At 47.0% G+C, this 57671-nt stretch carries 54 protein-coding genes, 1 other RNA gene, 1 riboswitch and 1 other annotated feature (2 of these 57 running past the window's edge); of the genes, 45 read left to right on the forward strand and 10 right to left on the reverse strand.

Annotation, left to right across the window (positions count from 1 at the left end):
* From tig to AOA56_RS10380, 16 genes are all read left to right on the forward strand, one after another.
* Positions 1-362, forward strand: the 3' portion of a protein-coding gene (gene tig, locus AOA56_RS10300; protein WP_024732100.1) for a trigger factor. 925 nt of this gene lie to the left of the window's left edge; only the last 362 of its 1287 coding nucleotides appear in the window; its start codon lies off the left edge, out of view; it ends in the stop codon at positions 360-362.
* A gap of 26 nt (positions 363-388) precedes the next feature.
* The gene (clpP, locus tag AOA56_RS10305) at positions 389-970 is read left to right on the forward strand and encodes an ATP-dependent Clp endopeptidase proteolytic subunit ClpP (protein WP_024732101.1); all 582 of its coding nucleotides are present in this window, start codon (positions 389-391) and stop codon (positions 968-970) included.
* Positions 971-1157: 187 nt separating this feature from the next.
* Complete coding sequence (gene clpX, locus AOA56_RS10310; RefSeq protein WP_024732102.1) at positions 1158-2408, forward strand: ATP-dependent Clp protease ATP-binding subunit ClpX; 1251 nt, start codon at positions 1158-1160, stop codon at positions 2406-2408.
* 83 nt (positions 2409-2491) lie between these two features.
* Positions 2492-4846, forward strand: a complete 2355-nt coding sequence (gene lon, locus AOA56_RS10315) for an endopeptidase La (protein WP_024732103.1) — start codon at positions 2492-2494, stop codon at positions 4844-4846.
* Complete coding sequence (gene yihA, locus AOA56_RS10320; RefSeq protein ID WP_053769623.1) at positions 4836-5441, forward strand: ribosome biogenesis GTP-binding protein YihA/YsxC; 606 nt, start codon at positions 4836-4838, stop codon at positions 5439-5441. Before lon ends, yihA begins: the two co-directional genes overlap by 11 nt.
* A 1-nt stretch (position 5442) precedes the next feature.
* A complete protein-coding gene (gene ytvI, locus AOA56_RS10325; RefSeq protein WP_034594413.1) occupies positions 5443-6588 on the forward strand; it encodes a sporulation integral membrane protein YtvI in 1146 nt (381 codons plus the stop codon).
* A gap of 176 nt (positions 6589-6764) precedes the next feature.
* Positions 6765-8372 carry a xylulokinase gene (locus tag AOA56_RS10330; RefSeq protein ID WP_053769624.1) on the forward strand — a complete coding sequence of 536 codons (1608 nt, stop codon included), beginning with the start codon at positions 6765-6767 and terminating at the stop codon, positions 8370-8372.
* 38 nt (positions 8373-8410) lie between these two features.
* Complete coding sequence (locus AOA56_RS10335; RefSeq protein WP_024732105.1) at positions 8411-8905, forward strand: NUDIX hydrolase; 495 nt, start codon at positions 8411-8413, stop codon at positions 8903-8905.
* Positions 8906-8943: 38 nt separating this feature from the next.
* Positions 8944-9115: riboswitch (Lysine riboswitch) on the forward strand.
* Positions 9116-9300: 185 nt separating this feature from the next.
* On the forward strand, positions 9301-10926 hold the full coding sequence (locus AOA56_RS10345) for a Na+/H+ antiporter NhaC family protein (RefSeq protein WP_053769636.1): 1626 nt from the start codon (positions 9301-9303) through the stop codon (positions 10924-10926).
* Between the two features lie 198 nt (positions 10927-11124).
* Entirely contained in the window at positions 11125-12201 is a 1077-nt protein-coding gene (locus AOA56_RS10350; protein ID WP_024732107.1) for a GntR family transcriptional regulator, read from the forward strand.
* 78 nt (positions 12202-12279) lie between these two features.
* Positions 12280-13779 carry an L-arabinose isomerase gene (gene araA / locus AOA56_RS10355; RefSeq protein ID WP_024732108.1) on the forward strand — a complete coding sequence of 500 codons (1500 nt, stop codon included), beginning with the start codon at positions 12280-12282 and terminating at the stop codon, positions 13777-13779.
* Between the two features lie 161 nt (positions 13780-13940).
* Positions 13941-14981 carry an aldose epimerase family protein gene (locus AOA56_RS10360; RefSeq protein WP_053769625.1) on the forward strand — a complete coding sequence of 347 codons (1041 nt, stop codon included), beginning with the start codon at positions 13941-13943 and terminating at the stop codon, positions 14979-14981.
* A gap of 111 nt (positions 14982-15092) precedes the next feature.
* Complete coding sequence (locus AOA56_RS10365; protein ID WP_024732109.1) at positions 15093-15536, forward strand: DUF6465 family protein; 444 nt, start codon at positions 15093-15095, stop codon at positions 15534-15536.
* Positions 15537-15968: 432 nt separating this feature from the next.
* The gene (locus AOA56_RS10370; protein WP_024732110.1) at positions 15969-16700 is read left to right on the forward strand and encodes an ABC-2 transporter permease; all 732 of its coding nucleotides are present in this window, start codon (positions 15969-15971) and stop codon (positions 16698-16700) included.
* Positions 16701-16806: 106 nt separating this feature from the next.
* Positions 16807-17658 (forward strand): PHP domain-containing protein, encoded by an 852-nt coding sequence (locus tag AOA56_RS10375; protein ID WP_024732111.1) that lies wholly within the window; start codon positions 16807-16809, stop codon positions 17656-17658.
* Positions 17659-17674: 16 nt separating this feature from the next.
* Positions 17675-19039 carry an aldehyde dehydrogenase gene (locus tag AOA56_RS10380; protein ID WP_024732112.1) on the forward strand — a complete coding sequence of 455 codons (1365 nt, stop codon included), beginning with the start codon at positions 17675-17677 and terminating at the stop codon, positions 19037-19039.
* A gap of 123 nt (positions 19040-19162) precedes the next feature.
* Here the strand turns inward: AOA56_RS10380 and feoB are convergent, their stop codons facing one another.
* Together feoB and AOA56_RS10390 are read right to left on the reverse strand one after the other, a co-directional pair.
* On the reverse strand, positions 19163-21211 hold the full coding sequence (gene feoB / locus AOA56_RS10385; RefSeq protein WP_024732113.1) for a ferrous iron transport protein B: 2049 nt from the start codon (positions 21209-21211) through the stop codon (positions 19163-19165).
* Positions 21211-21435 carry a FeoA family protein gene (locus tag AOA56_RS10390; RefSeq protein ID WP_024732114.1) on the reverse strand — a complete coding sequence of 75 codons (225 nt, stop codon included), beginning with the start codon at positions 21433-21435 and terminating at the stop codon, positions 21211-21213. The genes feoB and AOA56_RS10390 overlap by 1 nt, the downstream gene beginning before the upstream one ends.
* Positions 21436-21638: 203 nt before the next feature.
* Between AOA56_RS10390 and leuC the strand changes: the two genes are divergently transcribed.
* The 13 genes from leuC (at position 21639) to queA (ending at position 38801) form a co-directional block, all read left to right on the forward strand.
* A complete protein-coding gene (gene leuC / locus AOA56_RS10395; protein ID WP_024732115.1) occupies positions 21639-22910 on the forward strand; it encodes a 3-isopropylmalate dehydratase large subunit in 1272 nt (423 codons plus the stop codon).
* Positions 22911-22913: 3 nt separating this feature from the next.
* Positions 22914-23408 carry a 3-isopropylmalate dehydratase small subunit gene (gene leuD / locus AOA56_RS10400; RefSeq protein WP_024732116.1) on the forward strand — a complete coding sequence of 165 codons (495 nt, stop codon included), beginning with the start codon at positions 22914-22916 and terminating at the stop codon, positions 23406-23408.
* Positions 23409-23554: 146 nt separating this feature from the next.
* The gene (thrC, locus tag AOA56_RS10405) at positions 23555-25048 is read left to right on the forward strand and encodes a threonine synthase (protein ID WP_024732117.1); all 1494 of its coding nucleotides are present in this window, start codon (positions 23555-23557) and stop codon (positions 25046-25048) included.
* 102 nt (positions 25049-25150) lie between these two features.
* Positions 25151-26113 carry an AAA family ATPase gene (locus tag AOA56_RS10410; RefSeq protein WP_024732118.1) on the forward strand — a complete coding sequence of 321 codons (963 nt, stop codon included), beginning with the start codon at positions 25151-25153 and terminating at the stop codon, positions 26111-26113.
* Positions 26110-27177, forward strand: coding sequence for a DUF58 domain-containing protein (locus AOA56_RS10415; RefSeq protein ID WP_024732119.1), 1068 nt, complete (start codon positions 26110-26112; stop codon positions 27175-27177). The genes AOA56_RS10410 and AOA56_RS10415 overlap by 4 nt, the downstream gene beginning before the upstream one ends.
* Before the next feature lie 29 nt (positions 27178-27206).
* Positions 27207-29420: a transglutaminase-like domain-containing protein gene (locus AOA56_RS10420; protein WP_162224701.1), complete on the forward strand. Its 2214-nt coding sequence runs from the start codon at positions 27207-27209 to the stop codon at positions 29418-29420.
* Between the two features lie 39 nt (positions 29421-29459).
* Positions 29460-29642: non-coding RNA, 6S RNA (ssrS, locus tag AOA56_RS15605), on the forward strand.
* Positions 29643-29773: 131 nt separating this feature from the next.
* The gene (locus AOA56_RS10425; protein WP_024732121.1) at positions 29774-31141 is read left to right on the forward strand and encodes a SpoIID/LytB domain-containing protein; all 1368 of its coding nucleotides are present in this window, start codon (positions 29774-29776) and stop codon (positions 31139-31141) included.
* 39 nt (positions 31142-31180) lie between these two features.
* Positions 31181-32056, forward strand: coding sequence for a YihY/virulence factor BrkB family protein (locus tag AOA56_RS10430; RefSeq protein ID WP_051411847.1), 876 nt, complete (start codon positions 31181-31183; stop codon positions 32054-32056).
* A 304-nt stretch (positions 32057-32360) separates the two neighbouring features.
* Positions 32361-33863, forward strand: a complete 1503-nt coding sequence (abc-f, locus tag AOA56_RS10435; protein ID WP_024732123.1) for a ribosomal protection-like ABC-F family protein — start codon at positions 32361-32363, stop codon at positions 33861-33863.
* A 119-nt stretch (positions 33864-33982) separates the two neighbouring features.
* Positions 33983-34210 (forward strand) — a binding site (T-box leader).
* A gap of 88 nt (positions 34211-34298) precedes the next feature.
* A complete protein-coding gene (gene pheS / locus AOA56_RS10440; RefSeq protein ID WP_024732124.1) occupies positions 34299-35318 on the forward strand; it encodes a phenylalanine--tRNA ligase subunit alpha in 1020 nt (339 codons plus the stop codon).
* 21 nt (positions 35319-35339) lie between these two features.
* Positions 35340-37757: a phenylalanine--tRNA ligase subunit beta gene (gene pheT / locus AOA56_RS10445; protein ID WP_024732125.1), complete on the forward strand. Its 2418-nt coding sequence runs from the start codon at positions 35340-35342 to the stop codon at positions 37755-37757.
* 18 nt (positions 37758-37775) lie between these two features.
* Positions 37776-38801: a tRNA preQ1(34) S-adenosylmethionine ribosyltransferase-isomerase QueA gene (gene queA / locus AOA56_RS10450; protein ID WP_024732126.1), complete on the forward strand. Its 1026-nt coding sequence runs from the start codon at positions 37776-37778 to the stop codon at positions 38799-38801.
* Between the two features lie 129 nt (positions 38802-38930).
* On the opposite strand, the gene AOA56_RS10455 is transcribed toward queA, so the two are convergent.
* Complete coding sequence (locus tag AOA56_RS10455; RefSeq protein ID WP_024732127.1) at positions 38931-39314, reverse strand: helix-turn-helix domain-containing protein; 384 nt, start codon at positions 39312-39314, stop codon at positions 38931-38933.
* 267 nt (positions 39315-39581) lie between these two features.
* Between AOA56_RS10455 and AOA56_RS10460 the strand changes: the two genes are divergently transcribed.
* From AOA56_RS10460 to AOA56_RS10470, 3 genes are all read left to right on the forward strand, one after another.
* Positions 39582-39968 carry a DNA glycosylase family protein gene (locus AOA56_RS10460; RefSeq protein ID WP_024732128.1) on the forward strand — a complete coding sequence of 129 codons (387 nt, stop codon included), beginning with the start codon at positions 39582-39584 and terminating at the stop codon, positions 39966-39968.
* A 121-nt stretch (positions 39969-40089) separates the two neighbouring features.
* Positions 40090-40629, forward strand: coding sequence for a methylated-DNA--[protein]-cysteine S-methyltransferase (locus AOA56_RS10465; RefSeq protein WP_024732129.1), 540 nt, complete (start codon positions 40090-40092; stop codon positions 40627-40629).
* Positions 40629-41078 (forward strand): methyltransferase domain-containing protein, encoded by a 450-nt coding sequence (locus AOA56_RS10470; protein WP_238117722.1) that lies wholly within the window; start codon positions 40629-40631, stop codon positions 41076-41078. Before AOA56_RS10465 ends, AOA56_RS10470 begins: the two co-directional genes overlap by 1 nt.
* 77 nt (positions 41079-41155) lie before the next feature.
* On the opposite strand, the gene AOA56_RS10475 is transcribed toward AOA56_RS10470, so the two are convergent.
* Positions 41156-41608, reverse strand: coding sequence for a GNAT family N-acetyltransferase (locus AOA56_RS10475; RefSeq protein WP_024732131.1), 453 nt, complete (start codon positions 41606-41608; stop codon positions 41156-41158).
* A gap of 123 nt (positions 41609-41731) precedes the next feature.
* On the opposite strand from AOA56_RS10475, the gene AOA56_RS10480 reads away from it, so the two are divergent.
* From AOA56_RS10480 to AOA56_RS10515, 8 genes are all read left to right on the forward strand, one after another.
* Positions 41732-41920, forward strand: a complete 189-nt coding sequence (locus AOA56_RS10480; protein WP_024732132.1) for a DUF6472 family protein — start codon at positions 41732-41734, stop codon at positions 41918-41920.
* Positions 41921-41951: 31 nt separating this feature from the next.
* The gene (locus tag AOA56_RS10485) at positions 41952-42596 is read left to right on the forward strand and encodes a sugar O-acetyltransferase (protein ID WP_024732133.1); all 645 of its coding nucleotides are present in this window, start codon (positions 41952-41954) and stop codon (positions 42594-42596) included.
* Positions 42597-42639: 43 nt separating this feature from the next.
* Positions 42640-43104 carry a GNAT family N-acetyltransferase gene (locus tag AOA56_RS10490; RefSeq protein ID WP_053769626.1) on the forward strand — a complete coding sequence of 155 codons (465 nt, stop codon included), beginning with the start codon at positions 42640-42642 and terminating at the stop codon, positions 43102-43104.
* A gap of 3 nt (positions 43105-43107) precedes the next feature.
* Positions 43108-43596, forward strand: coding sequence for a GNAT family N-acetyltransferase (locus AOA56_RS10495; RefSeq protein ID WP_053769627.1), 489 nt, complete (start codon positions 43108-43110; stop codon positions 43594-43596).
* A 12-nt stretch (positions 43597-43608) separates the two neighbouring features.
* Positions 43609-44076, forward strand: coding sequence for an LURP-one-related/scramblase family protein (locus AOA56_RS10500; RefSeq protein ID WP_024732135.1), 468 nt, complete (start codon positions 43609-43611; stop codon positions 44074-44076).
* Positions 44077-44412: 336 nt separating this feature from the next.
* The gene (locus tag AOA56_RS10505; protein WP_147323648.1) at positions 44413-44874 is read left to right on the forward strand and encodes a hypothetical protein; all 462 of its coding nucleotides are present in this window, start codon (positions 44413-44415) and stop codon (positions 44872-44874) included.
* Positions 44875-45288: 414 nt separating this feature from the next.
* Complete coding sequence (locus AOA56_RS10510; protein WP_082349968.1) at positions 45289-47454, forward strand: PTS sugar transporter subunit IIABC; 2166 nt, start codon at positions 45289-45291, stop codon at positions 47452-47454.
* A 21-nt stretch (positions 47455-47475) separates the two neighbouring features.
* Entirely contained in the window at positions 47476-48303 is an 828-nt protein-coding gene (locus AOA56_RS10515; RefSeq protein WP_024732138.1) for a PRD domain-containing protein, read from the forward strand.
* Between the two features lie 95 nt (positions 48304-48398).
* Here the strand turns inward: AOA56_RS10515 and AOA56_RS10520 are convergent, their stop codons facing one another.
* Positions 48399-49955: an ABC-F family ATP-binding cassette domain-containing protein gene (locus tag AOA56_RS10520; RefSeq protein ID WP_024732139.1), complete on the reverse strand. Its 1557-nt coding sequence runs from the start codon at positions 49953-49955 to the stop codon at positions 48399-48401.
* Between the two features lie 147 nt (positions 49956-50102).
* On the opposite strand from AOA56_RS10520, the gene AOA56_RS10525 reads away from it, so the two are divergent.
* Together AOA56_RS10525 and AOA56_RS10530 are read left to right on the forward strand one after the other, a co-directional pair.
* Positions 50103-50597, forward strand: coding sequence for an NUDIX hydrolase (locus AOA56_RS10525; RefSeq protein ID WP_024732140.1), 495 nt, complete (start codon positions 50103-50105; stop codon positions 50595-50597).
* A gap of 26 nt (positions 50598-50623) precedes the next feature.
* Positions 50624-51592 (forward strand): Gfo/Idh/MocA family protein, encoded by a 969-nt coding sequence (locus AOA56_RS10530; RefSeq protein ID WP_024732141.1) that lies wholly within the window; start codon positions 50624-50626, stop codon positions 51590-51592.
* A 70-nt stretch (positions 51593-51662) separates the two neighbouring features.
* Here AOA56_RS10530 and AOA56_RS15610 read toward each other — a convergent pair whose 3' ends face one another.
* Positions 51663-52373, reverse strand: coding sequence for a gamma-glutamyl-gamma-aminobutyrate hydrolase family protein (locus tag AOA56_RS15610; RefSeq protein ID WP_082349960.1), 711 nt, complete (start codon positions 52371-52373; stop codon positions 51663-51665).
* Between the two features lie 66 nt (positions 52374-52439).
* Between AOA56_RS15610 and AOA56_RS10545 the strand changes: the two genes are divergently transcribed.
* Positions 52440-53408: a dipeptidase gene (locus AOA56_RS10545; protein ID WP_053769628.1), complete on the forward strand. Its 969-nt coding sequence runs from the start codon at positions 52440-52442 to the stop codon at positions 53406-53408.
* 18 nt (positions 53409-53426) lie between these two features.
* Positions 53427-53909 carry a GNAT family N-acetyltransferase gene (locus AOA56_RS10550; protein ID WP_024732145.1) on the forward strand — a complete coding sequence of 161 codons (483 nt, stop codon included), beginning with the start codon at positions 53427-53429 and terminating at the stop codon, positions 53907-53909.
* 95 nt (positions 53910-54004) lie between these two features.
* Here the strand turns inward: AOA56_RS10550 and AOA56_RS10555 are convergent, their stop codons facing one another.
* The 4 genes from AOA56_RS10555 to AOA56_RS10570 form a co-directional block, all read right to left on the reverse strand.
* Positions 54005-54415, reverse strand: a complete 411-nt coding sequence (locus AOA56_RS10555; RefSeq protein ID WP_053769629.1) for a hypothetical protein — start codon at positions 54413-54415, stop codon at positions 54005-54007.
* 45 nt (positions 54416-54460) lie between these two features.
* Positions 54461-55003 carry a GNAT family N-acetyltransferase gene (locus AOA56_RS10560; protein ID WP_024732147.1) on the reverse strand — a complete coding sequence of 181 codons (543 nt, stop codon included), beginning with the start codon at positions 55001-55003 and terminating at the stop codon, positions 54461-54463.
* A gap of 81 nt (positions 55004-55084) precedes the next feature.
* Positions 55085-55702 (reverse strand): non-canonical purine NTP pyrophosphatase, encoded by a 618-nt coding sequence (locus tag AOA56_RS10565; protein ID WP_024732148.1) that lies wholly within the window; start codon positions 55700-55702, stop codon positions 55085-55087.
* Positions 55703-55794: 92 nt separating this feature from the next.
* Positions 55795-57024, reverse strand: a complete 1230-nt coding sequence (locus AOA56_RS10570; protein WP_024732149.1) for an argininosuccinate synthase — start codon at positions 57022-57024, stop codon at positions 55795-55797.
* A 289-nt stretch (positions 57025-57313) separates the two neighbouring features.
* Between AOA56_RS10570 and argC the strand changes: the two genes are divergently transcribed.
* A protein-coding gene (gene argC, locus AOA56_RS10575) for an N-acetyl-gamma-glutamyl-phosphate reductase (RefSeq protein WP_024732150.1) crosses the window boundary here: on the forward strand, positions 57314-57671 show its 5' portion. The gene runs 683 nt beyond the window's last position; only the first 358 of its 1041 coding nucleotides appear in the window; its start codon is at positions 57314-57316; its stop codon lies off the right edge, out of view.

The following is a 57671-nucleotide window of genomic DNA, read 5'->3' on the forward strand; positions in this document are numbered from 1 at the left end:
ATACTGAAGTAAGACAGATGGCAAATGATTTCGCACAGAGATTACAGCAGCAGGGCCTTACGATGGATCAGTACTTCCAGTTTACAGGAATGACAGCGGAGAAGATGACGGAAGAGCTGAAACCGCAGGCATTAAAGAGAATTCAGACAAGGCTCGTTCTGGAAGCAATTGTAAAGGCTGAGAATATTGAGATCAGCGATGAGAAGATCGACGAAGAGATCCAGAAGATGGCTGAGTCTTACAAGATGGAAGCAGAGAAGCTCAAAGAATTCATGGGAGAAAATGAGAAAAAACAGATGAAACTGGATATGGCTGTCCAGGAAGCTGTGACATTCCTTGTTGAAAACGCGGTAGAAGAATAAGAGACAAAAATAAGGAGGCATATTGCATGAGTTTAGTACCTTATGTCATTGAGCAGACAAGCCGTGGAGAGCGTTCATACGACATCTACTCAAGACTTTTAAAAGACAGAATCATTTTTCTGGACGGCGAAGTCAACGATGCTTCGGCAAGCGTGATTGTCGCGCAGCTTCTGTTTCTGGAAGCCGAAGATCCGGGAAAAGACATCAACTTGTACATCAACAGTCCGGGTGGTTCTGTGACGGCAGGTCTGGCAATTTATGATACGATGCAGTACATCAAGTGTGATGTGTCTACGATCTGTATTGGTATGGCCGCAAGTATGGGATCTTTCCTGTTATCCGGCGGTAAGAAGGGCAAGCGTCTTGCGCTTCCGAATGCGGAGATTATGATTCACCAGCCGTCAGGCGGAGCACAGGGACAGGCGTCCGAGATACAGATTGCAGCAGAACATATTCTGAAAACACGCCGGAAATTAAATGAGATTCTGGCAGCAAACACCGGACAGACGCTTGAGACGATCGCACGGGATACAGATCGCGATAATTTCATGTCTGCCGAGGAAGCAAAGGCATACGGTTTAATTGACGAGGTCATTACAAGCCGATAAAGGGAAACAAGGGGCTGTCCCAGTGGCCTGGGACATCCCCTTTCCGTGTTTCAAAACGATACGGAAAATATAAAATAGTAACGATTCAGCTATATGCCGGGAAATATCGAAAGACTTCTGCAGCCAAGCCTGCATTTTGGTAATCCAGGCCGCATGGCTGAAGCGTTACATAAAATGAGGTGTGAGAATGGCTTTAAAAGAAGATGTAGTGAGATGTTCCTTCTGTAATAAGCCACAGTCTCAGGTGCGCAAGCTGATTGCGGGGCCAAACGGAGCATATATCTGTGACGAATGTATTGAGATCTGTGCCGAGATTATAGAAGAAGAATTTGATTATGAAGACGAAAATAACGGGCCGGGAGAGATTAATCTCCTGAAGCCGGAAGAGATAAAGAGCTTTCTGGATGATTATGTGGTTGGGCAGGAGGAGGCCAAAAAGGTTCTTTCCGTTGCGGTCTATAATCATTACAAGCGGATCAAAGCACAGCGAGATCTTGGGGTGGAGCTGCAAAAGAGCAATATTCTGATGCTTGGACCGACCGGAAGCGGGAAAACGCTTCTGGCACAGACACTGGCGAAGGTGCTCAATGTTCCATTTGCGATTGCGGACGCCACGACTCTGACTGAAGCCGGATATGTCGGGGAAGATGTGGAAAATATTCTTCTTAAAATTATTCAGGCGGCGGATGGAGATATTGAGAGAGCAGAGTATGGGATTATCTATATCGATGAGATCGATAAGATCACACGGAAGTCTGAAAATCCATCCATCACCCGGGATGTCTCCGGGGAGGGTGTTCAGCAGGCGCTTCTGAAGATTGTGGAGGGTACGATTGCATCCGTACCTCCGCAGGGCGGAAGAAAGCATCCGCATCAGGAGCTTTACCAGATCGATACATCCAATATCCTGTTCATCTGCGGCGGAGCATTTGAAGGGATCGACAAGATTATCGAGAAACGGATTGATCAGAAATCCATCGGATTTAATGCGGAGATTGCGGAAAACCACGAGGACAATCTGGACAGACTGTTAAACCAGGTGCTTCCGCAGGATCTGGTGAAATTTGGACTGATTCCGGAGTTTGTCGGTCGTGTTCCGGTTGTGGTAGCACTGGAGTCCCTGAACCGTGATGCGTTGATTCAGATTCTGACAGAGCCAAAGAGTTCGATTGTCAAGCAGTATCAGAAGCTGATGGAGCTGGACGGCGTCAGACTGCATTTTGATAAAGACGCGCTGGAGGCTATCGCGGATCGTTCCATTGCTAGAAATACAGGAGCCAGGGGCTTACGGGCCATCATGGAAAATGTGATGATGGATATCATGTACCGTGCGCCATCTGACGAGACGCTAAAGACCTGTATCATTACCAGAGATGTTGTAGAAGGAAAGAGCCTGCCAAAGACAGAACATGAAGAGCGGGAATCCGAGAGTGCATAGCAGACAGAAAGTGCATAATAGACAGAAATGGGAAAGGTGCAGGTATGTTTTACCTGCACCTTTTGTAAAATACGGAGGACATAATGACAGAACAGATCAATCATATACCAGTTGTACCGCTTAGGGGACTGACCGTTTTTCCGGGAATGGCAGTACATTTTGACGTGATCAGGATGAAATCTATCGAGGGGATTCAGCAGGCGATGCTTGCAGGGCAGAAGGTATTTCTGATCCGACAAAAAGATGAGAAAGTTGAGGAGCCGGATAAGGACGCACTCTGCCACGGAGGAGTACTTGCCGAGATCAGGCAGGTTGTCCGTGTCCCGCAGAAAGGCATCCGGGTCATGGTTTATGGAGAGAAGAGGGCAATTTTGCGGGAGTTTCGGGAAGCAAATGGATTCTGGGAAGGTGATATTTCCATTTATCCGGAGAAGTGCCCGGATCTTCCAGAAGGCGTGACACTGGAAGGAATGAAAAAGGTACTGACGGATGCCTTGAAGCAGTATGCAATACGCACAAAGCGGGTCCCGGAAGGAGTCATTCAGGATATCTTAAAGATCGACGACGTCTATACCATGGCGGCAGAGGCCGCTGCGGGCATCGGCCTGGATTCAGCCTCTCTTCAGAAGCTTCTGGATGAGGATAGTCTCCTGGAGCGATTCTATCTTCTGGCGGCTAAGATTGAGGAGGAGACAAGAGCCTTTGACATCACAGCAGAGATCGAGAAAAAAGTCCGGGAACGGATTGACAGAGGACAGCGGGAATATATCTTGCGTGAACAGTTAAAATATATCCGAGAGGAGCTTGGTGAGGACGGTACTACATCCGATGCCGAAGAATTTGAAAAGGCAGAGCAAAAGCTTCTGGCTCCTGAGGAAGTGCATGAGAAGATCAAAAAGGAGATCCGACGCTTTAAACAGGCGGTGAACAATCCGACAGAGGCCGGTGTGAGCCGTACCTATATTGAAACCATGCTGGAGATGCCGTGGGATAAGCGGGCAGAAGAGTTTACGGATATCGCCCATGCCAAGGAGATTCTGGAGGCGCAGCATTATGGGCTGAAGGAAGTGAAGGAGCGGGTGCTGGAATATCTGTCGGTGCGTGCGCTGACAAACCGGAGCGGTTCTCAAATCCTCTGTCTGGTAGGCCCGCCGGGGACCGGGAAGACGTCTATTGCCAGATCTCTGGCAGAGTCTATGAAAAAGCCGTATGTGAGAATTTCTCTTGGCGGTGTCCGGGACGAGGCTGAGATCCGGGGACACCGGAAGACCTATGTAGGGGCCATGCCGGGACGGATTGCGGACGGACTTCGCAAGGCGGGAGTGAAAAACCCGGTGATGCTGCTCGATGAGATTGACAAGGTCAGCACCGATTATAATAAAGGGGATACATTTTCTGCCCTGCTTGAGGTGCTGGATTCCGAACAGAACAGGAAGTTTCGGGATCATTATCTGGAGGTGCCGCTGGATCTGTCCGAGGTGGTATTTGTGACGACGGCAAATACTCTGCAGACGATTCCACGGCCACTTCTGGACCGGATGGAGCTGATCGAGGTATCCAGTTATACGGAAAATGAAAAGATGCACATTGCAAAGGAGCACCTTTTGAAAAAGCAGTTGGAGCGTCACGGACTGGACGGCGGACTTCTTCTCATTTCGGACGGGGCGCTGTGGAAGATCATCCGCGGCTACACAAAAGAGGCCGGAGTGCGTACACTGGAGCGAAGGATCGGAGAGCTTTGCCGCAAGGCAGCCAGAGAGATCCTGGAATCTGGAAAAAATCAGGTGCGGATCACAGAACGCAATCTGACACATTATCTCGGGAAAGAAAAATACCGTTATCATCTTGCCGGAAGCCGGGATGAAGTGGGAATTGTAACCGGACTTGCATGGACAAGCGTGGGAGGGGATACACTTCAGATTGAGGTCAATGTCCTTTCCGGAAAAGGAAAGCTTCTGCTGACCGGACAGATGGGGGATGTGATGAAAGAGTCCGCACAGGCGGGTATCAGCTATATTCGTTCTATTAGTGGGCGGTACGGGATTCCAGAGGACTTTTTTGAAACGCACGACATTCACGTTCATATTCCGGAAGGAGCGGTGCCGAAAGACGGACCGTCTGCCGGGATTACGATGGCGACAGCCATTCTTTCAGCAGTGACCGGACAGAAAGTCCGCTCCGATGTAGCCATGACCGGGGAGATTACACTTCGGGGAAGAGTACTTCCGATCGGCGGTCTGAAAGAGAAGCTGCTTGCCGCAAAGAATGCGGGAATTCACCTCGTGCTCGTGCCGGCGGAAAATCAGACGGATGTAGAGGAACTTTCCAAAGAGATCACGAAAGGGCTGGAAGTGCGTTTTGTTTCCAGAATGGAAGAAGTATTACATACTGCTATGTCAGAGCAGGTGGAACAAAGGAGGGAACAGGATGGTAATTAAAGAAGTGACGCTGGAAACTGTCTGTGGGATTACGAGTACACTTCCAGAAAATGATAAGCCGGAAATTGCGTTTGCGGGGAAATCAAACGTAGGAAAATCTTCGCTGATCAATGCGCTGATGAACCGGAAATCCCTTGCCCGGATTTCCGCGACGCCGGGAAAGACCCAGACGATCAACTTTTACAATATCAACCGGGAAATATATCTGGTGGATCTTCCGGGTTATGGATACGCCAAGGTTTCGGAGAAGGAAAAAGAGGCATGGGGGAAGATGATCGAGCGCTACCTTCATAAATCGACCATGCTCAAGGCGGTCTTTCTTCTGATTGATATCCGGCATGATCCTTCTAAAAACGATAAAATGATGTACGACTGGATTTTGCATCAGGGCTATGAACCAGTGATTATCGCCACCAAGCTTGATAAGCTGAAAAAAAGCCAGGTGGCAAAGCAGTTAAAAGCGATCCGGACAGGACTTGGACTGGTAAGCGGAACTACAGTGATTCCTTTTTCCGCCAAGACAAAGCAGGGTAGAGACGAGATCTGGGAGTATGCCGAATCCAGACTGTTTGAATCCGTCGACAAGGAGGAATAAGATGGGAGAAGACGCAGACAGAACGAAACAAGATACAAGACCATACTGGAAGGTGACGGCAAGTCTCTTTTTCAGCCTGCTTGGGACGGCGCTTTTTCTTGTGATCGGAATCCGTGCACTCGGCTTTTTCATGCCTTTTGTGATCGGCTGGTTTATCGCTTACCTGGCGCATCCGCTTGTAGGGTGGCTGGAAAACCGGGTAAAGATCAAGAAAAAATTCGGATCAGCCTTGATCATTATACTCGTAATCGCCATTGTGGCCGGACTTGGCTATCTGGGAATTGTGAAACTCATTCGTGAGGTTCAGATGGCTCTCAACAATGCGCCTCATCTTTACCGGGATCTGGAATCCGGGTTAAAAGAGATCGGAGGACGGTTCCAGGGGTTCTATAATATGCTGCCGGACAATATTCAGGATGGCTGGAATTCCCTGGTGCAGAATATGGACGAAAAAGTCGGAGGGCTGATTGCGGGTCTCGGGAATCCGGCTGTTGAGATGACCGGAAACGTGGTGAAACGAATTCCAAGCGCGCTTGTGTCTGTGATTGTCGCACTTGTGTCCGCATATTTTTTTACCGCTCAGAGAGAGGAGGTCATCCAGTGGAGCAAGAAGGTGGCGCCAAAGGCCATCGAAGCCCGGATGACCATGGTCATTTACAATCTGAAGTATGCGGTGGGCGGGTATTTCAAAGCTCAGTTTAAGATCATGGTAATCGTGGGACTGATTCTGCTGTGTGGATTTCTCATTTTGGGTGTGGATTACGCTTTCCTGCTGGCACTGTTGATTGCGTTTCTGGACTTTCTCCCGTTTTTTGGAACCGGAACAGCACTGATTCCGTGGGCAGTCTATAAATTCTTTGTGACGGATATCAAAACGGCGGTGGGGCTGCTTGTGATCTACGGCATTACCCAGCTTGTGCGGCAGGTGATCCAGCCGAAACTGGTTGGTGACAGCATCGGACTGAGCCCTCTTGTCACGCTGGTTTTATTGTATGTGGGTTACCGGATTGGAAGTATTTTCGGAATGATTCTGGCGGTGCCGGTTGGAATGATTGTATTCAATTTGTACAAAGCAGGAGCTTTTGACTATATTCTGGATGATGTAAGAATCCTGGCGCGGGGAATAGCGTCCTTGCGGGAACCATAGTATCTGGGAAATATGAAGTTTCGGACGGCGGATTTTCAATACAACTTTGAGGAGCTGCTGTCCTTTTTTTCGGCATTTGGCTGAAATTGTGCAGTATACACAGGTTGGATTGCCGGTCAACAGGGAGGATGATATAATAGTACCAAAATGCGGGTTTCAAAAAGGAGGAATAGCATATGGCACTTGATGTTCAGAATACAAAAAAGATGATCGAAGAAGGGAGGGCGGTTCTGGGGATTGAATTCGGCTCTACAAGGATTAAGGCGGTTCTGATCAATGAGCAAAACGAGCCGGTGGCTTCCGGAAGCCATGACTGGGAGAATCGGCTGGACAACGGTATCTGGACTTATACACAGGAGGATATCTGGACGGGGTTGCGGGAAAGTTATCAGACTATGGCGTATGATGTGGAGGAAAGATACGGGGTTCGGATCAGACGGCTGAAAGCTCTGGGATTCAGTGGAATGATGCATGGGTACATGGCATTTGACAAGAATGGAGAGCTGTTGGTGCCGTTTCGTACCTGGAGAAATACGATCACTGAGGAGGCATCAGAAAAACTGACGGAACTTTTCCAGTACCACATTCCTCAGAGATGGAGTATTGCCCATCTGTATCAGGCGATCTTAAATGAGGAAGAGCACGTCAAAGATGTGGCGTTTTTTACGACCCTTGCAGGATATATTCACTGGAAAATAAGCGGAAGGAAGGTGCTTGGTGTTGGAGAAGCCTCCGGCATGTTTCCAATTGATATTCAAAAGAAGCAGTTTAACCAGGAGATGATGAAACAGTTTGACGCACAGATTGAGGGAAAGGGGTATCCGTGGAAGCTGGCAGAGATCCTTCCGGAGGTTTTGGTGGCAGGAGAAGACGCAGGTGTGCTGACAGAGGAGGGGGCAAAGCTTCTCGATCCTTCCGGAGCGCTTCAGGCAGGTGCGTCGCTTTGCCCGCCGGAAGGAGATGCAGGTACCGGAATGGCAGCGACGAACAGTGTGGCGCCAAGAACCGGCAATGTATCGGCAGGAACGTCTGTGTTCGCGATGGTTGTGCTGGAGCAGGAGCTTTCCAAAGTTTATCCGGAGATCGACATTGTGACAACGCCGTCCGGAGATCTGGTGGGAATGGTACACTGCAACAACTGTACTTCCGATCTGAATGCCTGGGTATCCCTGTTCCGGGAATTCGGGGAAACGTTTGGTATGAAGATCGATCTGAATGATCTGTATGGAACACTGTATCGGAAAGCGCTGGAAGGAGACGAGGACTGCGGAGGGCTTTTGGCATATAATTATTTCTCAGGGGAACATATTACCAATTTTGAAGAGGGTCGTCCGCTTTTTGTAAGGACTCCAAAGAGCAAATTCAGTCTTGCGAATTTCATGCGGGTACACCTGTATACTTCTCTTGGGGCGTTGAAAGTCGGAATGGATATTATGCTGAAGCAGGAGCATGTGAAGCTGGATAGGATTCTGGGTCACGGAGGACTCTTCAAAACAAAAGGCGTAGGACAAAGCATTCTTGCGGGAGCAATCGACACGCCGGTGTCTGTGATGGAGACTGCGGGAGAAGGAGGAGCTTGGGGGATTGCTCTTCTGGCGTCTTACCTCGTACACAAAGAAGAGGGAGAAAGTCTGCCAAAATTCCTTTCCGCAAAGGTATTTGCGGGTGAGACTGGAACTGTGATGGGAGCGGATCCAAAGGAGGTAGCCGGATTTGATACTTTTATCGAGCGATATAAAGAAGGATTTGCCATCGAGCGGGCAGCAGTAGACCATTTGAAATAGGCGTGTTATACTAGCTGTAAAAAGAAAGAAGGATCAACATGCCAAAAGTACAAATGACAACACTTGGATATATTGAGACGAGGGAATCCTATCTTATGCTTCACAGAGTGAAAAAAGAGCAGGACGTCAACGAGGGTAAATGGATCGGAATCGGAGGAAAGTTTGAGTATGGAGAAAGCCCGGAAGAATGTATGATCCGGGAAGCCAAGGAAGAGACGGGGCTTGCCGTCACCTCTATGAAGTTCCGGGGGATTCTCACATTCATCTGTGATAAACAGGACCCGGAATATATCTGCCTGTATACGATTGACGGTTTTTCCGGACAGCTCAAAGAATGTGATGAAGGAGAGCTTCTTTGGGTGCCGAAAGATGAAATATTTGGGCTGAATCTATGGGAAGGAGACAGGATTTTTTTCGATCTGCTTCAGAAGGATGTTCCCTTTTTCTCTCTGAAACTTTGCTACGAAGGCGATCAGCTTCTGGAAGCTGTTTTAAATGGAGAAAAAGAGCTTGTGAGAACAGCGAAAGTGTGATATAGTTAGAAAAACTGAATAAAAGCCTTGATTTCAAGGAAGAAGATAGAGGCGCGGGATTCATCAGTATGCTCTGGACAGACGGACGTACCATCCGCAGAGCAGAAAGGGGAAACCGCCGAAGGAAGTGAAGGAGGACGTAACTTTGCTTTCTGGGATGTTGTAGAAGATACAGCATACTGTCACAGATTGTGGAGCGCTATCGTGGAATCGGAACAGATATCTGAGCCGTGAGTGTGTTTTGCATATACTCACGGCTTTTTGTATTGGCGACGAACCAAAGTCCGGGCCTGCCCGAGACCTTGGCGACCGCTTACAATCCCGGAATGTGTCTTTTGGCACTTCCGGTGATTGTATTGGCTGCAGCGAAAGAAAGAAAAAAGGGAGAGAGAAACATGAAGCAAAAGAAAACGATACGAAAAGGGCTGGTGGCCGTGCTTATGATTGTATCCATGTGGTCACTGACAGTGTTTGCCTCAGATGGAGAGACGGTACAGCCTGCGATGTATGCAACCTTCTGGGCGCTGGTGCCGCCGATTGTGGCTATCGGCCTTGCGTTAATTACGAAAGAGGTGTACAGTTCCCTCTTTATCGGAATCGTGGTGGGAGGTCTGTTCGCCTCCAATTTCCACTTTGAAGGCACTGTCAATTCCGTGTTAAATGAAGGAATGATCAGCGTACTGACAAGTTCGGACAATGTAGGAATCATTATTTTTCTGGTCGTATTAGGCGTTATCGTCAGCATGATGAACAAGGCGGGGGGATCCGCTGCTTTCGGGGAGTGGGCCGGAAAAAGGATCCGTACAAGAGTCGGGGCACAGCTTGCGACGATTGCCCTTGGGGTTCTGATTTTCATTGATGATTATTTCAACTGTCTGACTGTGGGAAGCGTTATGAGGCCGGTGACAGACCGCCATAAGGTGTCCAGAGCTAAGCTTGCCTATTTGATTGATGCGACGGCGGCTCCGGTGTGTATCATTGCGCCGATTTCCTCTTGGGCTGCTGCGGTATCGAGCTATGTGGAAGGTGAAGACGGATTTTCGATCTTTATCAAGGCGATCCCGTACAATTTTTACGCACTTCTGACTATTGTGATGATGGTAGGACTTACAGTGATGAAGATAGAATTCGGCTCCATGCGTGTCCATGAGAAGAACGCCATCAAAGGCGACCTGTACACGACGCCGGACCGTCCGTTTGCCAATATGGAAAATAAAAGCATAAAAGAAACAAAAGGAAAAGTCATTGACCTCGTGATTCCGGTACTCATCCTTGTAGTATGCTGTGTCATCGGTATGATTTACACCGGAGGATTTTTCAACGGTACTGATTTTATTACTGCTTTTTCCCAGTGTTCGGCCTCGGAAGGGCTGGCAATCGGCAGCTTTTTCGGACTTTTGGCGACGATGATTCTTTATTCTGCCAGACGTGTTTTGAGCTTTAAAGAGTGTATGGACTGTGTACCGGAAGGCTTTCAGGCAATGGTACCGGCAATTCTGATTCTTACATTTGCATGGACCTTAAAGACAATGACAGATCATCTGGGAGCGGCGGATTTTGTGGCAAATGCCATGTCATCATCCGCAGACGGTCTGATGAACCTGCTGCCGGCGATCATCTTCCTTGTAGGATGTTTCCTGGCGTTTGCGACAGGAACAAGCTGGGGAACCTTTGGAATCCTTATCCCGATTGTCGTGGCAGTATTTGAGAATTCCAATCCGGAGCTGATGATCATTTCCATTTCTGCCTGCATGGCAGGAGCGGTATGCGGCGATCATTGTTCCCCGATCTCCGACACGACGATCATGTCGTCCGCAGGGGCACAGTGCAACCATGTAAACCACGTATCTACCCAGCTTCCGTACGCCATGACGGCGGCAGCGGTCAGCTTCGTTACCTACATTATCGCAGGATTTACACAGACCGCATGGATATCACTGCCGATTGGTATAGTCCTGATGCTTGCTGTTCTTCTTATCATCCGAAAACGGCACGGCGCAAAAGACATGGCAGAGTCATAGGTATAACGTATTGGGGAGGGATTCCGATATATCGGAATCCCTCCCCTTTGTAAAATCTGTACTATAAATTTTCGGATTTTTACAATACAACTTTTCAATTTCATATAAATTGTTTGAAACAAATTTGGATAATTCTCCGGCTTGTATTGTGCATGTGGATAGGGTATAGTGATACCAGAATGAAAGAGAGGCTTTGACATGCAGAAGAAGTATGAAGAGGTGATTGCCTGGATCCGGGGAGAGCTGCGTGAAGGGCGGCTGAAGCAAGGGGACAAACTTCCTTCGGAGAATATGCTAAAGAAGCGGTTCCATGTGAGCCGTCAGACGGTTCGCAAGGCACTGTCTGTACTGGAGGAAGAGCAGATTACACGGAGTGTGCGTGGCAGCGGAACGTATATTGAGATCGGGAAACGGCAGCGGAAACGTTCGATGCGGATTGCGGTGATGACAACGTATGCGGACGTCTATATTTTCCCTTTGATTGTGAAGGAAATCGGGAGGGTGCTTTCAGACGAAGGATTTCTTCTTCAGATTGCCGTATCCAACAATGCGATCGAAAAGGAGAGGATGATCCTGAAGGATTTCATCCGTGAGAAGTCGATTGACGGACTGATTGCAGAAACGACAAAGAGTGGAATCCCAAACCCGAATCTGAAGCTCTATAAAGAGCTGGAACGAATGGGCGTTCCGATTCTGTTTATCAATAGCTTTTATCCGGAACTGGATATCCCTCACATTAGTCTGGATGACCGGGAAGCGGGGCGTATGGTGACGCAGCATCTTCTGGACTGTGGTCATATGAATATCGCCGGGATTTTTAAAGGTGATGACGGTCAGGGACACCAGCGTTATGCGGGATATGTGGACGCGTTGATGGAGGCGGATATCAAGGTGAAAGGAAAACAGGTGATTTGGATCGATTCAGATGAGATTGAAGAGATGCGGGATGATTGCGGCCGGGTCTTGAAACGAATCAAGGGCTGCACAGCCTGTGTCTGTTACAATGACGAGGTAGCCAACAAGATGGTTGGAATCTGTATGGATCAGGGAATCCGGATCCCGGAGGATCTCTCTATTATAGGAATTGATGATTCGGATTTGTCACGATTCTGCGAAATACCGTTTACTTCTGCCAGAAATCCGGTGCGAGAGCTGGGGAGAATCGCCGCTGAGATGATGATAGGACGGATTCGGGGATTTACGGAGATCGAGACAGTAGAGCTTGAGCCAGAGCTGATCATGCGAAGTTCGGTCAAGGTCATCAATCATATTTGACGTAAGCGGCAGGAACCAGCCGCAGCCGGGAAAAAAAGAAAGTAAAAAGAAATGAATAAAAAGCAGGAGGACAAACAAATGTTAAAACAGAAAACGTACCAATTTTGGTTCTGCACAGGATCCCAGGATCTCTATGGAGACGCATGTCTTGCCCATGTAGCAGAGCACGCACAGAAAATTGTGGAGGCGCTGAATTCATCCGGTGTACTTCCGTATGAGATTATCTGGAAACCGACATTGATCACAAATGAGCTGATCCGCCGGACGTTCAATGAGGCTAATACAGATGAGACCTGCGCCGGCGTCATTACCTGGATGCATACGTTTTCTCCGGCAAAATCCTGGATTCTCGGACTGCAGGAGTACAGAAAACCATTGCTGCACCTGCACACTCAGTTTAATCAGGAAATACCATACGACACCATTGATATGGACTTTATGAACGAGAACCAGTCTGCACACGGTGGCCGTGAATTCGGACATATCTTCACGAGGATGGGAATTGAGAGAAAAATCGTGGTGGGACATTGGTCTGATCAGAAGGTACAGGAAAAGATCGCATCCTGGATGCGTACGGCAGTGGGCGTCATTGAGAGCAGTCATGTCCGCGTTATGAGAGTGGCGGATAATATGAGAAATGTGGCCGTTACAGACGGCGACAAGGTGGAAGCACAGATCAGGTTCGGATGGGAAGTAGACGCTTATCCGGTCAATGAGATTGCCCAAGCAGTAGAAGACGTCAAAGAGGGAGAAGTCAATGCTCTTGTTGACGAATACTATGATAAATATGATATTCTTCTGGAAGGGAGAGATCCTGAAGAATTTAAAAAGCATGTGGCAGTACAGGCGCGGATGGAGATTGGTTTTGAACGGTTTTTGGAGGAGAAAAATTACCAGGCCATTGTTACACACTTCGGCGATTTGGGCAGCCTGAAACAGCTCCCTGGTCTTGCAATCCAAAGACTCATGGAAAAAGGATATGGTTTCGGAGCGGAAGGAGACTGGAAGACGGCTGCGATGCTCCGGATTATGAAGATTATGACAGAGGGAATGAAGGATGCAAAGGGTACTTCTTTTATGGAAGACTATACATACAATCTTGTTCCGGGCAAAGAGGGTATTTTGCAGGCTCATATGCTGGAAGTCTGTCCGACTATTTCAGACGGTCCGATCAGCATGAAAGTACAGCCCCTTAGCATGGGAGACAGAGAAGATCCGGCGCGCCTTGTTTTTACGGCAAAGGAAGGTCCGGCGATTGCAACTTCACTAATTGATCTGGGCAACCGGTTCCGTCTGATTATCAACAGTGTCAACTGCAAAAAGACAGAAAAGCAGATGCCGAAACTTCCGGTTGCGACTGCATTCTGGACGCCGGAGCCAAATCTTCAGACCGGAGCGGAAGCATGGATTCTCTGCGGAGGCGCACATCACACCGCCTTTTCCTACGACATCACAGCAGAGCAGATGGGGGACTGGGCTGACGCTATGGGCATTGAAGCGGTTTACATTGACAAGGATACAGATATCCGCACACTGAAAAATGAGCTCAGATGGAATTCCGTTGCTTATCGGAAATAAGAAAGAGAAGAAATCAGAAACCATCCAGAAGCATTACAAAGAAAATCGTAACGATTCGGACACCCTTTGTAATGCTTCTTTTCATGTGGGGAATTTAGGTGTAAAATAGAGAACAGAAATATGCAGAGAAAGGAAGCCCCGGGAGGGCATTGGGTGATGATATGAAAAAAGAAAATTTCGGACAAACTGCCAAAGGAGAACAGGCCAGTCTCTATACGATGGAAAACGCGGCAGGAATGGAACTAAAGCTTACAGATTATGGTGCTTCACTTGTCAGTCTGAAAGTGAAAGACCGAACCGGAGAAAAGAGGGATGTAGTCCTTGGATATGACGATGTGGAAGGGTATGAAAACGGGGCAATTTTTCTTGGCGCAACCGTGGGAAGAAATGCGAACCGGATTAGAGGAGCTGCTTTTGAACTTGGTGGAAAGAAGTATACGCTTGACGCAAATGAAAATGGAAATAACCTGCATAGCGGCTATGATTTCTATAACAAGAGACTTTGGGAAGTGAAGCAGTCAGATACGAAGAGCATTACGTTCGCTGTGTTTAGCCCGGACGGAGATCAGGGATATCCGGGGGATGTAAGAATCGAGGTTTCCTATACTTTGACGGACGAGAATGAAGTGAGGATTTCCTACCGGGGGATCCCATCGGAGGATACGATACTGAATCTGACAAACCACAGCTATTTTAATCTGAACGGGGAGGGGGGAGATCCGGTTTTAAACCACCAGGTGTGTCTACATGCGGATGCTTTTACAGAGACGGATGAGATGCTGATCCCGACCGGAAGGCTCATTGACGTTACAGGTACTCCGATGGATTTCCGTAAGAAAAAAGCGATTGGGCAGGACATCAAAGCGGACTACGAGCCGCTGAAGCTTGGCGGAGGATATGATCACAACTGGGATCTTGGAAACAGCGGAAGTCTGATCAAGGCAGCGGAAGTAAGCTCTCCGGACACTGGCATTTCCATGGAAGTGTATACTGACCTTCCGGGAATCCAGATGTACACAGGAAACGGGATTGAACACGAGACAGGAAAAGGACAGAAGATCTACGGCAAACACGCCGCTGTCTGTCTGGAGACCCAGTACTTCCCGGACGCGGTTCACCATGAACAGTTTGAGGCTCCGATCCGCAAAGCCGGAGAGACTTATCAGACGACAACCGTATATAAATTCAATGTCGATGAATAAAAAGCCGCTTTCCTTGCAATTTGAAAAAAATGTGCTATAATAATGGACAGCTAGCGAGGTAAGACAAAATAGAATGACAACAGGTCACAGTTTTCATTAGGAGGATTTATTATGGCAAGAAAACGTACATTGGCAAAAGTAGCTGCAAAGACGGAAGCAGTTGCCGCGGAGACCGCAAAGGCAGCAGCAGAGAAGACAGAAGCTGTAAAAGAAGTCGTAGCGGAAAAGACGGAAGCTGTAAAAGAAGTTGTGGCAGAGAAGACAGACGCGGTTAAGGACGCGGTGAAAGAAGCGACAGAAAAGACAGTCAAAACGGCAAAAAAGACAACTGCAAAGAAACCAGCGAAAAAAGAGATCAAAGTACGGACATTCGTTCAGTATTATGGAAAAGAAGTAGAGGAAAAAGAGATGATTGCCGCAGTCAAGAAAGACTGGACAAAGGTAAACGGAAAGAAAGTGGGAGATATCAAAGATATCACACTTTATGTAAAGCCGGAGGAAGCAGCAGTTTATTATGTGGTTAACGGAACTGATTCCGGAAAAGTTGCATTTTAATACAAGAAAAGTATGGAAGAGATACCATACAGTCCCAGAGACAGTATGGTATCTTTTTATATTGGTGATGAATATAAATCGACTGATAATTTATACAAAGCATTATAAAATATAGAGAAAAAATAAAAAATACTAAAAAATATATTGACAAAATAAACTGCACGTGCTACTATCAAGACAAGATAAACGAAAAGAAATCAAGGGATTTCAGAAAAGGAGGTACAGACCACCGAAAAGAGAAGAACAGTTCACATAATCTGAGAAAAGGTAGGTTAACGAATGACTGAAGAACCAACAAATTAAGGATGGACGTTGATGATAAGAGCAGCATCGGCGTCCATCTTTCGTGTTGCGGGAAGATCAGTTTTGTATTAAAATAAAGGCAGGAAGAAAAAGAACTAATGAGTAATTAGATACAAAGGAGAGACAAAGATGGAAAGAATATTTGAAGCAGCAGATCAGACCAGCCGTCTGCTTTTTGAGGATGGTCTGAAAAATATGGATTTTTCATGGATCTTTTCGAAGGGAGGAACGGCAGCCTTTGTGGTGACAGGTGTGATTGCGCTTCTGATGATTTTGTTTGGCGCCAAGTGTAAATATGTACTGTTTGCGATACAGGGATTTCTGCTTGGTGTGACAGCCGGCCTTACGGCTTCCTGGTTCCTGCATCTGGAAGGCTGGGTGATGATCGGTGTATCCGCAGGGGCCGGACTGGTGTTTGCCGCATTTGAAGCGGTATTTAGGAAGTTTGGTGCATTTGTATTTTCTTTGATCGCAGTTTTTGTAAGTGTGGCTGCGCTGGGCGGCGGAGAAGGTTATCTGGTACTTGGAATCGCAGGCGGCGTGGCGCTCATATTTGCGATTCTCGCGGCTGTATTCGGAGATCCTCTGATCATTCCGGTGATGGGAATCAGCGGAGGCGTACTTGGGGGAATTGTCGCTTACCATTATCTGCCATATGAGAGCAGGATTGTATTTTATGCGGTAAGCGCCGTACTTGCGGTTGTCGGAATCTGTATCCAGTATGCCATGAAGTCCAGTAAGATCGCGAGACTGGAGCGAAAGAAGGCAAAAGAGATTCGGGAAAAGAAATCGGTGGAGTCTGAAATTGAGATGGCGAGAAACGTTTTGGATTCCGATGAACAGGAAGAGTCGGACAACTAGAAGAAAGAGAGAAAACAGAATACGCAAATGAAAAAAATGCCGATGAGCTTGTTGGTATTTTGAAAAAAAGGGTATAATAAGCCTGGAAGCAAAAGGGGGCTTGTATATGAAGCTGGACATGCATTGTCATGTAAAAGAGGGGTCTATTGACAGCAAAGTAGGACTGGAAGAGTATATTGATAAGCTGATTGATCATGGATATGACGGGATGGTTGTAACAGACCACGACACGTACAATGGTTATCGGTATTGGAAGAACGAACTGAAAGGGAAGAAATACCAGGACTTTATCGTGTTTAAAGGGATCGAGTACGATACGAGAGATGCGGGACATTTTCTTGTTATCATGCCGGAGGGGCGCAAGATGCGTCTCCTGGAAATGAGGGGACTTCCGCTTGCGATGTTGATTGATCTTGTACACAAAAACGGGGGTGTGCTTGGGCCTGCTCATCCATGCGGTGAGAAATATTTAAGCTTTACCAATACAAAGCGTTTCTATAAATCCCCGGAGCTGATCAAGCGATTTGATTTTATCGAAGTATTTAATGCGTGTGAATCGGAGGAGAGCAACGAGGGTGCGGCAAAACTTGCGAAAAAATACCATAAGCCAGGAATCGGAGGGAGTGACGCACATAAGATCGAGTGTGTGAGCACGGCTTATACAGAGTTTTCAGGAACAGCAGCCTGCGAGACAGAACTCATTAATCTGATCCGTAAGAATCAGATTGTAAAAGCCGGAGGAAGATTCTATGACAAGACTGTAAAAGACAAGATCGGAAAGGCCAATAAGCTTCTTGCCTACAGCTTCTGGTTTTACAATAAGGGCGGAGAGCTCTTAAAGCGCCGGAGCCGGCAGAAAAAGATGAAAGTAGAAAGTCCGGTGGATCCGATCGATCCGATCGAGATCCCGTACCTCCGGGAAGCTAAAAAGGAAAAGATGCAGAAGTTAAAAGACTAGTTGGAAAGGAGAAGGAATGGAGTACGAAAGATTAGTAAGGCGGCAGAAAGAGTTTTTTAAGATGGGGAAGACAAAGAAACCAGGATTTCGGATATTTTACCTTAGAAAACTTCTGAAATGGATGGAGGAAAACGAGGACAGAATTCTGAGAGCGCTGAGTCAGGATCTTGGGAAATCCAGTACGGAAGGATATATGACTGAGATCGGAATGGTAAAAGAGGAGATCCGTTTTAACATGAAGCATCTGACGTTTTGGGCAAAGCCTAAAAGAGTCAAAACTCCGGCAACGCAGTTTCCATCTTTCTCATTTATTTACAGAGAGCCTTATGGTGTCGTATTGATTATGGCTCCTTGGAATTATCCTTTCCAGCTTACCGTGGCCCCGCTGATCGGGGCAATCAGCGCCGGGAACTGTGCGGTGCTGAAGCCGTCTTCCTATTCAGTACATACATCGGCTATGATTCAGGAGATGATCCGGGAAGTATTCCCATCCGGCTATGTGACGGTAGTGACAGGGGGACGGGAAGAAAACGAGGCGCTTCTGAGTGAAAAATTTGATTATATTTTCTTTACGGGAAGTCCGAAAGCCGGCAAGTCCGTGATGGAAAAAGCAGCCAGACATCTCACACCGGTCATTCTCGAGCTTGGCGGAAAAAGTCCGTGTATTGTGGATGAGACTGCGGATTTGAAGACTGCGGCCAGAAGGATTGTCTGGGGTAAGTTTTTAAATGCGGGACAGACCTGCGTGGCACCAGATTATGTCCTTGTACAGCACAGTGTCAAGAAAAAGCTGATCCACTACATCGAAAAGCAGATCCAGAAGATGTATGGATTTGCTCCGCTTGATAATGAGGAGTATTCTTCCATCATTAACCAGAGACATTTCAAACGGATCTGTGGGCTGATGGACGAGCGGAAGGTTATTTACGGAGGGCGGACAGACAGTATGACGCTGAAGATCGAGCCGACCGTGATGGATAGCGTCACCTGGGATGATGCCGTGATGAAAGAAGAGATCTTCGGACCGATTCTTCCGATTATGTCGTATTACGATCTGAAAGAGGCAGTCTCTGCTATCGACGCACAGTCGAGACCGTTGGCTTTGTATCTGTTCACGAAAGACAAGAAAAGGGAGTCTTTCATTTTAAGAGAGTTCTCTTATGGAGGGGGATGTATCAATGATACTGTCGTTCCTCTCGCGACGCCATACTTGCTGTTTGGTGGAGCGGGACAGCCCGGAATGCGAAAGTATCACGGAAAAGCAAGCTTTGATACGTTTACCCATGAGAAGAGCATTATCAGGAAATCACTTCTTGAGGATCCCCCTCTTTGGTATCCGCCATTTTGGGATTATCTGAAAACAAGAAAGAAATTAATGTAAAAAGAAACCGTAGCAGAACGTCCACAGAAAAATGAGAAGTCGGCTACGGTTTCGTTAGTTCTTAAATGTTCCCGATGGACAGGAGAATCCTGCTAAACAGGATTCTTTTTTATATGGGCTTTGTTAAAACATCATTCCGATCCGATAGAAGATCACAGCGAAAATCCAGGCAATGACGAGCTGAAAACACGCAAATGCAACAGTAATGCTTGTCTTTCCTACTTCCCGGTGAATCGTTCCAAGCGTCGCCATGCATGGAACATAGAGGAGGCAAAAGACCATCAGCGCATAAGCGTTCGCCGCTCCGAATCCCATGGAGCCAAGGACGGCCACCATGCTGTCCATTCCCGACGGAGTCGTGATATTGGCAATGCCAAAGAGGACACTGCAGCTTGAGACCACCACCTCTTTGGCGGCGATACCGGAGATGAGCGCCACGGCAATCTGCCAGTAGCCAAGCCCTGCCGGAGCAAGAACCGGAACGAGAGCCTTTCCGATGATGGAGCCAAAGCTCTCGGAAATATCCGATACAAATCCATGCGGGCCGAGATTCATCACAGCCCACATAATGATGGAGGCGATGAAGATGACCGTACCTGCTTTGGAGAGATAATCTTTCACTTTTTCCCACACATAGATGGCAATCGTGTGTGCGTTTGGTGTTTTGTACTCCGGAAGTTCAATGAGCAGGGCATGTTCTGCCTTACTGCCATCGAACCGGGAGACGATAAAGGCTGCCGCGATGGCGATTACAATACCCAGCAGATACATGGAGTAACAGACCAGCATCCTGTATTTTCCGAAAAACATGGAAGAAAACAGGACGTAGATCGGAAGTCTCGCACTACATGACATAAACGGGGTGACGAGAATCGTTTTTAAGCGGTCCTTACGGTGCTCCAGAGCCCGTGATGCCATGACAGCAGGAACAGAGCAGCCAAAACCAAGAAGGAGCGGGATGAAAGCACGTCCGGAAAGTCCAAGATGGCTCATCAGATCATCCATGATATAGGCTACACGTGACATATATCCGCTGTCCTCCAGAAAGGCCAGCGCCAGAAAGAGGATAAAAATATTCGGAAGGAAAGTCAGGATGCCTCCGACCCCGGAAATAATACCGTCCACGATCAAGGAGCGGATCAGCGGGTTCGCATGGAGAGCTTCCAGGCCGTTTGACACCAGATCCGAGAACCAGACAAGACCAAGTTCAAAGTATCCCTTCATCCAGTCACCCACTGTAAAAGTTATAAAAAATACAAAAGCCATAATGAAGAGGAAGATCGGAAGGCCGAGGAAACGGCTCGTCATAATGCGGTCTACCCGCTCGGTCCGCTCTGCTTTCTGGCTTTTATTGACGAGTACCTCCTGAATGATCTCCTCGATAAAATCATATTTCTGGTTAATGATTTCTTTTTCCATACTTTCTGCCGCCACATCCGCAAGCTGTACCGGGTGGCGTTCCATCACGACAGGGTCATGCTCCAGAAGTTTGATAGCGTGCCAACGTTTGTTGGTGAGACCAGGATCCTGCGCCGACAGGCGGTCGATGAGAATGTCAATCTTGTCCTCAATCTCATCACTGTACACCATTGCGTACTCTGCATGGTGATTGTGACGGTGGGAAGAGTGTTCCTCCTTCTCCTGATGATGATGGATCAGCGGATCCTGGGTGATAAGACCTTCGTGATGCTTGACTGCATGCATCAGGATAGAAAGTCCGGTCCGTTTCCTTGCGGATACCGGGATTGCCGGGATGCCAAGCATCTCAGGGAGACGGTGCAGGTCGATTTCCATTCCTCGCTCTTCTACGATATCCATCATATTGAGAGCCAGTACGACTGGTTTCCCAAGCTCGATTAACTGGAGTGTAAGATAAAGATTGCGCTCCAGAGAGGAAGCGTCTACAACGTCCACAATCACATCCACATCATCACTCATAATACACTCTCTGGAAACAGTCTCTTCCATTGTGTAGGAGGTCAGACTGTAAATACCGGGGAGATCGATCAGCTTGAAACGATCGCCCTCGTATTCTGTCATGCCCTCTTTTTTTTCCACTGTCACACCCGGCCAGTTTGCCACTTTCAGATTGGCACCGGTATAGGCGTTGAACAGGGTTGTCTTTCCACAGTTTGGATTCCCGATGAACCCTACATTAATTACCTCACCCATTACTTGGCCTCCTCCACTTCAATATGGTCAGCAATCCGTCTCCCGAGGGCAAATCGGGTCCCACGGAACCGAACAGTCATGGCTCCCTTTTTATCATTATTTAAAATGGTAATCGGAGCACCCTCGGTAAGGCCGAGGGCTTCGAGCCTGCGTTCGAGCGAAAGCTCCAGTTGAATGGAGCGGACGATGTAGGTGTGCTGGTTGGTTCCCATTTTTAACGTCATGCTCATTCTCCTTTAAACGACAAATTTTTCATGCAATATCTATTATATAATAAATTTGAAAAAGCGTAAATATGAAATGCGATTCCGGATGATTGGACTGCCGAAAAAACAGATTGCGCTCTGATTTTTCTTGCACATCTATACGGAAGTATGATAAAATATGAAGAAAGGCGTAAGCCAGAATAACAGGAGGAGCAAAAGGCATGGGAATGACAATGACGCAGAAGATCCTTGCGGCACATGCGGGATTAGACGCAGTAACAGCAGGCCAGCTTGTCGAGGCAAAGCTGGACGTTGTAATGGCAAACGATATTACCGGTCCGATGGCGGTGCCGGTATTTCGGCAGATGGCGGATAAGGTATTTGATAAGAATAAAGTTGTACTGGTACCGGATCATTTTACACCGAACAAGGATATCAAATCGGCGGAGAATTCCAAATCAATCCGGGAATTCGCAAAAGATCAGGGACTGACTCATTATTACGAGATCGGACAGATGGGAATTGAACATGCACTTCTTCCGGAGAAAGGGATCACTGTAGCAGGAGAGTGTATTATCGGAGCAGACTCCCATACATGTACATATGGCGCTCTTGGCGCATTTTCCACAGGAGTCGGTACGACGGATATCGCCACAGGGATGGCAACCGGAGAGCTCTGGTTTAAGGTGCCGTCAGCAATCCAGTTTGTCCTCACAGGAAAGCCGGGAAAGTATGTGAGCGGAAAAGATATCATTCTCCACATCATCGGAAAAATCGGAGTGGACGGAGCATTATATAAGTCCATGGAGTTTGTCGGAGATGGACTTTCTGAGCTTTCTATGGATGATCGTTTCACCATGGCTAACATGGCGATTGAGGCAGGGGCAAAGAACGGGATTTTTCTTGTAGATGAGAAAGCCGAAGCATACATGAAAGAACATTCTGAGAAACCATATACGATCTATACACCGGATGCGGACGCGGCATACGACGAGGTCATCGAGATCGACCTTTCTGAAGTAAGACCAACAGTTGCTTTTCCTCATCTTCCGGGAAATGCACATACCATCGATGAGATAGAGGCGATGGAGCCGATCAAGATCGATCAGGTCGTCATTGGGTCTTGTACAAACGGAAGAATGGAGGATATGAGAAGAGCGGCTAAGATCCTGAAAGGACATAAGGTTCATCCGGATGTGCGTGTGATCGTCATTCCGGGTACTCAGGCAATCTACAAGGAATGTTTAAAAGAAGGCATTGCGGAGATATTCGTGGACGCCGGATGTGCGTTCTCCACACCAAGCTGCGGACCGTGTATGGGTGGCCATATGGGCGTTTTGGCGGCGGGCGAGAAGTGTGTTTCCACCACGAACCGGAATTTCGTCGGGCGTATGGGACATGTAGACTCTTTGATCTATCTTGCTTCTCCGGAGACGGCGGCCGCAAGTGCCATCAAAGGCTATATCGCAAATCCAGAGAAAGCAGGTGAATAGATCATGGAAGCAAGAGGACATGTATTTAAGTATGGAGATAACGTTGATACGGATGTGATTATTCCGGCAAGATATCTGAATTCTTTTGACCCGCAGGAGCTGGCTTCCCATGCCATGGCAGATATTGATCCTGAGTTTGTCGGGAAAGTACAGCCTGGAGACATGATTGTCGCAAGAAAAAATTTCGGCTGCGGTTCTTCCAGAGAACATGCGCCGCTCTGCTTGAAAACAGCAGGCGTAAGCTGCATTATTGCAGAAACGTTCGCAAGAATCTTTTTCCGCAATGCTATCAATATCGGACTTCCGATCATTGAGTGTAAGGAGGCGGCTGAGGAGATCGAAGCAGGCGACGAGGTGGAAATCGATTTTAACAGCGGCAAGATTTATGACCGTACGAAAGGGACGGAGTATCAGGGACAGCCGTTCCCGGAATTTATGCAGAAGATCATTGCGGCAGGCGGACTTGTCAACTACACGAATCAGAAATTAAAGGGCTAGCTGGATCTTGGTATCCGGCAGACGAAATCAAAAGGGCGGCACCATATTCCCAAAGCGTGCCGCCCTTTTGGACAATGAATAGAATGTTTCCACGGTTTGTGGGATCATTGCAGTAAGATTGAGAAGCCAGATAAGGAGGAAAGGCCATGGAGTTATTTTATAGGAGCACGAGAAACGAAAATGTTATGCTGACCGCCTCAGAGGCGATCTTGCAGGGACTTTCCGACGAAGGTGGACTGTTTGTGCCAGAGAGGATTCCGGTGCTGAACGTGTCCCTTTCGGAGATTGCCGGGATGGACTATCAGGAGACTGCCTATATGGTGATGAAGCAGTTTCTCACTGATTTTACGGAGGAAGAGCTAAAGAGCTGTATTCGTTTGGCATACGATGAAAAATTTGATACGGAAGCCATCGCTCCGCTTGCAAATGTGGACGGCACATACTATTTGGAGCTGTTCCATGGCCCGACTATTGCCTTTAAGGATATGGCACTTTCCATTTTGCCGCATCTGATGACGACGGCGGCGAAAAAGCAAGGGGTCACGGACGAGATTGTAATTTTGACCGCCACCTCCGGAGATACCGGAAAAGCAGCGCTTTCGGGTTTTGCGGATGTGGAAGGGACGAGAATCATCGTCTTTTATCCGAAAGGTGGAGTCAGCGAGGTGCAAAGGCTTCAAATGGTGACACAGAAAGGAAAGAATACAGCGGTTGTCGCCATTCACGGTAATTTTGACGAGGCACAAAGCGGAGTAAAGCGGATGTTTGAGGATCCGAAGCTCAGAGAAGAGCTACGTGAAGCGGGATTTCGGTTCTCTTCCGCCAATTCTATCAATATCGGTCGTCTGGTGCCGCAGATTGTTTACTATGTTTACGCTTATGGTGGTCTCCTGAAAAATGGAGAAATCCAGGAGGGCGATCCGGTCAATGTAGTCGTACCGACAGGAAATTTTGGAAATATTTTGGCAGCTTACTTTGCAAAGGAAATGGGGATTCCGATTGCAAAACTGATCTGCGCCTCCAACGAAAATAAGGTGCTTTTTGATTTCTTCTGTACAGGTACCTATGACAGGAATCGTGAGTTTGTCCTGACGGAATCCCCATCTATGGATATCCTGATTTCCAGTAACCTGGAGCGTCTGATCTATCTGATTTCCGGAAGAAACGCCGATAAGAACTGTGAGTTGATGGAGGAGCTTAGAACGAAAGGGAGCTACGGCATCACGGAAGAGATGAAGGCAAAGCTTTCGGATTTTGCAGCCGGCTATGCTTCCGCACAAGAGATGAAACAGGCGATCAGGGACACCTTTGAAAATACCGGGTATGTGATGGATACACATACGGCGGTTGCGGCGGCGGTGTACGATGCATATAAAAAAGATTGCGGCGATCAGACGAAGACGGTCATCGCATCAACGGCGAGTCCGTACAAGTTCGCAAAAAGCGTGCTGGATGCGATTCATCCGGGTGCATATGAGCAACAGGAGGAGATCGGTCTTGCCGATGAACTGAGCCGTATTTCGGGGACAGAGATCCCATTGGCTGTGGAGGAGATCCGGCATGCGAAAATCTGTCATACGAGAGAATGTGACGGTGCGCAGATGGAGCAGACAGTGCGGGAAATTTTAGGACTGAGATGATGACAAGAGATTCGATCTGGCCGGAACAAGTTAAATTTTTTATATAGAGTGTTCTTCTTATCTTGATATGATACAATAAGAAAAAAGAAAAGGGGACAGGCTATGGAAAAAACATATGGAATGATGGTTGCCGCCTCGGTGATAGAGGAAGTGAAAAAGGCGGTCATTGGAAAACAGGATTGTATAAAAAAGGTGATGGCTGCGATTTTAGCTGGAGGTCATATCCTGATCGAGGATATTCCGGGCGTTGGCAAGACGACCATGGCAGTGGCGTTTTCAAAAAGTATGGGACTTTTGCGGCACCGTGTCCAGTTTACCCCGGATGTGCTTCCTGCGGATATTGTCGGTTTTTCCCTCTATGACAAGAAGACGCAGCAGTTTGTCTATCAGCCGGGAGCTGCAATGTGTAACCTGCTTCTGGCGGACGAGATCAACCGGACGTCTCCGAAGACCCAGTCGGCGCTTCTGGAAGTCATGGAGGAACGGCAGGTGACGGTAGATCAGAGGACGTACGAGGTTCCGGAGCCGTTTATTGTGATTGCTACGGAGAATCCGTTCGGCTCTGCGGGAACTCAGATGCTTCCTGAGTCCCAGCTTGATCGGTTTATGATCTGTATCTCCATGGGATATCCGGATATTCAGTCAGAGATCGAGATCGTTAAGGGAAATCAGAAAGGTAGTCCGGCGGATGCGGTCCGCTCTGTCATGGACAAGGACCTTCTGCTTGCAATGCAAAAAGAGGTGGAGGAGGTTTATATTCACGATGCAGTCTACCAATATATTGGAAATCTTGTGGAGGCGACCAGAAATCACCAGATGGTACGGCTTGGCGTCAGCCCAAGAGGGACGATTGCTCTTGCTAAAGCAGCAAAAGCTTATGCCTATCTGGAGGGAAGAACGTTTTGCATCCCGCATGATGTGGAGAGTGTCTTCCCGGATGTGACGGTGCACCGACTGTTTTTGAGCGCCAAGGCGCGGGCGGCCAGAATGGATTCGACCCAGGTGATTGAGGAAATCCTGACAGGGACGAAAAAGCCGAAGGCAGGAAAAGGGAGAATAGAATGAAAAAATGGTTGTACCTGGCGGCACTGCTCGCCACATGTTATCTGAATCTTGTCTATGACTGGCCGGAAGGCAGAACGATTCTTGTGGTGGAACTGGTATTTCCGGCAGTACTTTATCTGGAAGCCAAGTTGATGAGCGTTCGTATCAAGATTCGTCCTCAGGGAGATTTACAGATGGCAGAAGAGGGGGAGACTTTGCATATCCCCTTTGTGGTGGAAAATTGTGGAGCGTTTCGGATTCCGGTTTTGTGGCTCTGGATGGGAAAGAACAGGAAGGTTGTGCGGGATCTGAAAAAAGGCGGGCGACAGACGTTGATTTTCCCGTATCATGCCACGGTCTGCGGGAAGCAGGTGTGGGAAATCAAAAAAGCGGTGACAAGGGATGCTTCCGGGATGTTCTATATCCGGATTCGTCGCTTTGTCTCTGAGCCGGTGGAGATTCATGTCGTGCCGAAGGCCTATCCGGTATTTGCCGAGATCAGTAAGGCCGTCCGTCTCTTCGTAACGGAGGGGGAGGAGTATGCAAAAGACCGGGGAGGGGACGATGCATCGGAGGTATTTGACGTCCATGAGTACAAGCCCGGGGACAGAATCGCACAGATCCACTGGAAACTGAGTGCCCGTACGGAGGAGCTTTACTTAAAGGAATTCAGCTTTCCGCTTGGGGCGGCGGTGGTGGTGCTGCTTTCCCGGAAAGAGGAAGACAGGTTTCCCGCAAAGAATACGGTTTTTCTGAATCTGGCGGCATCAGTCGGACATGCCCTTGTGGAGGAATCCTGTCGATTCTATGCAGTGTGGAAAGAGCGGGAAAGCCAGATTTTCCGCAGATTTCTTGTAAAGGATGAAGAGACGTTTTATGACTGGCTTTTAGCGCTTTCCTCGACGCGGGTATCTGATCTGGATGTGCTGGATGAGGCGATGTATCGGTACGAATTTTTTGAACCTTACCGGAAAGCAGTGAGAATCAGCGGGGATCTCTCCATCCGTTGTGGAGAGGAGGATACGCTGTGGTTTCACGAGAACACGTTTGTACAGGAACTAAGCGGCACGGTATTGGAAATATAAGGTGATGAGGGAGTATGGACACAAAAACGATGGGTAAGAATAGAGGGGAACGCTTCTGGCTTCTGTTATCAGCATCGTTGGCAGGATCGGGACTGATCTTTGCCTTTGTGCCGGTGTTTGGGGATGTCTTTCTCATGCCGGTGCTTGCGGCAGGGATTGTGTCTTTTGGAGTTTTCTGGCTACCATATGTCTGGCTGGAAAACGATTCTGTAGTAGGGAGGCTTGTAGGAATCTTCCCGGTAATCTGCTTTTTTCTTGTGAAAAGCGAGGCGGCCGGGGATGGCAAGGAAATGCTTGAACGATCTGTTTGGGCAGTCCTAGCATATATGAAAGGAGAGGAAAGCAGGATTCAGATTTCCCTGGAAGGGGAGGCTCTGACATGGGGACTGCTTGGAATTTGTGGAATCTTTCTGACAGTCTGTATGCTGGCTGGCTCTGTCCGGAAACTGCGGATCATCACGATGATTCTGTATGCGGCGGCGTTTTCCTTCCCATTTCTTCACGGTCTGACAATCCAGATGAAAGGTGCGGCGTTCTTTGGATGCGCGGTACTGTGCCTGCTTCTGGCAAGCCCGGACAGTGCCGGAAGGCCCCTTATGTTGGCAGCGGCATCCGCACTTTTGATTGGGGCTGTGATACCGAAGGGGGAGATGGAGTCATTCTTTTCTAATCCGATTGTCTGGCAGGGCCGGATTGCCGATTTTTTTACCCGGACGGCCATCGGCGGTGTAACAGATGGGAGAATGGGGACGGTCGATGAGATGAAAGAAAGCGGGGAAGTCCAGCTTGAGGTCACGCTTTCCGGGCGCCCGGAGAGTACCGTTTATTTCCAGGGATATATCGGAACGGACTACCGCAAGAATAGCTGGGTAAAATCCGGGGATACCGGCTCCCTTTCCGAACGGGAAATCAAGACGGTTCGGGAAAGGGAGTATGAAACGGCATACGCTAACCGGGACAGACTTGACTTTTTGCCTGTGAAGGCGGAGATTACAAGAAGAGGAGCCAGTCGAAAATACGGGTATTTTCCATATAAACACGATCAGACAGAGCAGATGTATGGCGACACCTTCAGTAAAGGACAGGGACGTACTTACACGGTGGAAGCGATCCTTGCCGGTGACGTGGGAGCGATGGAGAAGAATATCTCGGGGATTGCATATGAGCCATCCGATGCAGCGCAGGAATATGAGGAGTTTGTATATGACAGGTACCTGGAAGTGCCAGAAGAGCTTCGCGCAAAATGGGAGAGTACTGCGACTGCATTAAGCGGGCGTACGGTTCGGGGGACGGTCCAGGCTATGGCAAGTTATCTGGATGTGAGAGCCAGTTATACAAAAAGTCCGGGGCGGACACCTGCGGGCGAGGACTTCATTATGTATTTCCTGGATGAAAGCAGAGAGGGGTACTGCGTACACTTTGCTTCCGCAGGCGTAATGTTTCTGCGGATGAATGGAATTCCGGCCAGGTTTGTGTCTGGATATGTTGCAAGGCCGTCGGATTTTCACGAGACGGAGGATGGAACATACAAGGCAGAGATTACGGATCATGCCGCTCACGCCTGGGCAGAAATTTATCTGCCCGGATTCGGATGGTTTCCGGCAGAGATGACGCCGGGATATTATGAGAATCAGTTAGAGGGACTGGAGAAGATCATCCTGGATAAGGATCCGGAAGGAGAAGATGTGCAGGTCCAGGATCCGCAGACCGATTCATCCCCGGAACCTGACAGACAGCAAAATATACCGGAAGTTTCAGATGAGCCAAAGCAGCCGGAAAATGACGCCAGGTCCGGGAAGGAGGGCGTCAGGGGAAGCTCTGGAAAAGAAGGGGCGATACCGGTCTTCCTCTGGGTAGTTCCTGTGTCGGCGTTCGTGATGGCGTCAGGGCTGTTCTTCGCTTATGGCAGACAGTGGAAAAAGATCCGCACGTCTCGCACAAAGGAGGAAAAGTATCTGCGTATGTACCGGATTCTCTATGGGATGCTGGAATTTGACGGTAATAAAGCGCTTCCGGAAGAACAGGAAGCATTCTGTACAGTTTTAGAAACGAAGTACCAGATTGAACGAAGCCAAACGGAACCGGTAATCCGTCAGGTGCTGAAGACAGCGTTTGGGAAAGGGAGGACCGAAAAGACAGCGTATAGAGAATTGAAAATACTCTGCCGCCAGGTGCGGGTGAAGATTCTGGAGAAAAAAGGACTTTTCCAGAAATTTCTGTTCCTCTTTGGGAAAGGATTCTAAATAAATATTGAAAGATGAAGGCGGATACGGTATAATAAATCTAACCTGAAATGTACGATAACTCTTGTAATTTTGAACCTACAATACTTTAAACGGGATTCCTATTATCTCTGTAATATGTCAGGCCTCATCTAATCAGTGGAAGACAGAAAAGCAGATGCGGTTGCCCACCTAGCGGACTGCTAGGAGTCAAAATACAGGAGCCGGCATTTTGGGGGGATACACATCAAAGAGAAAGAGCAGTCGTTTTACGGCTGCTTTTTACGTTCTGTCCGGGTAAAGGACAGAAAGATACATATAAAAATCAGCAGAGACATACATTAAGATAAATGTGATCGGACAAGGTGCGGAAGATGAAAAAGCGTTGGGATGGGAAATTTCTGTATTATTTCGGCGGTATTATCTTGAGCCTTTTTTTATGCGTGGGGCTCGTACATATGATAACAGGAGGAGAAAGCCGGGACGAGAAGACAGAACTGGCCGAGAGCAGTCAAGAGAAGAAGTCCGGGGAACAGCCCGGGGAAAAGGAGAAAGAAAACCAGAAAGAGAAGGAAACAGATGGGAAGGCGGACAAGACTGTGATCCGGGTGCTCCTTCGGACGAACGGTTATGCTGGAGAGGTACATCCCAATGTTTCGCTTTCGGCGGCAGGAGGACTCACTTTGGAGGGGACAAAGGAAAAGCGGGAGACAAAGGAAGGTGAGTCTGTGACGATTGCTCCGGACGATACGCTCTTTCAGGGTGGGACGATCCGGGTCCGTCCGAAAAAGGAGGGGGAAAAGATCACAATTTCCAGTCTGAAGCGGGGCTCTGGAATTCCGTCTTACCGGGGAGAGCTGGAGCTCTATCAGACGGCGCAGGGAATTGCGGTAATCAACGAACTGCCGTTGGAATCGTATCTCTATGCCGTGGTGCCGAGCGAGATGCCAGCTTCCTATGAAGAAGAGGCGTTAAAAGCCCAGGCAGTCTGTGCAAGGAGCTATGCTTACTGTCATATGGAGGGGCAGGCTTATCCAGAGTACAGGGCTAATGTAGATGACAGTACCGCTTATCAGGTCTATGGGAATTCGAAGGAACAGGAGAAAACCATCGCGGCGGTGGATGCAACGCGCGGGGAGAAACTTCTCTACCAGGGCAAAGTTGTCAAGGCGTACTATTTCTCCACGTCATGCGGCAGGACAACGAATGTGGAGGCTTGGGGGACGAAGGTGTCCGATGCCAACTCTTATTTAAAAGCTGTAAAAGTGGAGGAAGAAGGGGTCTGTTATGAACAGGACCTGCCGTGGTTTTCCTGGAACTGTGATATCCCGGTGGATACGCTTTCCAATCTCTTTGGACTGAATACCGGACAGGATGTGGGAACTATCTCTCAAATCGAGATCACCAGACGGGGAGAGGGCGAAGTGGCGTTGGAGATGAAAGTCACCGGAGACAAAGGAACCGCCACCATTCAGACGGAAAATAAGATTCGGTCCGCTCTTGGGGGAAGCGGATACGAGATTAAAAAGCAGGACGGCTCTGTGGCGGCATCCGCCGCACTTTTGCCAAGTGCTTTTTTTACGATTGAGAAGAACGGGGCCTCCTTTCATCTTGAAGGAGGAGGTTATGGACATGGGATCGGAATGAGTCAGAATGGGGCGAATGAAATGGCGAAAAGAGGGAAAGATTATAAAGCGATATTAAAAATGTTTTACAATGGAGTGGAAATTGCTGCGAATTGATGGTATGATAACTGGAAATGAACTGGAATGAGGAACGTTATGATCAGAAAACAGTGGAGATGGATAAAGAAAATTTTAGACCGGGCTGTGCTAAATCATGTGGGCGCATATGCGTCTCAGTCCGCTTTTTTCTTTGTGCTGTCACTGATTCCGATTATTTTACTGCTTCTGACGATGGTACAGTACACGCCGGTAACCAGGACAGATGTGATGAAAGCGGTGACAGAAGTTTTTCCAAAAACAGTCACGCCGTTTCTGATTTCCATCATCAATGAGGTTTACAGCCAGTCTAAGGCGATGATCCCTGTGACGATCCTGGTGGCGCTGTGGTCTGCGGGACGGGGTGTACTTGCCATAACATCAGGGCTTAACTGTATTTACCAGAGCAAGGAGACCAGGAATTATTTTTATCTGCGTCTCAGAGCTTCCGTTTATACGGTGCTCTTTCTTCTGGTGATTATCTCGTGCCTGCTGCTGGCGGTATTCGGGAATAAAATCAGTGTGTTTGTAGAGATGAATGTACCGGTTCTGGAAAAAGCGGTGGAGTTTTTGATCCGAATCCGGACGACCCTGACAATCGGAGTGATGATGTTGTTCTGTATGTTGTTGTATCGGTTTCTTCCGGATGTGAAGATCAAGACGAAGTGGAAACATCAGATTCCGGGATCGGTATTCAGTGCTGTCGGATGGCAGGTGATTTCCCTGATTTTTTCCGTCTATCTGGATATTTTTGAAGGGTTTTCGACCATGTACGGTAGCCTGACAACGATTATTTTAGTTATGCTTTGGCTGTATTTCTGCATGTATATGATTTTGCTTGGCGGCGTGATTAATATCACGGTCTTTCGTGACAATCTGGATAAAGACCTTCCACATGATCCTGATGTGCGGGATTTTGGTAATCTTTTGCAATGATCAGGATAAGACTTGACAGAAGACATCTCGGACAGTATACTAAAAGCGCAAAGTTACAGAAATGAGGTGAAAGGATGATCGATACTTCCTGCAAATTTTAAGACAATGAAACAGATAAGTACACGGAAGATGCGAGAGGCAGATTCTGTGTGTACGCATTGCAGGAAGCGACATTCTTTTTTTCTATATTTGATGAAGAACAGGCGGTGGCCATGAAAAGAGGAGCTTTTCATGGCTTCTTTTTATGGCAGCGGTCCGGAGGTATGCAGCTTTCTGCGTGTGTGCCGTAAAGGAGGATGATATCATGTCACAGATTCAGGTTACAGATCTTACATTTTCCTATGACACCCATTATGAGATGATTTTTGATCATGTCAATGCCCTTCTGGACACAAGCTGGAAGACCGGTCTGATTGGCAGAAATGGGACGGGAAAGACAACATTTTTAAAGCTTCTCAAGGGGGAATACCCGTACAGAGGTAACATTCAGATGGCAGAGACGGCGGAGTATTTTCCGACCGTGATCCGGGAGAAAGACAGAGCAGCAATGGAAGTTCTGGAAGAGATTGATCCGGAGTATGAATTCTGGAAGGTATTAAGAGAGATGGAATGGATGGGTATGGACGCGGGGATACTGGAGAGGCGATACGGGACGCTCAGTCCGGGAGAGCAGATCCGGATGCAGATTGCGGTACTGTTTGCCAAGGAGCATGCCTTTTTGTTAATCGACGAGCCGACCAATCATCTGGACGAAGGAGGAAGAGAGATGCTTGCCTCCTACTTAAAGAAGAAACAGGGATTTCTCCTTGTCTCCCATGACAGGAAACTTCTTGATTCCTGTACAGATCATACAATGGCGCTTGAGCGCTCCGGCATCCGGATCTATCGGGGAAATTTCAGTACGTGGCAGCGGGAAAAGAAGCTGCGGGATCAGATGGAGTTGGGAAAAAACGAGAAATTAAAGAAAGAAATCCGGCACTATGAGGACGCTGCCAGAGAAGCGGGACGATGGGCCGGAAAAAAGGAGAAGGAAAAGACCGGACACAGGATAGGAGGCTTAAAGCCGGACCGTGGCGCGATCGGACACAAAGCGGCCAAGATGATGAAGCGTTCCAAGGTACTGGAGCATCGGATGGAGCGGGCGGCAAGGGAAAAGGCCGGACTGTTGAAAAATATCGAGGAAACAGAAGCGTTGAAAATGTTTCCGCTTGTCTATGACAAAGAGCGTCTGGTGACGGTGGATCAAATCTCCTTTGCCAGAGGAGAACGACAGATTTTTCGGGAATTCTCTCTGGAAATCCGCAGTGGCGACCGGATCGCCCTGAAGGGAAGAAACGGCTGTGGGAAATCTACCCTCCTGAAGCTGATCGCGGGGGTGGAAGAGCCGGACGCAGGGCAGATCCGTATTGGCAGCAGATTGAAGATTTCCGTTGTCAGCCAGGATTCTTCCGGTTTGAAAGGAACTTTGGAGGAGATGGAAGAGAGGGCAGGGCTGGACCGGGCACTGTTTCGGGCGGTGCTTAGAAAGCTGGATCTTTCCAGAGATCAGTTTGACAAACGGCTGGAGGAGTATAGCGAGGGACAACGCAAAAAGATTCTTTTGGCAAAAAGCCTCTGTGAACCATCCCATCTGTATATCTGGGACGAACCGCTCAATTATATCGACATTTTTACGAGGATTCAGATAGAGGAGCTGATTCTTTCCCGCCAGCCGACAATGGTCTTTGTGGAGCATGACAGTGTCTTTACAAGCCGCACTGCAACTGAAATCCGGTATCTGGACGAAGCGTCCGGTACGGGAATTTAGAGGTAACAGTTCAGTCATGCACAAAGTCACATTTGGGCTGGACTTTGACTTTTACAGTGAGATTTGGCGGATCCGGTCTTGACAAAGGGGAAAGGGATGTTTAAAATAAAGAAGATATAGTAAAGGCTGTGAATGTGTCAGTAGGGTATCTGATCATTGCCAGAGAGAAGGGGCCGGAGGCTGGAAGCTCCTTTCTATTCGACAGATATACTGAATTTCCCGCAGGAGCCGCATTTCCGAACAAGTAGTAAGAAATGACGTCAACGTGCACGTTACGCATAGGAAGAGAGCCTGTCTTTTTACGCAGGAATCAGGGTGGTACCGCGGATTGATTCTCCGTCCCTTTTTGGGGCGGAGTTTTTTATTTTACTGAAAATCAGGTAATATATCAGAAGTCCCTGTGAAACAGATATTGGTAGTTAAAGGAGGAACAACATGAAAGAAAAGCTTCAAAGCATCAGAGAAGAGGCGTTAAAGCAGATCCATTCTGCTGATATGCCGGAAAAATTAAATGATGTAAGAGTCAGATTTTTAGGAAAAAAGGGAGAGCTTACGGCCGTTCTTAAAGGAATGAAGGATGTTGCCGCTGAAGAGCGTCCTAAGGTTGGACAGATGGTCAATGAAGTTCGCCAGGAGATCGAAAGTATTCTGGATGAGACGAAGAAAAAGATGGATGAGAAGATCCGGGAGGAAAAGTTAAAAGCAGAAGTGATCGACGTCACCCTTCCGTCTAAGAAAAATGTAGTCGGACACCGTCACCCGAACACGATCGCCCAGGAAGAGGTGGAGAGAATCTTCGTGGGAATGGGATATGAAGTCATCGAGGGACCGGAAATTGAGTACGACCTGTATAATTTTGAAAAACTCAATATTCCGGCAGATCATCCGGCAAAGGATGAACAGGATACGTTCTATATTAACAAGGATATCGTCCTCAGAACCCAGACCTCCCCGGTACAGGCCCGTGTCATGGAACAGGGTAAACTTCCGATTCGTATGATTTCTCCGGGGCGTGTGTTCCGCTCTGACGAGGTGGACGCGACCCACTCCCCATCTTTCCATCAGATTGAAGGACTGGTTATCGATAAAAATATTTCTTTCGCTGACTTAAAGGGGACGCTGGAAGTGTTTGCAAAAGAGCTGTTCGGCCCGGAGACAAAGACAAAATTCCGTCCGCATCATTTCCCGTTCACAGAGCCAAGCGCCGAGGTGGACGTGACCTGTTTTAAGTGCGGAGGCAAAGGCTGCCGTTTCTGTAAAGGATCTGGGTGGATCGAAATCCTGGGCTGCGGGATGGTACATCCACACGTTCTTGAAATGTGTGGTATCGACCCGAATGAGTATACCGGATTTGCGTTTGGAGTAGGGCTTGAGCGAATCGCCCTTTTGAAATACGAAATCGACGACATGAGACTGCTGTACGAAAACGACATCAGATTCTTAAAGCAGTTCTAAGAGGAAGGGAGAACAGACAACATGAATACATCATTATCATGGATAAAAGCATATGTTCCGGATTTGAATGTGACAGAGCAGGAATATACAGATGCGATGACGCTGTCCGGAACGAAAGTAGAAGGATATGAAAAGATGGACGCGGATCTTGATAAGATCGTAGTCGGTCAGATCGAAAAGATCGAACGGCATCCGGATGCGGATAAGCTCGTCGTCTGCCAGGTTAATATCGGAAGTGAAAAGATTCAGATTGTGACAGGTGCCCCGAACGTAGAAGAGGGACAGAAAGTCCCGGTTGTTCTGGACGGCGGAAGAGTGGCAGGCGGCCACGACGGAAGCCTGACAAAAGGCGGTATTGAGATCAAAAAAGGGAAATTAAGAGGCGTGGAGAGCTGTGGCATGATGTGCTCTATCGAGGAATTGGGCTCTACAAGAGACATGTACCCGGAAGCGCCGGAAAACGGAATCTATATCTTCCCGGACGACGTGGAAGTGGGAGCGGACGCAGTGGAAGTATTGGGACTGCGCGATGCGGTATTTGAATATGAAGTGACGTCAAACCGTGTAGACTGTTTCAGCGTCATAGGAATCGCAAGAGAGGCGGCAGCAACTTTTGGAAAAAGTTTTTATCCTCCGATTGTACCAGAGACTGGAAACGACGAGGATGCTTCCGATTATATCAAGGTAGAAGTAAGGAATCAGGAACTTTGCTCGCGTTATTGTGCGAGAGTGGCAAAAAATATCAAAATCGGCCCGTCACCGGAATGGATGCAGAGAAGACTTGCTTCCGTTGGTATCCGTCCGATCAATAATCTGGTTGATATTACCAATTATGTGATGGAAGAATACGGACAGCCGATGCACGCATATGACCTGGATACGATTGCGGGACATCAGATCATTGTCAGAAATGCAGAAGACGGTGAGACATTTACCACACTGGATGGACAGGAAAGACAGCTTGACCGGGATGTCCTGATGATCTGCGACGGAGAAAAATCCATCGGAATCGCTGGAATCATGGGAGGGGAGAATTCCATGATTACAGATCATGTTCACACCGTTTTGTTTGAGGCGGCATGTTTTGATGGAACCAACATCCGGAAATCCAGCAAACGTGTGGGACTGCGTACGGACGCATCCGGAAAGTTTGAAAAGGGACTGGACCCGAATAATGCAAAAGCAGCTATCGACCGTGCATGCCAGCTCTTAGAAGAGATGGGAGCTGGAGAAGTGGTAGGCGGGATTGTGGATGTTTACAGCAAGGTAAAGGAGCCTGTACGGGTGCCGTTTGACGAAAACGCCGTCAATCAGCTTCTGGGAACTGATATTTCCAAAGAAGACATGATTGCTTATCTGGAGAAGGTAGAGCTTGCATACGATGAAGCAACAAATGAGATCGTAGCGCCAACTTTCCGCCAGGACATTTTCCGCCTTGCGGATCTGGCAGAAGAAGTAGCAAGATTTTATGGATACGACAATATTCCGACCACCCTTCCAAGAGGAGAGGCGACGATCGGAAAACTGTCGTTTAAACAGCGCATTGAGGCGGCAGCAAGAAATATTGCGGAATTCTGTGGATTCAGCCAGGGTATGAGCTACTCTTTTGAAAGTCCGAAAGTATTTGATAAGCTTTTGCTTCCAGAGGACGCACCGGAACGTCAGGCAATCGAGATCTCCAATCCTCTGGGAGAAGACTATAGTATTATGCGTACGATTTCTTTAAATGGAATGTTGACTTCTCTTGCAACAAACTTTAATCGGCGAAATAAAGACGTCAGATTGTATGAGCTTGGTAATATCTATCTGCCGAAGACTCTTCCACTCACAGAACTTCCGGAAGAGAGAATGCAGTTTACCCTTGGTATGTACGGAGAGGGAGACTTCTTCAGTATGAAAGGCGTTGTAGAAGAATTTTTTGAAAAAATCGGTATGCACAAAAAGGAAGTATACGATCCAAATGCAGGAAAGCCGTTCCTCCATCCGGGACGACAAGCGAACATTCTTTATGACGGAACCGTGGTAGGTTATCTTGGAGAAGTCCATCCGGCCGTGGCGGAAAACTACGGAATCGGCGGACGCGCCTATGTCGCGGTTCTCGATATGCCGGAGATCATAGTACGTGCAACCTTTGACAGAAAGTACACAGGAATCGCCAAATTCCCGGCTGTGACCAGAGATATCAGTATGGTTGTACCAAAGGAAATTCTGGTAGGACAAATCGAGGAAATGATTGAGCAGAGAGGTGGTTCCATTCTGGAAAGCTACCATCTGTTTGACCTGTACGAAGGGGCTCAGATTAAAGAAGGACATAAGTCCGTTGCATATTCCATCGTATTCCGTGCAAAAGACAGAACGCTTGAAGATGCTGACGTGACAAAGGCTATGAAGAAAATCCTGAACGGTCTGGAAAGTATGGGAATCGAGCTGAGACAGTAAAGAGGGAATCGGGCCATGATGAAAAAAGAAGATTTTTATTTTAAACTTCCCGAAGAATTGATTGCTCAAGATCCGCTGGAAGACCGATCCGCTTCCAGGCTCCTTGTCCTTGACAAGGAGTCCGGGAAGATCGAACATAGAATGTTCCGGGATATCAAAGCATATCTAAAGCCCGGGGATTGCCTGGTGATTAATGACACGAAAGTCATTCCGGCAAGGTTGATCGGATCCAAAATCGGAACCGATGCTAAGATCGAAATTTTACTTTTAAAGAGAAAGGAAAATGATATCTGGGAGACTCTTGTCAAGCCAGGGAAAAAGGCAAAACCGGGTACAAAAATCAGTTTTGGAGAAGGCCTTCTTATCGGTGAGGTGATCGACGTCGTAGAAGAGGGAAACCGTCTGATTCAGTTTTCTTATCAGGGGATTTTTGAGGAGATTTTGGATCAGCTTGGACAGATGCCTCTCCCACCGTACATTACTCATCAGCTTGAGGATAAGAACCGTTATCAAACCGTGTATGCAAAACACAGCGGATCTGCGGCGGCGCCGACAGCAGGATTACATTTTACACCAGAGCTTCTGAAAGAGATCAAAGAAAGTGGTGTGGATATCGCCCATGTCACTCTCCATGTGGGACTTGGTACATTCCGTCCGGTCAAGGTGGAAAATATTCAGGAACACCATATGCATTCAGAATTTTATCATATCGAGGCATCCGAGGCGGAAAAGATCAACCGGGCCAAACGGGGAGGACACCGTATCATCTGTGTGGGTACGACGAGCTGTAGGACCATTGAGTCTGCGGCAAAGCCAGATGGGACGCTATCGGAGTGCAGCGGATGGACAGAGATCTTCATCTATCCGGGATATCAGTTCAAAGTACTGGACTGCCTTTTGACAAACTTCCATCTGCCGGAATCCACGCTGATTATGCTGGTCAGCGCTCTGGCGGGAAGAGAGCATGTGCTCCATGCTTATGAAGAGGCGGTAAAGGAGCAGTATCGATTCTTCAGCTTTGGGGACGCGATGTTGATTGTTTAAAAGAAAATAAGATATGACGGGTGAAAATGGAAAAACCTGGCGGTTTAGGATAAGGAACTGTCAGGTTTTTTACGTGATGAATCTATATGTCCGAAAGGATGTAATCGGTTGCAAGGGTAGTGCAGATGGTTATGGTTTTCTGTTCAGAAAGATCAGGAGCATCTGCCTGTCATTTTCACTTGCATCACGGAAATTTTCGATCAGGTTTACTTCCTGATCCGTAAGATATAGCGTGTGGATGTGATCGACAGTTTCGCTATGACGGTATTTATAGATGGGCATAGATTCCCGGATCTGGTCGGCATGAATGTTGCCTGCAATAAGTTCGTCCAAAGTGACCTGATAAAATCGGGAGAGATGAACCAGTGTATTCAGATCCGGCTCCCGAAGTGCCTGCTCGTAGTGAGAGTATGCCTGTCTGGTAATATTCAAAAAAGTACTTACGTCTTGCTGGGTATAGTTGTATTTTTTGCGAAGTGTTTTTAAATTTTTTGCAAGCTGTACATTTGCCATAACATACCTCCAGTTTCTTAGCAGTATATCAGTTTTTTGCTGTAAATTCAGAGGATGTAACAAAATGTATCTTAATGATGAAATGCAACGAAGTGTTGCGATATGAATAGAGCTGCTGTAGCGTTTTTATGTGTGTGTTATTTTGTTGTGTCCTTGTTTGGATATATTATGATAGTATTGGACGATATTTTGGTATTGCATTGTCTTAAATTATGATACTATTATATTGTTTAATAAGAGTAGAGCCAAGTCGGGGGTTAAGCGGGTATGTTTTTCCAGTATGGTGAAAAAGAAATTACATACTTAAAACAAAAAGATAAATGCCTTGCGGAAGTGATCGATAAAATCGGAAAAGTCGAGCGTGAGGTTGACGGCGATTTGTTTTCTTCGGTTATTCATCATATTATTGGTCAGCAAATTTCTACAAAGGCACAAGCAACAATATGGAAGAGAATGAAAGAAAATCTTGGCGTAGTAAATGACGATACCATTCTTACTGCGGGGATTGAACGTTTACAGACCTTTGGAATGACTTTCAAAAAAGCGGAGTATATCATGGATTTTGCGGTGAGAGTACGAAGTGGTGGTTTTGATTTACAGGGCATTTGGGAGAAAACGGATAATGAAAGATTACGCTCCCAAAACAGGAAATAAGAAAAGTGAACGAACACGAAAAATTACGAGCAATCCAAAACAGGGATAGACCACACCTATACCATGTCTGATAGAATAAAAGCCCGTGCGGACTCTGATGAATATATGGAGGTATAAGCTTATGACCTATACAAATCACTATGATTCACCTTTAGGAGGTATCACACTTTCCAGTAATGGAACAGAACTTACAGGCCTTTGGTTTGACGGACAAAAATATTTTGGCGATACACTTCCGAAACACTATGAAGAAAAGTCTTTGCCGATATTTGAGCAGTCTGCCCGTTGGCTGAATATTTATTTTAGTGGTAAAGCGCCCGATTTCACGCCGCCGCTATCTATGCAGACAACGCCGTTTCGTAAAGCGGTATGGGAAGTGATGTTGACTATTCCATTTGGAAAGACAATGACTTACGGTGAAATTGCGAAAAGAATAGCACAACAAAGAGGGCTATCTAAAATGTCTGCACAAGCTGTCGGCGGTGCTGTGGGACATAATTCTATTTCTCTCATTATTCCCTGTCATCGTGTTGTCGGTACGAACGGAAGCCTGACAGGATATGCCGGCGGCATTGAGAAAAAAGTGCAGTTGTTAACATTAGAAAAAACAGATATGTCCTTATTTTTCGTACCGAAGAAAGGAACAGCTTTGACATTGTAATCTCTCGCCTTGCTTTTCATCATTTTCCCAATCCAAAATGTTGTTTTTCAGAAATGGCAAGGGTTTTGAAAACAGGTGGTAAGCTGGTTGTCATTGATATGGAAGCGGCCGAAGAAGCATTGCGTAATACAGAAAATGAGATAGAAACATTGCGTGATCCCTCGCATGTGCGTAAATTGAGCAAGGAGGAATTTACAGAAATGTTCCGAAAGAACTGTTTGTCCATTATGACATTGGAGTGCACGGAACTTCCTGTTTCGTTATCCGCTTGGCTAAATCTCACAAATACACCTGCGGAGATATGCGCAGACATATCCAAACGGCTTACAGATGAAATGAAAGGCAATGGATTAACAGGTTTTCATTCTTATCAAAAAGATGGAGAAATATATTTTCATCAACGATGGCTTATGATGATCGGGAAAAAGGAAGGAAATTATTATCAATGAAAAGTTGCCCTTGTTTTGGTTTGTAAGAGTAAAATCAAAGGCAAACAGATAAGCTTGAGAGACCAATGATTTTTGGATCAAGACAGCTCTTTCCGATACACCTTAGATTGCACACCTACGGCATTTTCCATCATGTCGTAAAAGGAAAAGCCATATTTTTCATAAAGTCCGGTTTCCCCGGTGGCAACGAACACTTCTTCAGCCCCATCATTTCGGGCAGTTTCACATGCAAAATTTAATAGCGTTCTCATGTAATGGCGCCCTCTGTAAGCAGGATAGGTATAGACAAATCCAATCCATGGAGACTTGTCCGTCTTTTTGATATCATCTACATCCGATAAGGTACAAAATGCCGCAAGTTTTGTGCCATCTGTCAAAAGAAACAGTCTCACATGTTCTCCGCAAAATTTATGTATCTGGTTCGTGGTCAGCAGTTCATACAGAAATTGTCCGGCGGGCCAGTCGCATGTTTGAATCATTGCAAGCCAGTGTGTCCGGTCCTTCGATCGAAAAAATTCTTTGATTTCCATAAGATTCTCCTTTTATCCGGTTTTTTTCATTTTACACCATTTTCAGGGGAAATCAAATACTTTTCTTGGAATACGGTATATGATACACTGATGATAATAAGATAGGGAGAAGGGAGTAAAATCATGCGGAAAGGATCGACGCAAAGCTGCAATAGTTGTGCTTATTATATTTTTGACGAGGAATATGGCGAATATATCTGTGACGTTGCCATGGACGAAGATGATTATATGAGACTTCAGCTAGAGCCTCATTACTCTTGTCCGTATTACCATAATGGAGACGAGTACCGAATTGTGAGGAAACAGATGTAAATGGATAGTAAGTAGAAAAGAGGAGAGGCTTATGAAAGAGGAAGAAAAAATTTTTGCAGGTTATATGTTTGATCCGAGAAAACAGGAGCTAAGAGAAATCAAGCATAAAGCGCATGAAGCATGTCGGCAGTATAATGTTTTGGATGAATATGACCCGCGGCGGGAGGAGATTCTCAGGGGTATGCTGGGAAAGGTAGGACAGGTGTTTTATTTTCAGGGTCCTGTTCAGTTTAATTACGGTTCGCATACTTTTATTGGAGAAAATTTTTTTGCCAATTTTAATTTAACAGTGATGGATGACGGGAAAATTATAATTGGAGATCATGTTTGCTTTGGACCAAATGTTTCTTTGATGGCGACCTCTCATCCATTGATTTCCCAGGAAAGGATGGGACTGAATCAGGAAGGGAAAACTACAATGGCAGAATATGCTCCGGAGATCGTGATTGGGAATCAAGTGTGGATTGCATGCAACACGGTTGTTCTTGGCGGAGTCCATATAGGGGATGGGGCTGTGATCGGTGCGGGAAGTGTAGTGACGAAAGATATCCCGGCACATTACTTGGCATTTGGAAATCCGTGCAGACCGATTCGTCCAATTACGGAAGCAGACAGTAAGCGATCCTTGATTTTACCGGAAGATCAAGAGCATTTTTTCTATAATTTTAAGCAGTAGAAGTTGAATATAACAGCGAAGATAAAAAGGAGAGCAAAGTGTTATGATAAATGGATTTCGGATCATCAATCTGAGAGAATCCCCAGAGAGAAAACAGGAGGCGGCAGACTGGTTTCATCAAAAGTGGAAGGTACCTCTGGAGGAATATGAGAAAAGTATGGAGAAAAGCCTTACGGGGGAAGCGGCAGTTCCCCAGTGGTATCTGACAATCAGGGGAAAGGAGATCATCGGTGGGCTTGGTGTGATTGAAAATGATTTTCACGATCGGAAAGATCTGGCGCCTAACGTCTGTGCCGTGTATGTAGAAGAGCCATACAGGCGCCGGGGAATTGCCGGAAACATGCTGGCTTATGTATGTGGGGATATGAAAGCACGGGGTATCTCCACTCTTTATCTCATCACAGATCACGATACATTCTATGAGCGTTATGGATGGAAATTCTATTGTATGGCTCAAGGTGACGGAGAAGAGAAGATGTCAAGGATGTATATCCATCAGGAGGAGTAAGAGATGCTTATAGGAGGAGAAAAGGAAGGTGATAGTCTCAGGATTCGAGAGTATCGCAAGGAGGATGGCCCGGTACTGGCAAAGCTTTTCTACCAGACTGTACATACTGTCAATGTGGCTGATTATACCAAGATTCAGCTTGATGTCTGGGCGCCCAAAAAGAGAGATTTGAAAGCATGGAACGCGTCTTTTTTACGTCACCGGACGGTGGTGGCAGAACTAGGCGGACAGATTGTGGGATTTGGGGATATGGACAAAACCGGGTATCTGGATCGGCTGTATGTCCACCGGGACTTCCAGGGACGACATATCGCCACGGCGATCTGCAATGAACTGGAAAGACAATCTGGAGTGAATCGGTTCGAAACTTACGCTTCCATCACAGCGCGACCGTTTTTTGAATCAAGGGGGTACGAGGTGATACGGGAACAGGAAGTAAAGCGGAGTGGAGTCACTCTGAGAAACTATGTTATGTGCAAAAGAAAAAAGTAAAGGAGAAAAAGTATGAAATTGTTAATCAAACAGAGGGTATTTTCATGGACGGATACCTATGATATTTACGATGAGGATGGGAATGTCCGTTACTTTGTAAAGGGAGATTTTTTCTCTATCGGACACAGATTGAGAGTGTTTGATAGTTCTCAGAACGAGATCGGTCTGATTCAGGAAAAGCTGCTTCACCTGCTCCCGACCTTTGAGGTTTATGTAGGTGGTCAGTTTTACGGAAAAGTTTCCAGAAAAATAACATTCTTACGGCCCAAATACATAGTGGATTACAATGGATGGGAAGTAGAGGGCAATATGATGGGATGGGAGTACGATGCTTATGCTGGCGGGGTTCCGGTCATGCATATATCGAAAGAGATTTTCCACTGGGGAGACACTTATGTGATAGATATTGCTAATTCTGCAGATGAAATGATGGCTCTGATGCTGGTACTGGCGATTGATGCCGCAAACTGCCAGTCCTAAAGGAATATACAGATGAGGTGGAGGCGGATAGTCGAAGCGGAAGAAGACAAAGAAATCAGGTACGATGCGGGAAGAAAGCAGAAAACCGGATTGACAAGTAAATGCAAATGTGTTATAGTCGTTCCAAGCAATGGAAAGGGAGTAGCTTAAGCCTTCTTCGGAAGGTCGATTTGTAATCGTCAGCCGGTACCGAGAGGTACCCGTAGCAAATGAGATAGCAAGACTTTTATTGTGACAGATGTCATGATAGAAGTCTTTTTTTGTATTGGGGACTGTTTACAATTTCGAAAGGTATCTTTCAGCGCTTCCGATGATTATTTCATATGGGCATTTTTCATGGCAGAAGCCAGCAGATTAAATGTAGGAGAGGAAAACGATATGGGAGAAGTTCGTTTAAAAGAGGATTTAAGGTGTGCAGAGGAGTCAGGAGAGCAGGCACTTGCGAGTCTATACGCAGTAAGAGCAAAGTTAAATAGTGCGAAGAAATGGGGAATTCTGGACATCTTTGGTGGAAATCTGATCAGTTCTTATGTGAAACATTCCAAAATCAACGAAGTGGAGGGACTGATTGAGCAGTCCAGAATGAAACTGACGGATTTTCAGAAGACTCTGCGAGGCGTGGAGATCCCGGCGGAGCTCAAGATGGAAGTAAGCAGTTTCCTGACATTTGCGGATTTTGCTTTTGATAACCCAGTTACAGATTACCTTGTACAGACGAAATTGCAGACACTTGGTGAGGAGGTCGAGGATACGATTCAGTTGATGGAAACGCTGCTGGAACACATCCGTGAGCAGTAAGAAAAGGGAATAGAAAATAAAATGTCTCTGTCTAATAATCATCGAGCTACCATTTTATTTAGAATATTTTATGCAGGCGCTGATGCCATTCAGGGCGAAAGCTTGTTAAGCATTAGGCAGTACCCGGTAAAAACGTAGAATTGCAAATACGGTTATAGAATTAAAGAAAAATTAAAAAAAGATTGACAGAACTACAGGTGTACGTTATACTGGCAACAGTAAAGAAAATAAGATAGCGTGTTACTGAATTTCAGGCATGAACTATCCTTTGTATTTCGTTTAGAAGACGAAGTGTAAAAAGGACAGTTCATGCTTTTTTGTTCTCAGAAAAGGGATGGGGGAATGGGGAGTTTCCTGAGTTTGGGTACAAAGCAGGGAAAAACATGCTGTCACAGGAAGGGAAAGGAGACCAACATGAAAGACAAAATTTTTGGTGTGCTTCAGAGAATCGGGCGAAGCTTTATGCTCCCGATCGCGATTCTCCCGGTTGCGGGCCTTTTGCTTGGAATCGGAAGTTCGCTGACAAACGCAACGACGATCGAGACCTACAATCTGACGGGCATCCTGGGAGAAGGAACGATTTTAAATGCGCTATTTACCATTATGACGAAGGCGGGGAATGCGATTTTTGATAATCTGCCGATCATTTTTGCTGTAGGAGTCGCAATCGGTATGGCAAAAAAAGAGAAAGAAGTTGCGGCGCTTTCCGCAATGATTGCATTTCTTGTAATGAATGTTACGATCAATGCACTGCTCCAGATCGACGGAACCGTGCTGGCAGACGGAACCATCTCTGAAGATGTGTTAAGTGGTACGGTCGCAAGTGTACTTGGTATCCAGACATTGCAGATGGGTGTGTTCGGCGGGATTATCGTCGGACTTGGCGTGGCGGCGCTTCACAATAAGTATTACAAAATCACGCTGCCGAATGCGCTGTCCTTCTTCGGTGGCTCCCGGTTTGTACCGATTATTTCCACTCTGGTATATGTTGGAGTCGGAATTCTTCTGTTTTTTGTATGGCCGTTTGTGCAGAATGGAATTTACGCACTGGGAGGACTGGTGACGGGAACCGGATATTTCGGAACATTGATCTTCGGTATTATCAAGCGTGCTCTGATTCCATTTGGCCTGCATCATGTATTTTATCTTCCGTTCTGGCAGACTGCTGTGGGCGGAACAATGGAAGTAGCAGGACAGCTTGTACAGGGAGGACAGAATATTTTCTTTGCCCAACTGGCAGATCCAAGCACCGTACATTTCAGTGCGGACGCAACGAGATATTTCTCGGGTGAATTTATTTTTATGATTTTCGGACTTCCGGGGGCGGCTCTTGCCATGTATCACTGTGCGAAACCGGAAAAGAAAAAACAGGCGGGCGGGCTTCTGCTCTCCGCGGCACTGACCTGTATGCTGACAGGAATTACAGAACCTTTGGAATTTTCGTTCCTGTTTGTAGCGCCATTGCTGTTTGGCGTCCAGGTCGTGCTGGCAGGCTCGGCGTACATGATCGCACACATGTTAAATATTGCCGTGGGACTGACATTTTCCGGTGGATTGATCGATCTGTTTATTTTTGGAATTCTGCAGGGTAATGCGAAGACGAACTGGATGCTCATTATTCCGGCAGGTGTTATTTATTTTATCCTGTACTATGTAATATTCCGTTTCCTGATTCAGAAGTTTCAGTTCAAAACTCCGGGACGGGAAGATGGAGACGGCGAGACAAAACTCTATACAAAGGCCGATTATAAGGCAAGACAGGGAGAGCAGACAAAAAGCGGGGATCCGGCAGGCGATGAGAGAAGTATTCTGATCACGCAGGGACTTGGCGGAAAGAAAAATATTTCCGATGTGGACTGCTGCGCTACAAGACTGCGGTGTACTGTTGTGAAACCGGAGCTGGTGAACGACCAAATTCTAAAACAAACGGGTCCGTCCGGAATTGTAAAGAAGGGACAGGGGATTCAGATAATTTATGGCCCGTCCGTAACGGTAGTCAAATCTAATCTGGAAGACTATCTTGTAAACGCGCCGGATGAAGAGTATCTTGCGCCGGATGAAGAAAACGTAGAGGAAAAAGAGGTGCGGGAAACAACGCCCCAAAATACAGAAGCAAAGACAACGAAAAAAGTATTATGTTCTCCATTTACCGGAGAGGTGCATCCGATTGCTGATACGCCGGATGAGGCGTTTGCCGGCAAGATGATGGGAGACGGATATATGGTGATGCCGGTGGAAGGTGTGGTCTATGCTCCGGAGGACAGCAATGTAACATTTGTATTCCCGACGAATCATGCGATTGGTCTGACAACGGTTGACGGAGTAGAGTATCTGCTTCATATCGGGGTGGATACAGTGAAGCTGGAAGGAAAAGGCTTTGAAATGTTTGTAAAAGACGGGGATTTTGTGAAAAAGGGAGACAAACTGATGGCTTTTGATATACAATATATAAAAGAGCATGCGAAATCCGAAGCCTGCATTGCGGTATTCACGGGATTGACAGAAGAGGAAGAAGTTGTGATGAAAAGATCCGGCCATGTAAACGAGCAGGAGGAGATAGCGGAAATCGTAAGCTGCTGATTGTAAAGGAGCTTATGTCAGATGTATCGAATAATCAAAGTGTTAAATAATAATGCAATCCTGGCACTGGATCAGGAAAAGAAGCGGGAAATCATTCTGCTTGGAAACGGAATCGGCTTTGGCAAGCATCCGGGCGAAGAGATCAAGATGATACAAAGTGCGAAGATCTATACGCTGGTGACAAAGAAGAAGCAGACGTCTGCCTTGAAAGTCGTCAATGGGATCAAGCCGGTATACCTGGAGGCCACAGGCAGAATTCTGGAGGAAGCGGAGAGGGTATTTGAGAAAGTCAGCCATGATTCCCTGCTTCCACTGGCAGACCATATCGCCCTTGCGGCGAAACGGGCAGAGGAGAAAATGCAGATTCCGAATCCGTTCACCCCGGATATCAAAGTATTATTTGAGAAAGAATATAAAGTCGCCCTTAAGGGCAGAGAAATCATCCGGGAGATGACAGGGGCTGAGATTTCGGACGATGAGGTAGGATTTATTTCCCTGCACATCCATTCGGCACGATCTGATGAGAAAGTCTCCGAGACACTGGATAATACAAGGCTTATCAACGAGGGGATCCGCATGATTGAAGAATATTTCCAGATTGATCTGGAGCAGGATTCTTTAGGGTATAACCGGATGATGAGCCACATCTACTATATGCTTGTGCGGACGAGAAAAGGTGAGCAGGTAAAGGCGGATTTGAATGATTTTGTTCAGGTAAAATATCCGAAAGAATTTGCGGCGGCAGAGAAAATCTGTGCCTGGATAGAACAAGAACTGAAAAAGGAAGTCAGGATCGAAGAGATCGGATTTCTTGCAATCCACATTTTGCGGATTGTAAATCGGGAATAGCCCGGGCGAATCGGAAAATCCTGAAAGATTCTCCCCGCAGGGAACATCAAACTGGTCGTTTGATCCGGAGTCCTGCGGGGAGATTTTATGTCTTTTTATATGATTTTCGTCGTCCATTTGGTACAGTCCCAGACTTCCGATACAACGTCCCGGTAAAACTCCGGTTCGTGGCAGATCAGAAGAAGACTTCCCCGGTATTCCAGGAGCGCTTTTTTCAAGGAATCTTTTGCGTCCGTATCCAGATGGTTGGTCGGCTCATCCAGAAGCAGAAGATTGGTATCACGGTTTACGAGTTTGCACAGACGGACTTTAGCCTGCTCCCCTCCGCTTAATACCCGGATCTGGCTTTCGATATGTTTGGTTGTCAATCCGCATTTGGCGAGAGCGGACCGTACCTCATATTGGGTAAAGGATGGGAATTCGGCCCAGATTTCATCAATACAGGTAGCAGAATTTTCACCCTTTACTTCCTGTTCAAAATAGCCGATCTGAAGATTTTCACCCAGTTCACATGACCCGCTAAGCGACGGGATCAATCCTAAAATACTCTTTAAAAGTGTCGTCTTTCCGATTCCGTTTGCCCCGGTCAATGCAATTTTCTGTCCACGGTCCATGGAAATGGACAGTGCTTTGGAGAGAGGCTCGGTGTACCCGATCACCAGATCCCTTGTCTCAAAGAGGATACGCCCCGGAGTCCTTCCGTAACGGAAATGAAATTCCGGTTTTGGCCGCTCTGTTCCCAGCTCAATCTTCTCCATCTTGTCCAACTTTTTTTGGCGGGACATCGCCATGTTTCGTGTGGAGACACGCGCCTTATTGCGGGCCACGAAGTCTTTGAGTTCATTGATTTCCTGTTGTTGACGACGGTAGGCCGCCTCAAGCTGCGCTTTTTTAACCGCGTACACTTCCTCGAAGTGACTATAGTTTCCCACATACCGGTTCAGTTCCTGATTTTCCATATGGTAGATGATGTTGACAACATCGTTTAAAAACGGAATGTCATGGGAAATCAGAATAAAGGCACTTTCGTATTCCTGGAGATAGCGCTTCAGCCAGGAAATATGCTCCTCATCCAGGTAGTTGGTCGGCTCGTCCAGCAAAAGGATGTCCGGTTTCTCCAGCAGAAGCTTTCCAAGCAGAATCTTGGTCCGCTGGCCTCCGCTTAAATCTGTTACGTCCCGCTCCAGGCCGATATCCAGAAGACCAAGTGCTCTTGCGACTTCCTCCACTTTGCTGTCGATGGTGTAGAAATCGTGCATGGTCAGCATGTCCTGGATCGTCCCAAGCTCTTCCATCATGGAAGTCATCTCTTCCTCAGATACGCTTCCAAGACGATCACAGATTTGGTTCATCTGTTCTTCCAGATCAAAGAGCCAGGAAAAAGCGGATTTCAGCACGTCCCGGATGGTCATCCCTTTTTTCAGAACGGTATGCTGATCGAGGTAGCCGGCACGGACGTGTTTTGCCCACTCAATCTTACCCTCATCCGGTGTCAAATGGCCGGTAATCATATTAAAAAAGGTGGACTTTCCCTCACCGTTTGCTCCGACAAGCCCGATGTGCTCGCCCCGGAGAAGGCGGAAAGAAACGTCCGAAAAGAGCGCACGGTCACCAAAACCGTGTGTCAGATGTTCTACAGTTAAAATACTCATACAATAAAACTCCTTGTTCTACAGTCTTTTCCTATTGTACAGGAAGTCTGCCTTTTTGTCATCAGAAAAAGAGAAGAGAATCTTACCGGCAGCTTGTCTTAAGAGGAAAATCTGGTACAATAAAAGTAGAGTGAAAGGAGACTTACTGTGAAAAACATACCAGAAGAATTTCAAAAAGATTATATCAGAACAATGCGGAAGATGATCGGGCACGCACCGCTTGTGATGACAGCATGTGGAGTGCTGATCGAAAATCCGAATGGAGAATTACTCTTACAGCGCCGGAAGGATAATGGACTTTGGGGGCTTCCCGGAGGGGCAATGGAACCGGGAGAAACGTTTGAGGAGGCTGCCAGAAGAGAGGTAAGAGAGGAAACGGGACTTCTTGTAGGGGAACTGAAGCTGGTTGGAATTTATTCCGGACCGGATCAGATTCTTACTTATCCCAATGGGGACGTTTGCTGCTATACGGGGATTGTATTCTATACTACCCAGTTTATGGGAGAGCTGCTGCAAGAGACGAATGAGACGTGGGAACATCGCTTTTTTGCAAAAAGCGAGATCCCGGATACAGTTACCTCGTATGATCGCCGAATGGTAGATCGCTGGATTTCCGGGGAGAAAGAGCTTGTAATCATATAAAAATAACACGATAGGAGGCAGATACAGTGAAAGTAGGAATTATTGGAGCAGGCGGGATCGCCGTTACTATGGCAAGGACACTGAATCAAATGGAGGACGCTACGGCGTATGCGGTAGCGTCCCGGTCGTTAGAAAAGGCAGAGACCTTTGCAAAGGAACACCAGGTGGAAAAGGCATATGGATCTTATGAAGAGATGTTACAGGATCCGGAGGTAGAGCTTGTCTATGTGGCGACTCCCCATTCCCACCATTATGAGTGTATGAAGCTGGCGCTTTGCTATGGAAAACCGGTTCTCTGTGAGAAAGCGTTCACCGCCAATGCAGAGCAGGCGGAAGAGATTTTGAGTATCTCTGAGGAGAAAAAGCTGTTTGTCGGGGAGGCCATGTGGACGCGGTTTCTTCCATCAAGGAAGATGATTGATGAGGTGGTTTCCTCCGGGGAGATCGGACAGGTACATATGATTACCGCAAATCTGGGATACGACATCCGCATGGTGGAAAGATTGCGGAATCCGGCTCTGGCAGGTGGCGCGCTTCTGGATGTAGGTATTTACCCGCTGACGTTTATTCGAATGATTACGAGTTCGAAGATCACCTCCATAGATACGTCCTGCGTGAAACTGGAAACCGGGGTAGATGCTCAGAATACAGTGACTTTTGTCTTTGAAGACGGATGTATGGCAACGATGCACAGTAGTATGCTTGGAGGTACGGAGCAGGCGGGAATCGTGTATGGAGACAAGGGATATTTGATTGCATGGAATATCAATAATGTCAGTCATATCCAGATCTTTGACAACGACCGGAAACTGCTTAGGGAAGAGAAAGTTCCGGCCCAAATCACGGGATTTGAGTATGAAGTCCGGGCGGCTATGGAGGCAATCCGGGACGGCAAAATGGAATCTCCGCAGATGCCTCACAGCGAAACCCTGTATATGATGCGGCTCATGGACGGCTTACGAAAGAGATGGGGCGTCCGGTATCCGTTTGAATAACAGCAAAGATTCATATAAAATAGGATCCGCTGTCATAGAAGGTCGCTTGATGAGAATTAGCCAGGATTCATCAGCATGCTTCAAGGAAAGAGGAAAAGATTCGGCTCATTTTCCGGGAGGAAAGGTACATACATTCCGGGTGCCACTGGACGCCAAGGAGAAACGGGTGCGATTCGTCTTCAATGGCTTCGATCACTCCGTCCGGAGATACAGCACAGACGCGAAGACCGGATCCGGGTTCCTTGACAGCCTGATGGTGAAAGCTGTTGACTTTTGCCTGTTTACCGATGAGGTGGGAGAGGAGAGTCTGCTCTTCGCTCTGGATCAGGTGAACCGGATCATGCCGAAACATGGCATTGGGATTATGGTTAAAGAAGCTCGGATTTTCGGACAGATCCTGATAGATCGTGCCGTGGCAGGCAAGATTTAATATCTGCATCCCCTTGCAGATCCCAAGTACGGGTTTGTCAGAATGATGGAATAGAAAAGACGCAAAATCGAGCTGAAAGCGGTCGAATTCATAGTCCGTAGCGCCAAGATGGCGGGAAGGCATCTGATCGAACAACAGGGGGGTGACGTCCTCGCCTCCGCAGAAAAGAAAACCATCGCAGCGTTTCCAGCACGCATGGAAAAAAGAGACGTCTGCATCTTCGAAGAAGGGAATCAGAAAAGGGAGACCACCGTGATCTGCAATCGCCTGAATATAGGGGAGACTTACAAAGACGCGTCCGCGTTCTCTGGCGCAGACAACGATACCAATGGAAGGGGATTTCTGTTTCATATCTGATTTCCTTTCTGATTATATTAGATTATAATGGTATCAGTTTATGAAAGGGAGTCGTTTCTTATGAATCTGATTGACATGCACTGTGACACAATCTGTGAATTGCTTTCGGAGAAAACGCCGGGTCAGGATCTGAAGAAGAATAATCTGAAAGTAGATATAGAAAAACTGAAAAAGGGAGGTTCGGCGGCTCAGTTTTTTGCCTGTTTTGTGGCAATGGATGAATTTCTGGGGAAGTCCAGGTATGAGCAGGCATATGAATATGTCAGAAGAATGGCGGCTTATTTGAAAAAGCAGATCTGGATTTATTCCGACGACATCGCTTTTGCCGGAAAAGGAGCTGATCTGGAAGAAAACCGGAAAAAGGGGAAACTGTCAGCATTTCTGACATTGGAGGAGGGAGGCGTCATCCACGGGGATCTGGACCGGGTAAAGGGACTTTACGATATGGGAATCAGGCTCATCACACTGACGTGGAATTATGAAAACTGTATCGGGTATCCTAACAGCCGGGATCTGAAGGACATGGGAAAAGGACTGAAACCGTTTGGATTTTCTGTGATCGATGAGATGAACCGTCTCGGTATGATCGTCGACGTCTCCCATTTGTCGGAGGGTGGATTTTGGGATGTGGTGTCCCACAGTAAGACTCCTCCGGTGGCATCCCATTCAAATGCGAGAGCGCTTCGGGATCATCCTCGTAATCTGTCTGACCGCCAGATCCGGACTTTGGCGGAGAAGGGAGGCGTTGCAGGGTTGAATTTTTATCAGAATTTCTTGGGAGAGAGCGGTTCATGCCGAATCGATGAGATGGTCGGACATGTCCGGCATATGTACCGCATCGGTGGAGAGGATTTTGTGGCGGTGGGGACGGATTTTGACGGATTTAGCGGGGCGAAAGAGATGGAGATTTCAGATATCGGGGAGATGCCACTGCTATCCGAGGCGTTAAAAAAGTCGGGATTTACCTGGCGGCAGATTGAAAAGATCTGGTATGGAAATGCAAAGCGGATGATTGACACCGTTTTATGACGGGAAAGGGTGAAAAGTATGAAGATACGAAAAGCTGAGAAAAAGGATTTGGCGGACGTTGCCCGTATCCACGTGGAGGCGTGGAAAAGTGTTTATCGTGGGATCATGCCTGATGAAGTATTGGACGCAAGGAATCTGGATGCACAGCAAATCGTGTGGGGAGAAGAGCTCGATAAAGGTGCAAAGCTGTATGTCTGTGAACAGGAGGGGAATATCGTAGGATTTGCTTCGGGGCATGAGGTGGATGCATTTCATGCGGAGATTGACACCCTCTATTTTCAGGAGAGTGACAGGGGGAAAGGATACGGCTTGCAGATGTTGGATTATATGAGGCATGTCTTAGGAGAAGAGAAACAAATTTCCCTTTGGTGTGTGAAAGAAAATCCTAACAGAACATTTTATGAGGCCAATGGAGGAGAGACGGGATTGGAGAAAACAGTACAAATTGGCGGGAAAGAGATTGCCGGAATCCAATATCTTTTTGAGAAGCGAAGGAAATGACATAGAATTATCAAAAGCGGTTCGTCTGTTTTGGATGAACCGCTTTTATAAACAGATTTCTGTTGTACGATTGTAAAGGCTGCTTTTGGTGCCAATCACAGGGGTGATTCTCCGCTGTCATAGACATTCTTATCATCATGCAAGATTGGGATATCGGACACCCTGGAAAAGGACATGGTTTTCGATCCTGTATCCAGTTCCATCTGACTGTCGCTAAGCGTCCGGATCGTCCAGCCTTTCAATTTCCCGGTCAGAATTTTCCCGGTATTGGATTTGTATGTATATTCATACGTGCCTGTATAATGTACAGAAGAGTCTCCGTCCACTTCATCATAATAATAGATGTTTTCACTAATATCGAATGAGATATGAGAAAAGGAAACGTCGTCGTTTTCATAGCATCCATGCAGGGCATATTCATGGTGTACCGTTTTAGAATAAATAAAAATGAAACCAATGACAAATAGAATACCGGACAAAATGACAAGGTATAATTTCTTCTTCATTGTTTCTTCTCCCTTTTTATCCGTATATAGCAGGTCATACAGATATTACCGGCTTCCTTCATTTACTGTAATCCAATACCGCTCAAAGTTGACCTGGCCTTCCGGCTCATAGACAGTACCGTCATAGATACCGCCGTTTGCCAGGATCGTTTTTCGGCTTGCGGTATTGGTATCCATACAGCAAACCAACACACGGTCAAGGCCGAGACTGCGGCAGTATGGAAGACAGTCATGGAGCATCTTTGTTGCATATCCTTTCTGCCGTTCACTTGGGCGGATGGAATAGCCGATATGTCCGCCGTAAGTTTCCAGAAATGGAGTGAATGTGTGACGAATCTGGATCGTTCCAAGAATCTTCTGGTCGGATTCTCTTACATAGATAAATTGGGTAGATGGAACCATATCCTCAGGAATGTCTTCTCCGAGTTCAAAACGCTGAGTGTGAACTACCCACTGGGCCGGGTCTTCCATGTCAGCCAGGGGGCCGCAGCCATTTAACGGACTGCCGAGATCAAGAAATTCCTGACGGTAAGCACGAATCTCATCGGAAAAGGAGAGGTTCGGTCTTATTAAAGTTAGTTTTTCCAACTGATTTCCCTCCTTGCAGATATTATATATTTATTTTAACAGGAATAGAGTGGGAAATCTACTGCAAATTATATGCCCAAGCTATCTGTGTTCTGGATGGCAGTGAGCCCGGAAAAACTGGTAGTATCCGGTGTGAACTGCCGAGGAGTCTACGACTCTGTCCGGGAGATCGTAGTAGTATTTCCGGGTAGCGATATCCAGGGAAAGCCGATCCAGGGGATAGCCGGGAACTCGCTTAGAATGTGGGGTATCTGTCAGGAGAAACGGTTCTGTCCATAGGGATTCATCTATACTCTGATAAATATGTTCCGGATCAAGGATAAGACAGATGGCGTTTTTGTATCGGCCGGTCAGAAGACCACCGTGGATTCTGGCAAGATTGGCATAGTATGCCGTCATTTCCTCATCGTTCAGGGAGCGCCCGCCGACCCGGCGGATGTGGGTTCCAGGCTGAAGATCAGGTGAAAGATCTCCAAAGTACAGTCCACTGTCGCAGGAAAAGACAGGGAGATGGAAGGTGTCATAGTACGTATGTGCTTTTAAAACCGCATTTTCCAGGGGATCGTTTCCGGTTTCTTCTACCTCCGGAATCCGAGTGTTAAGATCACGCAGCCCGATCATATCAATGGAAAGTTTGTCAAGTACTTGTTTCATGGAAGAGAGTTTGGCAGGATTTGTCGTACCGTATAATAATCGCATTTGCTTTTACCTCAAAAATCAGAAAATATCAAAACTCCCGGAGAAGGATGATTCCCCGGAAGTCTGGTTTGGCTGTATGTTTTCGTGTTGTACTATTTTTGGTTGTGTTTTTCTTCCATCAGCTTCATGGCACGCACTTTCAGCGGCAGTCCGAACAGATTGATGAATCCGTCCGCATCGTGGTGGTCGTAGAGATCACCGGTTGTGAAGCTTGCGAGGGATTCGCTGTACAGAGAGTATGGGGAGGTCGTTCCGGCCTTGATAATATTGCCTTTGTACAGCTTGAATTTCACTTCTCCTGTCACATACTCCTGTGTGGATGTTACAAAAGCCTGGATTGCCTCCCGAAGCGGTGTGAACCATTTCCCTTCGTATACAACCTGAGCCAGCTTATTGGCAAGGTTTTTCTTTACTTCGTGCGTCGCACGGTCAAGAACAAGCTCTTCAAGCTGCTGGTGTGCTTCCATCAGGATTGTTCCGCCAGGTGTTTCATAAACGCCGCGGGATTTCATTCCAACAACACGGTTTTCTACGATATCGATGATACCAATACCGTGTTTGCCGCCAAGACTGTTGAGTTCTGTGATGATCTCGGACAGTTTCATCTCTTTCCCATTCAGACTCTTCGGAATCCCTTTTTCAAATGTCATGGTGACATCTTCCGGCTGATCCGGTGCCTTTTCCGGCGTCACACTGAGCACAAGCAGATCATCGTAGTTCGGAGCCAGAGAAGGATCTTCCAGTTCCAGTCCTTCGTGGCTGATGTGCCAGAGGTTCCGGTCGCGACTGTAGCTGTGTTTTGCGTCGAACGGCAAGTCAATACCATGCTGTTTGCAGTATTCGATTTCATCTTCACGGGACTGCATGGTCCACAGATCAGTCATTCTCCAAGGAGCGATGATCTTAAGGTCCGGAGCCAGGGCGGTAATACCAAGCTCAAAACGGATTTGGTCGTTTCCTTTTCCGGTTGCGCCGTGACAGATTGCTACTGCGTTTTCTTTCCTTGCGATCTCAACGAGCTTTTTCGCAATTCCCGGACGAGCCATTGCTGTGCCGAGCAGATATTTGTTCTCATAGACAGCACCGGCTTGTACGCAAGGCATAATGTAGTCTTCGCAGAACTCATCCACGATATTTTCAATGTAGAGCTTGCTTGCGCCGGACATCTTTGCGCGCTCTTCCAATCCGTCCAATTCTTCCCCCTGCCCACAGTCAATGCAGCAGCAGATGACGTCGTAGTTAAATGTTTCTTTCAGCCATGGAATGACGGCTGTCGTATCCAGGCCTCCTGAATATGCGAGTACCACTTTTTCTTTCATAATCTATATTCCTCCTGAATTTGATGTTCCGATTCACATGTGTTACTATACACCTTTTTTTATAATTATGCAATACATAAATGCGGAAATTAGAAAAATGGGATGAGATTTTTTAATATAGATGCATAATTCACAAAAAAATATTCACGAAATAAGAATAATTATACAAAAAAGATGCGTATTTATACTTGCGAAAGGAAAAAACAGGTTGTATACTAAAGACTACAAGTAACATTGCTCGATTCCAGAGGAGCGTTCTATATGATTTTATAGAAAGAAAGGAACGAAAAATATGATAAAAGCAGGAATCATCGGGGCGACTGGATATGCCGGAGGAGAACTGGTCCGGATCCTGATGGGTCACAAGGACGTGGAGGTCAAATGGTACGGTTCCAGAAGCTATATCGATCAGAAATATGCGGCAGTATACCAGAATCTGTTTCAGATAGTAGAGGGCGTCTGCAAAGATGATAATATGGAAGAACTGGCGAATCAGGTGGATGTGATCTTCACAGCGACGCCGCAGGGGTATTGTGCTTCTTTATTAAAAGAAGAGATTTTATCCAAAGTTAAAATCATTGATCTAAGTGCGGACTTCCGTATCAAAGACCAGAAGGTTTATGAAGAGTGGTACAAGATCGAGCACAAAA

The organism is Sellimonas intestinalis (genome assembly GCF_001280875.1).
GTDB classification, from domain to species: domain Bacteria; phylum Bacillota; class Clostridia; order Lachnospirales; family Lachnospiraceae; genus Sellimonas; species Sellimonas intestinalis.

Bases quoted from the DNA above. Each gene is read 5' to 3' on its own strand.
- clpP (WP_024732101.1), top strand. From the start codon at position 389: ATGAGTTTAGTACCTTATGTCATTGAGCAGACAAGCCGTGGAGAGCGT.
- clpX (WP_024732102.1), top strand. From the start codon at position 1,158: ATGGCTTTAAAAGAAGATGTAGTGAGATGTTCCTTCTGTAATAAGCCA.
- lon (WP_024732103.1), top strand. From the start codon at position 2,492: ATGACAGAACAGATCAATCATATACCAGTTGTACCGCTTAGGGGACTG.
- yihA (WP_053769623.1), top strand. From the start codon at position 4,836: ATGGTAATTAAAGAAGTGACGCTGGAAACTGTCTGTGGGATTACGAGT.
- ytvI (WP_034594413.1), top strand. From the start codon at position 5,443: ATGGGAGAAGACGCAGACAGAACGAAACAAGATACAAGACCATACTGG.
- AOA56_RS10330 (WP_053769624.1), top strand. From the start codon at position 6,765: ATGGCACTTGATGTTCAGAATACAAAAAAGATGATCGAAGAAGGGAGG.
- AOA56_RS10335 (WP_024732105.1), top strand. From the start codon at position 8,411: ATGCCAAAAGTACAAATGACAACACTTGGATATATTGAGACGAGGGAA.
- AOA56_RS10345 (WP_053769636.1), top strand. From the start codon at position 9,301: ATGAAGCAAAAGAAAACGATACGAAAAGGGCTGGTGGCCGTGCTTATG.
- AOA56_RS10350 (WP_024732107.1), top strand. From the start codon at position 11,125: ATGCAGAAGAAGTATGAAGAGGTGATTGCCTGGATCCGGGGAGAGCTG.
- araA (WP_024732108.1), top strand. From the start codon at position 12,280: ATGTTAAAACAGAAAACGTACCAATTTTGGTTCTGCACAGGATCCCAG.
- AOA56_RS10360 (WP_053769625.1), top strand. From the start codon at position 13,941: ATGAAAAAAGAAAATTTCGGACAAACTGCCAAAGGAGAACAGGCCAGT.
- AOA56_RS10365 (WP_024732109.1), top strand. From the start codon at position 15,093: ATGGCAAGAAAACGTACATTGGCAAAAGTAGCTGCAAAGACGGAAGCA.
- AOA56_RS10370 (WP_024732110.1), top strand. From the start codon at position 15,969: ATGGAAAGAATATTTGAAGCAGCAGATCAGACCAGCCGTCTGCTTTTT.
- AOA56_RS10375 (WP_024732111.1), top strand. From the start codon at position 16,807: ATGAAGCTGGACATGCATTGTCATGTAAAAGAGGGGTCTATTGACAGC.
- AOA56_RS10380 (WP_024732112.1), top strand. From the start codon at position 17,675: ATGGAGTACGAAAGATTAGTAAGGCGGCAGAAAGAGTTTTTTAAGATG.
- feoB (WP_024732113.1), bottom strand. From the start codon at position 21,211: ATGGGTGAGGTAATTAATGTAGGGTTCATCGGGAATCCAAACTGTGGA.
- AOA56_RS10390 (WP_024732114.1), bottom strand. From the start codon at position 21,435: ATGACGTTAAAAATGGGAACCAACCAGCACACCTACATCGTCCGCTCC.
- leuC (WP_024732115.1), top strand. From the start codon at position 21,639: ATGGGAATGACAATGACGCAGAAGATCCTTGCGGCACATGCGGGATTA.
- leuD (WP_024732116.1), top strand. From the start codon at position 22,914: ATGGAAGCAAGAGGACATGTATTTAAGTATGGAGATAACGTTGATACG.
- thrC (WP_024732117.1), top strand. From the start codon at position 23,555: ATGGAGTTATTTTATAGGAGCACGAGAAACGAAAATGTTATGCTGACC.
- AOA56_RS10410 (WP_024732118.1), top strand. From the start codon at position 25,151: ATGGAAAAAACATATGGAATGATGGTTGCCGCCTCGGTGATAGAGGAA.
- AOA56_RS10415 (WP_024732119.1), top strand. From the start codon at position 26,110: ATGAAAAAATGGTTGTACCTGGCGGCACTGCTCGCCACATGTTATCTG.
- AOA56_RS10420 (WP_162224701.1), top strand. From the start codon at position 27,207: ATGGGTAAGAATAGAGGGGAACGCTTCTGGCTTCTGTTATCAGCATCG.
- AOA56_RS10425 (WP_024732121.1), top strand. From the start codon at position 29,774: ATGAAAAAGCGTTGGGATGGGAAATTTCTGTATTATTTCGGCGGTATT.
- AOA56_RS10430 (WP_051411847.1), top strand. From the start codon at position 31,181: ATGATCAGAAAACAGTGGAGATGGATAAAGAAAATTTTAGACCGGGCT.
- abc-f (WP_024732123.1), top strand. From the start codon at position 32,361: ATGTCACAGATTCAGGTTACAGATCTTACATTTTCCTATGACACCCAT.
- pheS (WP_024732124.1), top strand. From the start codon at position 34,299: ATGAAAGAAAAGCTTCAAAGCATCAGAGAAGAGGCGTTAAAGCAGATC.
- pheT (WP_024732125.1), top strand. From the start codon at position 35,340: ATGAATACATCATTATCATGGATAAAAGCATATGTTCCGGATTTGAAT.
- queA (WP_024732126.1), top strand. From the start codon at position 37,776: ATGAAAAAAGAAGATTTTTATTTTAAACTTCCCGAAGAATTGATTGCT.
- AOA56_RS10455 (WP_024732127.1), bottom strand. From the start codon at position 39,314: ATGGCAAATGTACAGCTTGCAAAAAATTTAAAAACACTTCGCAAAAAA.
- AOA56_RS10460 (WP_024732128.1), top strand. From the start codon at position 39,582: ATGTTTTTCCAGTATGGTGAAAAAGAAATTACATACTTAAAACAAAAA.
- AOA56_RS10465 (WP_024732129.1), top strand. From the start codon at position 40,090: ATGACCTATACAAATCACTATGATTCACCTTTAGGAGGTATCACACTT.
- AOA56_RS10475 (WP_024732131.1), bottom strand. From the start codon at position 41,608: ATGGAAATCAAAGAATTTTTTCGATCGAAGGACCGGACACACTGGCTT.
- AOA56_RS10480 (WP_024732132.1), top strand. From the start codon at position 41,732: ATGCGGAAAGGATCGACGCAAAGCTGCAATAGTTGTGCTTATTATATT.
- AOA56_RS10485 (WP_024732133.1), top strand. From the start codon at position 41,952: ATGAAAGAGGAAGAAAAAATTTTTGCAGGTTATATGTTTGATCCGAGA.
- AOA56_RS10490 (WP_053769626.1), top strand. From the start codon at position 42,640: ATGATAAATGGATTTCGGATCATCAATCTGAGAGAATCCCCAGAGAGA.
- AOA56_RS10495 (WP_053769627.1), top strand. From the start codon at position 43,108: ATGCTTATAGGAGGAGAAAAGGAAGGTGATAGTCTCAGGATTCGAGAG.
- AOA56_RS10500 (WP_024732135.1), top strand. From the start codon at position 43,609: ATGAAATTGTTAATCAAACAGAGGGTATTTTCATGGACGGATACCTAT.
- AOA56_RS10505 (WP_147323648.1), top strand. From the start codon at position 44,413: ATGGCAGAAGCCAGCAGATTAAATGTAGGAGAGGAAAACGATATGGGA.
- AOA56_RS10510 (WP_082349968.1), top strand. From the start codon at position 45,289: ATGAAAGACAAAATTTTTGGTGTGCTTCAGAGAATCGGGCGAAGCTTT.
- AOA56_RS10515 (WP_024732138.1), top strand. From the start codon at position 47,476: ATGTATCGAATAATCAAAGTGTTAAATAATAATGCAATCCTGGCACTG.
- AOA56_RS10520 (WP_024732139.1), bottom strand. From the start codon at position 49,955: ATGAGTATTTTAACTGTAGAACATCTGACACACGGTTTTGGTGACCGT.
- AOA56_RS15610 (WP_082349960.1), bottom strand. From the start codon at position 52,373: ATGAAACAGAAATCCCCTTCCATTGGTATCGTTGTCTGCGCCAGAGAA.
- AOA56_RS10545 (WP_053769628.1), top strand. From the start codon at position 52,440: ATGAATCTGATTGACATGCACTGTGACACAATCTGTGAATTGCTTTCG.
- AOA56_RS10550 (WP_024732145.1), top strand. From the start codon at position 53,427: ATGAAGATACGAAAAGCTGAGAAAAAGGATTTGGCGGACGTTGCCCGT.
- AOA56_RS10555 (WP_053769629.1), bottom strand. From the start codon at position 54,415: ATGAAGAAGAAATTATACCTTGTCATTTTGTCCGGTATTCTATTTGTC.
- AOA56_RS10565 (WP_024732148.1), bottom strand. From the start codon at position 55,702: ATGCGATTATTATACGGTACGACAAATCCTGCCAAACTCTCTTCCATG.